This window comes from Chlamydia buteonis, from assembly GCF_900634605.1.
GTDB lineage: Bacteria > Chlamydiota > Chlamydiia > Chlamydiales > Chlamydiaceae > Chlamydia > Chlamydia buteonis.
Genome location: NZ_CAAAFM010000002.1, coordinates 57672 through 115342, shown reverse-complemented (window position 1 = coordinate 115342; position 57671 = coordinate 57672). Strand labels below are relative to the sequence as shown.

Genomic DNA, 57671 nt, shown 5'->3' with positions numbered 1-57671 from the left:
AGCCTTGGGAAAACAGTCTATTTTTCTCGTTTTTCTTCAAGTTTAGCAAGAGTCCATGCCTTCCTTGCTTCTTCATAAGAAATTGTTTTACTCGTATCGAAAACATGAGGAGCCCTACGACGGATTTTAGCAAAGGCTTCACTAACAATAGCCCCTACTGAAGACATTCCTAGTAACTCCATCTTAAAACATAATAACAACACGAGTGTAAGGACATCTCCAGCTTCAGAGGTGACCTCATCAACAGGGTGTCCTTCATGAACAGCTTCACAAAGCTCCTTACACTCTTGAAAAATATGACTAATTATAGAGTCAAAATCCTGACGATCTGTCCAAGGACAGACACCATCTAAGACCATTTTTCTAACAAGCTCTAGTAACTGAGAAAAATCTATATTTTTCATGAACTTTAAACCTGTATAAGTTCAGACTGAAAGATAGCATAAGGATTCTCTAATAACCAAGCTTTGATTTTCCTATGTCCAGAAGAAAAAGGTAAAGAATCCATAATATCTAAAGGATAGAGAAGCTCTGATTTTGGTTTTGATTTTGCATAAAAAATTTTGGGGATAAGGCGTACCTTATAGTGAGTAAATGCATGACGTTGTTCTTCTAATTCCCCAGCAAAAACCAATGGGGCCTGTATATACTCTTCCATGTTTTGAATTAACCCATCTATGTCTGAAAGATCTTCAGAAGACTCAACCTCTATATAAGGGAATTCGTACAAACCAGCCATCATCTCCTCGGGTTTTCTCTGTTCAAGAACAATGAAACCGTTATACAGAACAATTGCTACCCAACGAAATAGCGTAACAGTTTTTTTCCTAGCATGACGTATAGGAAGAGATTTTTGTCTTCCTTCTTTAAAAGCACCACAAATAGCGTTTAAAGGACAAATCTCACACTTGGGAGCACGTTTACAAATACACGCTCCTAGTTCTATCAAAGCTTCAGCAATAACTTGAGAATCTTTGGTGGGCAAAAGAGACATGACGATTTTAAATACCCATGTTTTCGTAGACTCTAAATCTATAGAAGCATCTATCAAAAAAACTCTACTGATTACGCGTAGTACATTGCCATCGACCGCTGCGGTTCTTCTTTTAAAAGCAAATGCTAAAATTGCGTGTACTGTATAAGGACCTAAACCTTTTATCCGCATTAAATCTAAAGGATCATCAGGGAGCTTCCCACCAAAATCTGTCATCACCATGCGCGCTCCATGCAAAAGATTTCGGACTCTCGTATAATATCCCAGGCCTTCCCAGGCCTTAATCACCTCTTCCTCATTAGCTGTAGCTAACGATTCCATGGTAGGAAATTTTTTCATCCATTCAACAAAATATTTTACTACAACCTCCGCTCGAGTTTGCTGAAGCATAACTTCAGAAACCCATACGTTATAGGGCGAAGGATTGTCTCTCCAAGGAAAGCTACGTTTATTATCTATAAACCATTGTTTTAACTTTCCTATAGGAAAATTCTTCGCCCTTTCAGAAAAAGCTATCTTTGTCATACAAATTCTCGTAAAATTTTACCTAAGTTTTAATTTTTGCTACACTTTATGAAAGAATTCTCATGGGTCGCGCATCACGAAGAAAGATTGTCATCCTTCCTGCGTTCACGGCTGCCAGATCACAAAAAACACATCATACTGGATTCGGTCCGTTATCACGGTTGTCGTGTAAATGGTCGTTTGGAAAGGTTCGAGTCTTATAGGGTTCAACCTGGAGATCGCATTACTCTTACTGTGCAAACAAGATTAGAGCCACAAATCCTTTGGGAAGATGCACACTGCTGCATTTATAACAAGCCTGCACACACCTCTACAGAAGATCTTGCAAAAATCACCGGACTCAATATTGTCCATAGGCTAGATAGAGACACAACGGGGTGTATCTTATTCGCCAAACATGCCAGTGCTGCCAATGCCCTCTCAGAACTATTCAAGAAACGAAAAATACATAAACAATACACCGCTTTAGTTTTTGGTCATCCAAAAAAATCTTCAGGAACCGTAATTTCTTATACTGCTCCTAAATCTCGTCGTTGTGGCTCGGTAATTTTTGGAAATACGCACAAGAATAATGGGAAGTTGACTATCACACAGTGGTCTATTCTTTGTGCTTATAAACAGTACACCCTGATGCGCTGTGAACCTATTACAGGAAGAACACACCAGATCCGTCTCCATATGCACACACTGGGTCATCCTATTGTAGGCGATGTAGATTACGGCAGAAAAGAACAACCGAAACATGTATTTCGTCCATTATTACATGCTCATGCCTTAACCTTCACATCGCCTTTTTCAAAAGAAAAGGTAGCGGTTACCTCTTCTGCTTTTGGAGATCCTCGAGAAGAGGCGTCTCATTTACTCATAAACTAAACCCAAGTCGTTTCCTCTATTTTGGACAGTATTAGGAGCTTTATTGATTTCCTCCTCTACTGTTGTCTTGAACTTGTTGGTTATTACGGTTATCTAGTTGATCTCCGTATTTATTTTGTATATTTCGAGGACGCGCTCCCTCTTGTTCATAATCGCGATCTGTTGTACTCAATCTAGACCGAGCCAACTCCCAGAAGCTGTAGCTCGTGTTACTATAGGAGCTTGCTGTTGCGTAATAGGTTGTTGCGTTACAACAGAATTTTGTTGGACCCCAGCTAATAACATCCATTTTCTAGAGCTTTTCTGTAAAATCTCTTGTTTAGATTCTTCACTAAGATTTTGAATGTTGCCCATTTGTGCACTACGCTTGTCAAAACACTTCTTAGCAAGATTAAAGTAAGGATTTTCCTATGGTTCTTGATTTAACTGCCTTTGAGTAAGCTCATTGATCCAAAGACGATTATCGATATCATTAAATAACATACGCATCTCTAACCTATCACATATTCTTGACTCTTTAAGAGGAATCTCATCAGATACCACGGTGATACTACGATAGACTAAAATCATGCACATGATTGTCATTAAGTCGTTCACACCTAGCTAAACCTGTTTTCCACCACGAGATGCTTTCATTAAAAAACTTTCCCTAAATCCTGCATAACATAGGCAGATGCAACTACTCCTAAAGGTGCTATTTCTGAATGCCGACGAGAAGTCACAGAAAGATTAGGAAGACTAAGAGACAGTTTTTCCATATCAAACTCTGAAACAGCCATAACATCTTCATCCCCTCGCCATTCATGGAAGAATACGCACGCACTGCCCCAACTGTACACTATCGATATCACAAGAACTTCCCATTCCCGATACAAAAACTGATCGTAAAAAAGTATTTTTTAAAATACGGTTATAACCTTGTACAGGACAACACCACATAGTATTTGTTTTGTCTTTCAAAATCCTGGGAAGGTCGTTAGAACATTTACCACATTCTTCTCGAATCTGCTCCAAAGAAGGCAGCCTAACTGTGGGATTTCTTGACGAGAGAGCTACTATATCAACTCATAAACGAATCAAAGCCAAAAGCACTATCTTACTAGAATACTCATTTTCTATACGTTGCGGTTCTTCCTCTAAACCTCTTCTAATATCAACTTCTACTCCGCAAAAATTCCCAAATAGGCCACTCAAAAATCTTCCTAAAGCTCCACAACCACACTCTCCCTGGCTACATCTAGGACAACAACAATTTCTCTCACAGTATGTATGACAGTAATCATAACAGAACTTTCCGCTACGTTGAGCTCCTTCACTAGTGACAGCAGCAGAAATAAGATACGCCAAAGACACGGCAGCAAAACCTACAGGTCCAGCTAAACCTTCTAATGCCCCGATTAGCTGTACCACCTTCCCCTCCACATACTAGAAGAACCTCTCCCTTTTTTACCTGCTAAGTTTACTAAAGCTGAAGTCAATAGCTCGATATTTGCAAATTCTTGCACTTGAAGCATATTGACCAACGCTTGCGCGCTTTGTGTCTGAGAACCGGGAGTTCTTGCAATGCACTGAAGTAAAAAAAAGTGCCTGTGCATTTCGATCTGAAGTACCATGAACACTTTGTGTGAGCATATCTAAAAGTGCTTGATTATTCACCCCTGTATGCACTCCACCATTGGCACCAGGCTGTGTCGTAATCACAGGAGGAAGCGTCGTGGATTTTCCATCTCCCTTATGTGAAGAATTTCCACTGGAACTGTGAAACAATTCATGAATATTGTAGACACAATTCACACCTCCCTCAGTAGGTTGTGTCCCTCCTTGCACAGGCACAAGATTAGAATGTTCCAATGTTCTTAAGCTACCATCATCAAAAGTAAAATCGGGTTTTTTATTACCCCTACCTGTGGGTACTGTTATTTCTATGTCTCCTTGATTAAAATAACTAATGAAGGGAATTTAACCCGAAGTTGTTAACCTTAAAAATTAGTGCCAAGGAGCTTAGATAAGAAAATAAGAAGTGTATAGAAAAAGTTTTAATTTAAGAAAGTGAGCATGTAATAGATGCTCTGCCACTATCTCGTTACTCTTTACTGCTTAAGAACTTAAGAACGGGATTGAGCTGAATGATCACATGCTCGGAGTTTTGATTTTCAAAAAGTTAGGTTATACGGAAGTCTCGCGATACTCCTCTGGAATTTCTGAGAGATCTTATAACAGGTTGATCCTCAACATCTCTTTCCTTGCTGATCCGGTTGTTTAATACCAATCCAGCAGCTCTCATCCATGGCATAGACATCTTAACAACTAGGTTATCCCTAACCTCAGTTTTTGCCCTGTCTTTCAAGTCGCGGGTGTTATTTTCTTTCTTTGATACTCTTCTAGCTATATTTGATACTTTTCTAGCTATATGAGTATATAAAACAGAAGCGTTCATACTCGCTCTAATGTCACTACGCTTATTTCTTTCTAATTGAACATATTTCTCTTGAACCGTCTCTAATAGTTGTTGAATTTCCTGATTTCTATGTATTCTAGTTTTATCAGAACCAGTTTCATCTACTACAACAAGATTCTTATGAGCTAAAACAATACAAACTAAAGTCATAAGATCTTCCGTAGATAACCAAATATTATCCCCATACGATACAGCCGCAGAAAGAATCCTAGACACATGAGTCATAACACTAGAAGCGTCAGAAACACCTAACCTACGATGAACTTTTGCATCCTCGTCTCCGTCTTTGGCTTTCATAACTACAAGAGAAACAAGAGAACGGACCAATCTTTCAGAATCAAAGGGTTCACTAGTAGCAACAAATCCTTGTGATCCCCAAGAACAATCAATCATGACCTTTCCACGCAAGTTATCATTATTAATAAAGATGTGGTGATTAGATAATCCTGATATGATGCCTTCCTTAAGAAGAGGACGAGATAAAATACGGGCATAATTGCACGCAGCCTCTCCCCACATTTCTTTGCTTTTTCCTTTAATAATTTTATTAAGATCTTTTGAAGCAAGATGACATTCAGCTTTAACTCGATCTAAAGTAGGCAAACCTACACGTTTACCAGCTAAAAGATCTACCGTATTTACTCCTAAGTTATTTAAAGCGACTAAAACAACAGCTGAGCTGTATTTTGTTTCTAGTTTTCTGAACTCATCTTCTGTAATCGCTCCTCTGCGGCTATCTAAATTAAAGCATCCTGCAAAAAGACCACATAAAAATGAACCAAAGCGGCCACAACCACCAGCTCCTTTTGCACATCCACAACCTACGCAACCACAATTTCCTGAACAAGAATCTGCGCAGCCATCATAACACGACTGCATAACATTTCGTGTTGTCTCGCTTTGCAATACCCCAGAAACTAAAGAAAGTATAGAAACAGCAGTAGTTATATTTGATACTCCATCCGGGTGGGTAGTTTCATATAAATTTTTAATGGCAAGTAAGAAAGAGTCCATCCCTTCAGGAAGAGGTAAGCCTAATGTCTCTGTTAATATTCCCGTTAACTCCTGCAATACCATGAGAGTTATCGCACCACCTTCACCCTTCAAGAACGCAAATAACATCTGCAAGTCGTTGGAAGATTTACAAACAGGTGTTGCCATAATTATGTTACAAAACATAGTAATGTTTCTTATAGAGGTGAAGTCTCCTTCTTTAATCAAGTCAAGTAACTCATTATATTCTTCCCTGGACATTCCTCCTGAAAGTAGATTAAAAAATGCTTCGATTTTCCCCCCACTAATGCTACCGTGAAGTAAATCTTGTTTTAGGAGATCAATAAAAAAACTGAATAACTGCGTGCGCAATACTGGAGATTTTTCTATTGACTCCACTCCTTCTTTACTTCCTGTTAAAGAGGTTGTTTCTACCTCTAAAAGTGAAATATCATCTAAGCACTCTATACTCGCACGAGGTTGTGTCAATATTGAAGATCTTGCAAAAAGATCTGCTCCAAGTGAAACAGAGCGCGTCATAACTTCTCTTACATGATCACGTAACACTACTGTCTCATTTTGTCTCTCTTTTAGATATTCCAAATAAGTAACTTGATCTGTTTGTGATGCACTATCACGTATAAAAGACTCCATATCTAAATAAATATCTTCTAAACTTGAGTCTAAAGCTGATAAAGCTGCTGCTGCTGCCTCACCTGCATCTGCAACAAAAGCAGAAGAAGTAATCTCCCGACTATTTGAAGCTTCTGGGGATGTTTGTGAAGTTGAAGGCGTGGTTACACCAGTCAACACTGTTTCAGCAACAGCAGAAACCAATGATGTGTTCTCTGTAATGTTAGGTTCTTCTTGAGGTTCTCCATAACCTAAAAAAGAACGTATATTACCTAATGGAAATGCCATGATTTTTCTCCTAATTTAATTTCATCCTATTCACTTACAGATCACACTAAACATAGGATTTGACTTGCAAACTTGCGCAAGGGGCCGAGAATCTATACCTGAGAAACTAAAATGTAAATAAAAATTTTAATTGACATTTGAAGAGGTTAAGAAAAAAATCTATCTCCACAGAGCAATAAGAAGGGATTTTCAAAGAGTTTCGTAATAATCAAGAAATCTGCTACCCTCCTCAGAATATCAATGCAGACTAGAAATAAGGTTGACGAATGTTAAAAATCGATTTAACTGGGAAAGTAGCTTTTATAGCGGGGATTGGTGACGATCAAGGCTATGGCTGGGGAATCGCTAAAGCACTAGCAGAAGCGGGGGCTACTATTATCGTAGGAACCTGGGTACCCATCTATAAAATCTTCACGCAGTCTTGGGATTTAGGGAAATTTGATCAGTCTAGAAAGTTATCTGATGGCAACCTCTTAGAAATTAAAAAAATCTATCCTATGGACGCTAGTTTTGATAAACCTGAAGATGTCCCTGAGGATATTGCAGAAAATAAGCGTTATAAAGGTATTTCAGGATATACTATCTCAGAGGTTGTTGAACACATTACTAAAGATTTCGGTCATATTGATATTTTAGTCCACTCCCTAGCAAACAGTCCGGAAATTTCCAAACCACTTTTAGAAACATCACGTAAAGGCTATTTAGCTGCGTTAAGCACATCAAGTTATTCCCTAGTGAGTTTATTAGCTCACTTTGGACCTATTATGCCTCGAGGAAGCACTAGTATTTCTTTAACTTATCTAGCTTCTTCTCGAGCAGTTCCTGGATATGGTGGGGGAATGAGCGCAGCAAAAGCTGCTTTAGAAAGTGATACAAAAATGCTAGCTTGGGAAGCAGGAAGAAAATGGGGCGTCCGTGTAAACACTATTTCGGCAGGTCCTCTAGCCAGTCGTGCAGGAAAAGCTATTGGATTTATCGAACAAATGGTCGATTATTATTTAGATTGGACCCCTATTCCTGAACCTATGACAACAGAACAAGTGGGTACTGTTGCTGCTTTTCTAGCTTCTCCGTTAGCTGGCGCAATTACCGGAGAAACCCTCTACGTGGATCACGGAGCAAATATCATGGGAATTGGTCCTGAAATGCTTCCTAAGCGTTCTTAATTCTGTGGTATTGTGCAACACCCGCCTCCCATGCCGAAAGAATACCTAGCTCTTTCGCTGGGGAGGCAAGAAAATCTGCAATAATATGCATAGGCTCCGGAGCTGAGCTCATAACTATCTTAAAGTCACCACGCTCTATCAAATCAATATCATTAGCATCATCTCCCGAAGCTATAATAAAAGGCTTTTGTCCCTCATAAACTATGTCAACCACACGATCAACAGCACAACCCTTAGAGACTGATTTATCAGTCATGAACAAAATTGCATAGTCAAAATCAAACGGCCAACGCATGAATGTAATGGTCAAATTGTTAACTAACTCTTTAGATTGGATAATCCTCTCTTGAACCTTTTCTACCTCGTTTTTCTTACCAAATATTTTCGCAACGGCAAACGTTGCATGGGGATAATCTTTAGAAAGTTTTTTAGTTTCTACTAATCTTTTCCGATCCTTCGCACTAGGAAAATAAACAGGGTCTAAGTGACGCAAAAGATCTTTCGCGCTAGGACAATAAGCATAGCGATAATAATGATCTTGATACAGAGCACCCGATTCTATAGAACAAATGACATCACTATCCTCTACACATATTTCTAACGCGGGTAAAATTTCATGGGGAATATTTTGAAAATAAAGAAATTGATGCTCTACCGAAGACCAAACACAAGCACCATTTTGACAACCCAATAAGTAGGGAACAGGGAACTCTTTGAAGAGCTGATGTGCGTAAGAAAAATACCTTCCCGTAAGGAAAAATAACCTCCACCCAGAATGATAGAGATGGGTTAAACACTGAATAATTTTAGGATCCAAATGGTGTGGAAGATGAGTAATCGTACCATCTATATCCGTAATGAGTAATTTATCCATAAGTAACTTTACCACTCCCCTTAAACTTATTTCGATCCTTTCACCGGGCCTGATTCTCATGAATGAAAAATAGGTCTATGATAAAGAACAAAATCAATATAAAATATGATAAAGAAAGAAACTATTAAAAACCTTTTTAGATTGATCTGAGTATCCCCTTAAATTCAAAATTAATCATCTAAATACACCATTCTTACAGGAACATACACAGTTACAGTTTAATTTATTCTTGGAACTAATCAAACATTAACTTATAAAGAACTGATTGAAAACAGTTCGTTCGTAAAACGTCCTAACTTAAAATTGTTTTTGAGTTGATGACTACATAGAAACGCAACAAGGTCTCTAACATGCCTGATAAAATCCTTTCGTTCCTCATATTTTGTATGGACGACCTTGCTCTTGCTGATACTTCTAGCGAGCAAATAAATCTCCCAGGAATGTTTCCAGAAAATATGAAACTTGAAATGCTTAAAATGCTGGGATCCTTAACACTACTACTTGCTGTATTTGGTATTGGAGTTTGGGCTTTTAAGAAGTTCTTAAAAACTAAGGGTCAAGCGCTTGGAAACTCTTCAACAATAAAAATTCTTGATAGACGCTCCATAAACCCAAAAACTTGCATTTATATCATTCGCGTTGTGAATAAAATTCTTGTTATTGCGGAATCTGGAGAAAAAATTACCCTACTTTCAGAATTTCCTCCTGATACGGACATTAACGAGCTCATGCAGCAAAATGAGAAAAAACAATCTTCATCTACCTCTGCTTTTCTTAGTAAGAGTATTCAAAAATTTCATAAGAATAAGAAAATAGACAACACTCATGTTTCTAATTTTACTGACAAAGCAGTTTAATCGCATATTATGAATAATTTGGAGTATTTTAAATGACAACATGGTCTTTAAATCAAAATAACTTGTCAAAATATCTCACACATGCGGGATTAGAACCTCTTTTAGAGAGAGAGAGTGGTTTAACTTATATCAACATTCAAGCTGAAGATCATGAACTCCCCTTATTTTTTGTGATTCGCAATGAAGGAGAAATCCTTCAGATGATATGTTACTTTCCCTATCAGCTATATGACAACCAAAGAGAAGCAACAGCACGCCTCCTCCATTTACTTAATAGAGATGTGGATATTCCTGGGTTCGGAATGGATGAAGAACAAGGACTAATTTTCTATCGTTTAGTTATTCCCTGCCTACAGGGTGAAATTAATGAAATATTATTACGTGTATATATCGATACAATTAGATTAGTTTGTGATAGTTTTTCTCACTCTATAGGTTTGATCTCTTCAGGAAATATGAATCTTGATGAATTGAAAAAACAAGCACGTAAAGAAAAAAATGAATAACTTAGGGCAAACTCTATGACAGCACTCATTTTTTACGATACTGAAACTACGGGAACACAGATAGATAAGGATCGTATTATAGAAATTGCTGCCTATAACCATATAACTAAAGAATCTTTTGTAACTTATGTAAACCCAGAAATTCCTATTCCTGAGGAAGCGTCGAAGATTCATGGCATTACCACATCTACAGTAATCTCAGCTCCTAAATTTCCAGAAGCCTATAAACATTTCTGCGACTTTTGTGGGAATGATGCTATTCTTGTTGCGCACAATAACGATAGTTTTGATTTCCCACTAATTGAAAAGGAATGTCGTAGACATGCCTTAGCACCTTTATCCCTAAAAACAATAGACTCACTCAAATGGGCTCAAAAGTACCGGCCCGACCTACCTAAACACAATTTACAATATCTACGTCAAGTGTACGGTTTTGCTGAAAACCAAGCACACCGCGCTTTAGACGATGTCATTACCTTGCATAATGTATTTTCAGCACTTATTGGAGATCTGTCCGCAGAGCAAGTGCTTGCTTTAATGGAAGAAAGTTACCACCCTAAAACATTTAAAATGCCTTTTGGGAAATATAAGGGTAAGCCCCTTAGTGAAGTGCCTCCGTCTTATATCCAATGGTTAGAAAACCAAGGGAACTTAGATAAAGATATGAAAGCTGCTATTGACTTAATGAAACAATTGACATGATACTTTCAGCTGCTTTTTCACCCTGCCCAAATGATATTTTTCTATTTCGTTCTTTTTTAGAACGTTATGAAGAATCCAACTTGTTACATCAAGTGAGGATAGCAGATATCTCGACTTTAAATGAATTAGCCTTACAGCACCGCTTTTCTTTAGTCAAAATATCAGCAGCACTATTCCCGAAAGTCACTAATGATTACATTCTTATGGAAGTAGGAACGATTATTGGCTATGGAGTAGGTCCTTTAGTTTTAGCTTTAGATCCTCAAGCGCCTATCAAAACAATCGCAACTCCTGGAATAACAACAACTGCTCACCTTCTCTGCAAGATATTTTATCCTGATGCAGAGCTTATCCCTATGAAATATTACGAAATTATCTTAGCTATTCTTCGTGGCACTGTAGATGCAGGGACTATCATCCATGAAGAAAAGTTTAACTACGCATCACAACTATTCCCAAGAGCAGATCTTGGCAAGTTATGGGAAGAGAAAACACAACTTCCTCTGCCTTTAGGATGTCTTGTTGTATCAAAGACTGTTCCCCAAGATATTGTAAATATTCTTACCTTAGCATTGAGAAAATCCTTATTTCTAGCAATGAAAGACCCTGAAGGTTCTGAAAACAAAGCCTTAGAATACTCTAGAAATAAAGACACAGCTGTTATTAGAAAATTTATAGCTACTTATGTTAACGAAGAAACTCTCGTATTATCTAACTTAGGGAAAAAAGCTCTTCACACATTAGCAAATTATGTCAGCTGCACCATCTAATTATCTCTGCAAAATTCTCCTTGTCTTAGCAGACAGGCAAGAAGCACAATCTTTACTTCAAGATTTTGCTTTCACAAAACTCACAAATAATTTCTACCGATGTCCAGATATTCATATGTCTATACTTATAGATATGATTATCCTCGACCAGTGGGGAAAAGATGGTGTCGTTCAAGCTTTAACAAATACCTTATTAAAAAATTATGATTCCTGTGTAAATATTGGGTTTGCAGGAGCCTGCTCCTCGAGATTTCCCCTCCAAACATGCTATACTATTGATAAAGTATCACAGCTTAGCAAAGATATTCCTAACCAACTCGATACTACACCCGAATTGACAGTTACAGCTCTTCCTAGCCTATCTAAAGCTACCTTAGTTTCTGCTCATGCTCCTTATAAACACGGATTCCATGACACATTTCAGCTTGTAGATATGGAAGGATATTCTATCGCCGGGTTATGTAAAAACTTGAATCTACGGTGTATGATGTTGAAAATCACTTCGGATTATACTACAAAAGATGGCGGAGACTATATTAAACAACACAAGCGTGTGTTATCTGAAAAACTTTCCTGTGCTTTTGCCTCAACTATTTACGATATTATAGAATTCTCGACCCTATAGCAGTCGAAAGGTGTTCGCATTTTAACTGAAGGAAAGCGGCGTAATCAACTCTGGATTTACAGATGAGGAAGCTTCCCAGTCTTTAGTCCCGGATAATTCCCACATTTTTAAGAACGCAGGACAAGACGATAAAAGTTCATCTTTCATTCCCTCTCCCACTTTACTACCGTGTTCTAAATAAATTACCCGATCTACATACTCCAAAGTGGAGAGCTTGTGTGCTATAATGATTTGAGTACATTGGCCTTTTAACTGCCCTATAATCTCTTTGATGTAGTTTTCACTAATAGCGTCTAGAGAAGAAGTCGCCTCATCTAAAATCAAAATTGAAGCATTTTTCAATAACGCTCGCGCTATTGTTAATCTTTGCTGTTGCCCTCCTGAAAGATTTTTTCCCGATTCTTCAAGAAGACTATGCACTCCCTGAGGCATCTTCTGCACAAATTCATAAGCATAAGCTTGCTTTAATGCATGAATGACATCTTCTTCAGAGATATCCTTACCACAAGTAAGGTTATTCCAAATAGTGTCATAAAACAAAAATGGGTTTTGTAAGACACAACCAATATGATCTCTAAGAGAAGACTTACTATATGACTTAATAGAAACTCCATCTAGAAGAATTTCTCCTTGAGAGACCTCATATAACCTAGGAAGCAATTTACTGATTGTGGTCTTTCCACTTCCTGTAGGACCTACAATACCAATAGCTTCTCCCTTATTGACAGTGAAGTTAAGATTCTTAAGAACCTTCCTCTCATTATCATAAGAAAAAGAAACATCACGGAATTCTAAATTTCTTGTTAAACCCAGGAACTCTTGACTATCTTCAGACTCATTCTGCAAATCAGGATGGGAAAGCACCTCATAAAACCGTTCCGCAGCAGCGCAACCTTTCATAATGGTAGTATTCTCATCTCCAAATTTCTTCACAGGGTCATAGATGAGATATAATAAACCACAAAATACAATAAGTTCTTCTGGAGCAATATTAAATTTATAAAGACCGATAATGACAACAAAAGCAAAAAATAACGAAGCTATTGTATGCAGTAAAGGACGTGGGAGGAGTCCATAAGCAGCACTTTTTTCTTCTAAAGCTGCTATTCGACTATTTTGATCACAATATTTCTTGAATGCGAATGATTCCGTACGGAAAACCTTTACAGTGACTATGCCCGCAAGAAAATCTAAAAGTACGGAAGAAAACTGATCTTGATTTTTTTGTATTCTCTTCGCTAAGGCTTTGATTTTCTTCGCGATGATCACAATAGGAAGAATCAATACAGGAAAAGCAATGCAAACTAAAAGAGAAAATTTCCAAGATATCGATAAACATACGGCTAAAGCTAATGTTAGAGTTATCGGAGCTTGGACATAATTCACCATCAAAGAATTTACTGCTTGAGCTATGCTGGTAGAATCTGTAATCACACGACTACTAAGATTTCCCATATCATGAGCATGGAAAAAGGTCATCGGCAACTTTTGTAATGCTCTAAAATAATCCCTGCGGAGATCACAACTAACACGAATAGCTACCACTTGAGATAGGAATCTCTGAAAGAATAGAGTCACGGCTTTAAAAATCGCCACAATAATCAAAAACAAGGCTAAGGAACCAAAACATGACAAATCCATATAGCGAGAAACAAAACATGATAATCTGCTAGTTATCGATGTTGCTCGCTTTCCATAACGAGAAATATAGGCGTTTGCCTCTGCTGTAGTTATCGTATCGGAATCGGGAGAGATGTCGGACCATCTCTCTAAAATCTGTTCTTGGCTTAACTGCGACGCCTTGATCAGTTGATTATTTTCCTTGTGAGCGAAAAGAAGAAAAGCATCAGGTCCTGTTTTTGCAATAATACCTAGAGAAAAAATCTCTGCTTGAGACGACACGGTTAATCCTAAGATGGCAAGCAAAGAAAAACCTAATAGCGTGAGATGCTTTTTATGCCTCAGGACTGCTTTCAGAAGAAGTTTCATAGAGACCTATAGTTCGAAATTTCTGATACCGCTTTTCTAACAAATCTTCCATTGATAGGTCTTTGAGTCGTAACCATTCCCGAAGTATAAAATCTTGAACATCGCGATATACAGCAGCTGGGTTGTGGTGAGCACCACCTACCGGCTCCTTAATGACAACATCCACAATAGCAAATTGTTTGAGATCCTCACCATGCATTTTTAACATAGCAGCCGCTTCACTATTCTTTTTCGGATCCTTCCAAAGAATAGAAGCGCAGCCTTCAGGAGAAATTACAGAATAATAGGAGTGTTCTAACATAGCAATCACATCTCCGATAGCCATGCCTAAAGCACCTCCGGAACACCCTTCTCCTATAACAAGAACGATAATCGGGGTTTTTAATCTAGCTAGTTGGAAAAGATTGTTAGCAATCGCCCATCCTTGACCACGCTCTTCAGCAGTAAGACCTGGGAAAGCCCCCGGAGTATCAACCAAAAAGACAATAGGAAGACCGAATTTCTCAGCCATTTTTGCAAGACGTAGTGCCTTACGAAAGCCTTCGGGACATAGCATGCCGAAGTTCCTGTGCATTCGGGATGAGGTATCACACCCCTTTTCCTGGCCAATAAGCATAAATCTCTGGCCCTGAATCTTAGCTAATCCGCCAACAACAGCAGGGTCATCACGGAACGTGCGATCTCCACAAAGCTCTACAAACTCCTCACACATTCCTTCAATGTAATTCACTGATCGAGGACGCGAAGGATGACGGCATATCTGCACACGTTCCCAAGGAGTCAAATCTGCGTAGATCTTCTCTTTTAACTTATCTAAGCGCCTTTCCAATTTTTGTATCTCTGAGGAGGATAGTAAAGAATTTTTTTTATTTTTTTCCTTAAACTCTGCTATCGTTTTTTCGTACTCTACCACTTGTTTTTCATGGGGAAGAAGCTCCATAATAACATTCTCTCCTCTTACAAAAAGGACAATTTTAATACAAATAATTCTTAAAAAACAATTATAAGATTATTTTCTCTTCCATTTTCAAAAAAAATAATAAACTATTAATTGCATTTTTCAAAAACAACCGCGACTTCGGCGTCTTGATAGGGAATATTAATCAAAAAATTACTTCCCCAAAACCTTTCTTTTCCCTGCAAAGAAAAAATTTCCATATAGAGACTTGAGGAAAGGATACGCAAAGAGTCGCGTTCTCCATGAATAATTACATCGTTAGACGGTCCTTTATAAGAATCTAAGGAGCTTGACCGCAACCTCGGCCCTTCAACCACTTGACAACTTTTTCCCCTACAAAAAATTGAAAAAGTGGATTTGCAAGGATCTTCTATCAAAGAGTATACCTGACACCGTCTCTCAGAAATAGTAATATCATGACGAATTTTAGACCCTAGGTAGGCATCTTGTAAGTAAGAAAAACCTGTGATTCTCGAACAAGGAACAGACGAAGCCGAAAGAAAAGAAATTTCTGTGGTATCATTATTTTCTACAAAAGAGAATTCCTTTACCGTTCCACATAGACCAAAGCCCTGACAATCACTAATATCGCCGTAACATGGGCCGTAGTTTACTACACCGACATCTCCGGAATAGTAAGCTCCCACACCACTTTTACATCCTGATCCAGAAACAAAAGTGGATGCCGACCGAGTCCGTTGCATCCAAAAACCTAAATTCGGATCCGTAAACCTATACTCACTAGTAACCTGTTGATCTAATTGGTATAGGAAAGACTTACTCAACGAAGTCTTTTCTTTTATGGATCGAGCGTGTTCCTGACTCCATAAAGCAGGAAAAATCGTAGCCTCATGCATAAATAATGCCTGTTGAAACTCACTCATCATCTTAGCTTGTTTCAAACTGTCATCATAAAACCTAGAGATTTGCAAAAGCAAAAGTCCGAGTTCTGCATGTTCTCCGGGATAAGGAAGTCCTTTCCAAGGGAAACCTCCACGACCAAATAAACGCGTAGCTCCCGAGTCTTCTTGCTCTAACTTCAAGAAGTCCAACCCCAAATCTTGTCCCTCTTCCAAAGCTATAAGCAAGTAAACTGCTCTTGCAATGTCATGCACTTTTAACAAAGGATGATAGCGAAAAAATTTAAAGACAAAATTGCGAAGTTTCTTATCCTGACAGGCATAGATTAACTGTTTAACCTGCAAGTCAAAATTCGAATGGGGAAACACTTCGATACATTCTTGTAATCTTAGCTGTGATCCCATCACCATTCACAATTTCTTACTCAAAAACGGATTGCGCCCAGACAATAATAACAAAAAACTTTAGAGTCAAGCCTCTAAGTAAATCCTAAAAACTTGACCCTGATAAATTAGATAAAAGAGAAAGGCACGAAATTAGGAATGCTTCGAAGGAGTTTCGATTAAACGTTTCATTCTTTTTCCTGGAGTAAATTTGACGGCACGTCTCGCAGGAATGTGAATAGGAACAGTAGCGTTTTTAGGATTACGACCTACTTTAGGTTTTCGTTCTACAACCTGTAAAACGCCGAAATCTCTAAACTCTAACCTATCACCTTTGACTAGAGCATCTGTCATTTTATCCAAAAAATTTTGGATTACAGTACGCACATGATTCGGGTGAATCTTGTGATCCTGTGATATTGTACTGATCAGTTTTTTCTTGGTCATGGTAGCCATATTAGCCATTGCCTCCTAATTAAAGTGCCCTAAAGTAACTTGTTGAGTAGCCCTAAATAATAAACTTTTGAAGTATATGCGTATCATATCTATTCATCCTTTGGATTCAAGACATTTTTTAAAAATACGTGGTTGTTCTATATCGTTGTAAGTAACGAAAATTCATATTTGTCAAAACTTATGATTTCTGCACCTTACAGTCCGACAAAAATTTCTAAGCTTTCCTATTCTAATTTAATAACGGCAAACACGTGACTTCTTTCATCTAACTTGATAAAGTACTGGTTTTGGTGTCCTCGTAGCTCAGTAGGATAGAGCGGTTGCCTCCTAAGCAGCAGGCCATGCGTTCGAATCGCATCGAGGACGACTTTTTTCCCTTATCTCATTAAAAAATTAATTCACCTTTGCAGAAAGTTTTCTGGCCTTTACACTCGCTAAACTTGGTTTCTGAAAGTTAGGACCAGTAAGAAATGTATGAACGCCCTCGGCTATGCCTCTGGCTATATGCATTCGGTAACGTGCATCCGAAAGTGCAGCTCGTTCTCTAGGGTTTGAAAGGAATCCTGTTTCAATTAAAATCGCAGGCATTGTAGTTTCTCGAATAACAGCGAAATTTCCATTCTTCGCTCCCCGATTTTTCAATGCGCCGTTTTTCTGCATAGCGTTTAGGACATCCTTAGCTAGAGCTTCCGAAGCACGACTTCTCGAAGCAACATTATTTTTGCCATTATAAAAATATACTTCAGTACCAAAGGCTGACGTGTTAGACGAATAATTACAGTGAATACTGACAAAAATATCAGCTTTGTTTTGATTTGCTAAAGCCGCTCTTTTCCCAAGATCTACATATACATCAGATGTTCGAGTAAGAACTGGCTTATACCCCATTCTCTTGAGATAGCTCTGCACTGAAAACGCAAGAGACAGGGTTAGAGACTTTTCCTCATAATGGAAATCTTTACTTGCAGTGCCTTGATCTTTACCTCCGTGTCCTGGGTCGATAAAAATCACTTCATTACGACGCACACGCTGTGGAGGCGCACTTTCAGCTGCAATTCCTCCTAAAGCAGTTCCGAAGACACAGAGAGTGAGTAAAGTGTAACGATTAAACATAAGACGACAATACCCCGAGCACGATTTCCTTATCATCAAAAGCGATGGTTTGATGTTTAAAGATCTGGTACGTCTCATGCCCTTTACCTGCCACTAACACTATATCCCTATCTGAGGCAATGGACAAAGCATATGTAATTGCTTGTTTTCTGTCGATTTCGATGGAAAAATTTCTTTTTAAAAACCCCGAACAAATTTCATTAATGATAATTTCTGGATCTTCGCCGCGAGGATTGTCTGTAGTCACAACAGCAAATCCATACTTCTCGACTACTTGAGCCATGATTTTTCTTTTGCTCTGATCTCGATCGCCTCCGCACCCAAAGACCACTATAAGTCTTCCATCTTGAGGAAGTAGAGCCTGAAGTGTTTTGCATACATTATCTAAGGCATCGGGGGTATGAGCATAATCAATGTAAATAGGACAGGGGCCCGAAAATACGGGTTCTAACCGCCCTCTAGGGGCTTCTACATTGGCAACAGCAGAGATCAGTTGTTGTAAATCACAGCTTAATCGTTGGTGAGTGACAGCAATAGCCGCAAGAACATTATAAATGTTATGCTGTCCTATTAAGGGTGAGGAACATGCAAAGGTTTCCCCATTATATAGCAAGTCAAAATCCGTTCCGAAAGGAGAAAAGCGCAAATTAGCAGCTTGATAATCCGCATTCTGCTCTATTCCATAGGTAATAGATTGGGCTTGAGTAGCCTCAATAAACTGCGAAGCATAATGTAAGTCGTTGTTTACTACAGCTAGGCCTGAAGAAGGAAGCATCGAAAATAACTTAAGCTTTGCTTGCTTATACTCTTCAAACGAAGAATGAAAATCTAAATGATCTAGAGTGATGTTAGTTAAGACGCCAACATCAAAATCGACGTTAGCCAGTCTGTCTAAAGCAATACCAATGGAAGATACTTCCATAACCGCAGCAGCAAGGTTGCTCTTCACCATCTCAGCTAAATACTTTTGTAACAAACAGGATTCAGGGGTGGTATACCCATCTTGAATACGACTATTTCCCAGAATATGCTCAATAGTACCTATTAAACCTGCAGGCTTGTCGCAAGCATCAAACAGAAATTTTATTAAATAGGAAACTGTAGTTTTCCCATTGGTGCCTGTAATACCAACAACACAGAGTTTTTGTGAAGGATGACCGTAGTATTTTGCTGCAAGATCCGCCTCAAGCTGAGGAAGATCGGAAGAAATAATTTGAACAACGGGTAAAAAAGGATTATAGATAGAAGAAACTACAGCAACAGCTCCGTTTTCAATAGCTAAGTGGGAAAACTCATTACCATCACAGTGCTTGCCTTTATTGGCTATAAAGATATCTCCAAATCCAACATTGCGAGAATCCCTTGTGAGATTTCTTACCTCTACAGAAGAAATTTTCCCATAAATTTTAGCTTTGGTATTGTGAAGGAGTTCTTTTAAATTCATTTTTTAGCCTGAGGTCCTTCTTAAAAAGCTAGACCACTTCTATATGCAAAATTGTTCCTAATATATCTGTAAGCACTCTTATTTTCATTCGGCAAAAAACAAAAATGGCACCCATATTCCATAAGTTATAAATAAACTTTCGCAAATTAGCAATGCTCGCAACAATTGCCGCCGAACTATCTTACTTACAGCTATTAAAATAGTCCATCTATTTTTCTCACATAAAAAATATACTATTTTTAGTGAAAAGAAACTGTTTCCCAATAAAAATTACCTTTCCTAGTTCATAGCAAAAGAATAAAAAGGGGAAGATGGAGCGACATCTTCACTATGATGCTGGTCGCAAGAACTGCTTGTAAAAAAAATAATCGAGACTTCGTTGTCCCAAAAATCATACAATTAAGATGTATACGCAACCATCAAGGCATTATGCATAATGATTGGTTGTTGAATAATAAAAAATCTATTTTAGAAACTCTTGGACGCACTATACCCTTACTAGGCAACATTTTAGGAACCTATAAACTTTTTAGTATATTTGCGGCCCTGTAGCAGAAGACAGTAAGTCGACATCGCAGTTCATACCTTTGCCGGGATCCTAGAAATACTTGGCCTTGGTTTAATCATCTTTGAACTTAAAATTATTTTTACAATCACATTCTTACTTGTCCGATTTTTTCAGAAACAGCCGGAATTTGCTCAATGGCAAATCCGCTACTATGGAGACATAATAATAAAACTATTTCCCGGAACGATTCCATTCCTCATACAAAGATTGCATAAAAGCAACCTCACTCCGATAACTGTATTTTTCTTTATCTTCAGGGACCCCTAGATAGGATAAAACACGATCAGCAACTCTTCCGAATACAGGGGCTGCACATCTTCCTCCCATATAGTTCTTTGTTCCATCCTCGCGAACATTATGATCCGGATCATCTATAGAGACCAGCATGACCAAAGGAACACTAATCCCTTCCGATGGATATATGGGCGTAATACCTATAAATGAAGAAATATGACGATGCTTATCATACTTTCCATTAACTAGCTTTTCTGTTGTTCCTGTTTTCCCTGCACTTGAATGCTTTTTAGGCGCAGCCCGAAATCCCGTTCCTCCAGGATATGTAGTAAAACGTGTAGCTTTCAATACCTCATCAACAATATCCTGAGAAAGAACTCTTTCTCCACGAACTTGTGGATGCAAAACGTATTCTTTTCCAGAAGTAGTGACTATTTTTTTTATCAAAGTAGGACGCACGTCATAACCACCGTTAGCAAAAAGGGCATATGCTTTAACCATCTGAACTCCCGTAACCAAGATATTATAACCCATAGCAAGAGAATAAGGAGTGGATAAAGACCATTCGGGAACCCCATTAATATGAAAACGCTTGGGTGAAGGTACTAATCCTGAAGCTTCCGCCGGCAATTCTATACCCGTCTTTTTACCAAACCCTAATAATAATAACTTGTCTTCATACCACTGGTTCCCTAGATGTTGCACTATAAGATCAGCAAGTTGAGCTACATAAACGTTTGAAGACTTTTGAATCGCCATGTACATATTTAAACGCCGATTCGATGAGATATCCTTAAGAGGAAATTGCTTTCTTCCTGGGAAAATAGTGCGGGTAACATCTATAGGTTCACAAGGATCAAATAAGGGCTTCCCAGATCTTTTCACCATCTCTTCATTAGCAAGCAACGCTATAGCAAGAGTCAGAGGTTTCATGATAGAGCCTGGTTCAAAAACATCACTTACTGATGTCACTTTTGTGTGCTCTATTTTTTCCTTATCATTGAAAAATTCCTTGTATTCCGAAGGATTAAAGAAAGGATACTGTGCTAAAGCAAGAATCTCTCCTGTATAAGCATTCATTAAAATCAGACTCCCACCCTTAGCTTTGGCTTCCTTTACGCCTTTTTCCAATTCTTCTTCCGCTATAGTTTGTATACAGGGATTTACTGTGAGATAAATATCAGAACCATCCCTAGGAATCTTTGTGATTTTATCTAGATCTAAACGATTTAAAGGAGAACGTAGGAATTTTCGTTCCCCAGGCTCTCCTTCAAGGATGTGGTTAAAATATGCTTCTAAACCTCCTGTAGGAAAAGCTTTTCCTGTTTTCTCATCCTTTACTTCTCTAAGAGTATGAAGAACTTGACCTAAAAGTTTGCCAAAAGGATAGGATCTTTGATAGTCTGTCGTGAAAAACAAAGCATTAGAGGGTATTTTAGATTTTGATGCGTACCCCCGCCACCAAGACAGAATGCGGTCATGATCCGCACGATCCAACCAAAGAAATAATTTCCGATGTCGAGATTTTTTATCAAACTCCGCACGGAGTTTGTCATAATCACCTTCACCAATTAGACTAAAAACTTTCTTAGCAATAACATCACGGTGTTCTTCAGGAATAGCCACAGCATCTAAACAAAGATGAAATTTCGTAATATCAACAGCCAGAGGTTGTCGTTGCTCAGGATCTCCTTTACGTAAATTCATCTGAGAAAAAAAAGTCCCCCTACGAAAAGGGTCTTTTACTCGAAATTCATGTTGTCCTAAAGCTTCTGCTGCCCAACGCTTCTCCTCACAAATCTGAATTTTATAATATCGTATGATAAGGAAAGAATAGGAGAGCAGGACTCCACAGGTAATCATGGTCAAGCATTTACGATGATTCATAAGTTACAACACAAACACTATCTTCTGTAGGATATTGGAGATATTGATATTCAGGAAGGCTAGCTATATGCATGAGATGCTCTGGACTCTCTATTTTATCAATAAGAAAATGTAGAGATATATTCTCTTGTTCTCTCTGTCGCAACTTCGACCATAAAGCGGGAATCTCTAATCGTAATTTAGTCAGATCATTTTGTTTGTTAATATAGGAGTAAAGTAATCCGCCTAGAAAACAAAAACAAAAAAATAGACGCACAAAACGATAATTATTCATAAAAATTTCTTTTCAAAACAACGGAGCTTTGCCGATCTACAACGAGGATTTTGCCTAGTTTCTTCATATGTAGGCATGACAACTTTCTTAGTCAGAATTGTTCCTAATCCGGATTTCTCAGCTTCTCTAAAAAACCATTTTACTGGGCGATCTTCGGAGCTACAAAACGAAATAATTATCAAACGCCCTCCAGGAGCAAGCCAACGCATAGCCGACTCCAGCAATACTTTCAATTGCACGTCTTCTTGATTTACATAAACCCGTAAAGCTTGAAAAATCAAAGTTAATGGATGAATTTTCTTTCGCAGACGATAAGAAGGAAAAACTTTTGATGTTGCTTCTTTTAAATCTCTAACCGTAATTATCTTCTTGCGTTTCCTAAAATGTACTACAGCCCTAGCAGCGTTTTTCCAATGGGGTTCCTCTCCGTATTCACGAAAAATTTTCCCTAATTCTTCTTCACGAAGCGTATTTAAAACCTCACTTGCAGTAATTCCCTGAGTCACATCCATGCGCATATCTAAATCATGATCGTCTCCTTGAAAACTAAAACCTCGGGATAGATTATCTAATTGCATAGAGGAAACTCCAAGATCGGCAAGTATACCATCATAAACCTGTTCCCTAGAATCTTTAGAAAGATCTTCAAATGATGCATGATGAAAATGAACACGATCGCCAAATTTTTCTAAACGCTCCTTAGCAACAGACAAAGCCGCAATGTCTCGATCAGATGCATCATAAGAAACTATAGAAGGATATCCAGAGAGGAAAGCTTCAGCGTGACCTCCAGCTCCTACAGTAACATCACAGAAAAATTTTGGATTACGATTAGCAAATAAAGATAAACATTCATTTACCAATACCGGAATATGCGAAGGGGTTGCAGACACAAAAACGCCTAAATCATTCTAAAAACATCAATGCAAGAAAAAGATACACCATTAGAGAGAATGGGAAAAGATTTCTATTTATTCCTCATTCTCTTTTTAAGAATAATTAAGACTATTGACTTTTTCCTTTACCCTATTATGATTTAGAAAGTAGGGTTTTAAAGGCTGTATTATGGTAGAAATTTTTAATTACAGTACTTCTGTTTACGAAAAACACGCGTCTAACAATAAAGTAGTGAATGATTTCCGTAAGGAAGTTCACATGGAAAGTTTGACGATCCGTGATGTGGCTAAGCACGCTCAAATTTTGGACATGACGCCAAAGCCCTCAGCCTTGTGCTCCCTTATGCAAACGAATAAGAAAACCAATTGGGCTTTCTTTTCACCCCCCAGCAACTTTTATAAACAGCGATTTTCCACTCCCTATTTAGCCCCTTCACTAGGATCTCCCGATCAGCAAGACCAGGATTTAGAGAAAATTTCTTCCTACTTAAAAGTACTGACCCGAGGAAAATTTTCTTATCAAAGTCGTGTCAATCCTTTATTTTCTTACAAAGATCAGGAAGAAAGTAAAGAAGAAGAAGAAGAAGCTGCTGATTCTGAAGAAGACGTAATCATTCAGGAAGGCAAAGTTTTACTTAAGGCTATTGATCTAGGATTGAAGTCTTCTAATATTATGATCGACTATGTTATTTCCCGTATTTTTCAATTTGTTCAAGGCTAAGACATGTTAGATAACAAATGGAAAGCTATTTTAGGCTGGGGAGATCAAGAACTGGAAGAGTTACGCATTTCTGGTTACATATTTCTTCGCCAAGGACATTATCATAAAGCTATTCTTTTTTTCGAAGCCTTGGTGATTTTAGATCCATTAAGCATTTATGATTTCCAAACCCTCGGGGGATTATATTTGCAAATAGGAGAAAATGCCAAAGCTTTAGGAATTTTAGATCAAGCTTTACGTATGCAAGGAGACCATCTGCCCACACTATTAAACAAAACTAAAGCTCTCTTTTGCCTAAATCGTATTGATGAAGCCTCCGCGATAGCTGTCTACTTGGCATCTTGTGATGATCCTATGATTGCTAATGATGCTGAAGCTTTGCTTATGAGCTATACAAAAAAAATAATCAAAAAGCCCACAGCTCTTTCTCATTAATCTTGTGCCCACTTACTAAGAAGTGGCGCATACTATTGAAATGAATTCTTATCTATTTAGAATCATCCTGCTGTTTTTTGCAGAAAAACTATTGATTGCTTATCAACAGCAATGGTACATTGGCAATTTCTTCCTAAACGAGCAGGAATTGCCCGTCTGTAAGGAAATCCTCGATACATAAAAGAGAGCAGCATGTTAACCTGTAGCGATTGTAGTACTTGGGAACAGTTTGTGGATTATGTTAAGACACGTTGCTCTAAAACGGCTTTTGAAAACTGGATTTCTCCTATTCAAATTATAGAAGAAACACAAGAAAAGATCCGTTTAGAAGTTCCCAATATCTTTGTTCAAAACTACCTTCTTGATAATTATAAACAAGATCTGTGTTCTTTCGTTCCTCTTGATGCTCAAGGGGAGCCAGCTTTAGAGTTTGTCGTTGCGGAAATTAAAAAAGCCCCTCCGCAACCCATAGCCCCTCGAGAGCAGCAAGAAACCCCTATAGAAACTTTTGAAGAATCTAAAGACTTCGAACTAAAGTTAAACACGGCTTATCGTTTTGATAATTTCATAGAAGGACCTTCAAACCAATTTGTGAAATCCGCAGCTGTAGGTATTGCTGGCCGTCCGGGACGTTCGTATAATCCTCTGTTCATTCATGGAGGCGTAGGTCTAGGAAAAACACATCTTCTCCATGCTGTGGGTCACTATGTCAGGGATCATCACAAAAACCTGCGTGTTCACTGCATCACAACTGAAGCTTTTATTAATGATCTCGTGCAACATCTCAGATTGAAATCGATTGATAAAATGAAAAATTTTTATCGTTCGTTAGATCTACTTCTTGTCGATGACATCCAGTTTTTGCAAAACAGACAAAATTTCGAAGAAGAATTTTGCAATACCTTTGAGACATTAATTAATTTAAATAAACAAATTGTCATTACTAGTGATAAGCCTCCAGGACAATTAAAACTTTCTGAACGTATCATTGCTAGAATGGAATGGGGGTTAGTTGCTCACGTAGGCATTCCAGATTTAGAAACACGCGTAGCAATTTTACAGCATAAAGCAGAACAGAAAGGCTTACATATTCCTAATGACATCGCATTCTATATCGCAGATCATATCTATGGAAATGTACGCCAACTAGAAGGAGCTATTAATAAACTCACTGCTTATTGCCGTTTATTTGGGAAAACACTTACCGAAAGTATTGTTCGCGACACGTTAAAAGAACTTTTTCGCTCCCCTTCTAAACAAAAAGTTTCTGTAGAAAGCATATTAAAAAGTGTGGCCACAGTCTTTCAAGTAAAGCTCCAAGATCTTAAAGGTAACTCTCGTTCTAAAGAACTCGTTTTGGCCCGTCAAGTTGCTATGTACCTTGCGAAAACATTAATCACAGATTCTTTAGTTGCTATAGGTGCTGCTTTTGGGAAAACACATTCTACAGTACTTTATGCTTGCAAAACTATAGAACAAAAAATAGAAAAAGATGAAACTCTAACGCGTCAAATTAGTTTATGTAAAAACCATATTGTTGGGTAATCTAGGAGAATTTCTAATGTTCCGTAGAACTGGAAAAAATCCCTTTGAAGATGTTCAAACGTTATATGAAGAAGAAACACCTGCTCATTCTAATTATTCTTCTTATCCTAGATCTGAGCGTTTAGATTCTCCTCCAAATCTTTTTGACTCTCCAAAATCTCCAGAAACACGCCCTTTGTCTTCTACCTACCCTCTAAATGAAGAAGGACAAAAATGGATCCCTGTATCTTCTGAAGTAGATTCTTTGCTCTCATTTGCTGAAGAACCTGAAACCACTTTAGGAGAGGGTGTAACATTTAAAGGTGAGTTAGCCTTTGATCGTTTGTTGCGTATTGATGGCACCTTTGAGGGTATTTTAGTTTCTAATGGGAAAATTATCATCGGCCCTAAAGGTTGCGTGAAAGCTGATATACAACTTCAAGAAGCAATTATCGAAGGTGCTGTCGAAGGTAATATTACAGTCAGCGGAAAATTAGAGCTCCGTGGTGAAGCTATAGTTAAAGGAGATATCCAAGCAGGGACTCTTTGCGTTGATGAAGGTGTACGTCTTTTAGGCTATGTAGCTATTGTGGGGGTTAACACAGAGTCTCAGAAAGAAAAAGACTAATAAGAATCGCTGGCTGCGGAGCATATCGCTCAATAGTATCTTGCCATTCGCGTGGCAAAGGATAATCTGATAAAATACATATGGCTCCTACATTTACGTGTTTTTTCAATCTCCTTAACTCTCTTTCTAAAGGCAAAATCCCTCGATAAGGAATTCTTGTTTCCTTGGATAATTGCTTAGCAAAATCTTTTGGTATTTTTGATATAAGATAAAAAATCGCTTTAGGAAGAATTTGGTGAAGTTCCCACTGTCGTTTTATCACATTTGTAAAAAAATTAATAGCTGGTGCCTTCCCTAGGCAGGCTTGAGAATATAGAGCTAGTACTTTTGTTGAAGGAACATAAAGACAAAAAGTTTTCCGAGAAAAAGAGGGCAAACAATGACGACAAGTCAGCGTTTCGTCTACACCTAAAATACTATAACAATGTGGGCAACGCCCTGCTACCTTTTCTACTTTTAAAGTTTCTAAACATCCCTGACATAAAAACTCTCCGGGTTGTCGACAACCATAACAGAGTTTCGGGAAAATTAAACGAAGGAAAAAATTAAAGAATCTCTGAATCACAGAAAATTTTTATTCCTAAAATTTTAATCAATTTGTTACGTTCTTAAACGTAGAAGCTTCAACTTCCCTCTCAGTAGCAATGCTTAAACGATTTGTTAATTCCATCTGGGAAATTTGTCAAAAAGACAAGTTTCAACGCTTTACTCCAGTTGCAGACGCTATTGATACGTTTTGCTACGAACCCATCCACCAATCTTCATCTCCACCATTCATTCGCGATGCTGTAGATGTTAAACGTTGGATGATGCTTGTTGTTATTGCACTCTTCCCAGCAACATTTTTAGCCATATGGAATTCTGGTGTTCAGGCTTTAGTCTATGGCTCGGGGAATGCCCAGCTCATGGAATCATTTTTACATATCTCAGGATTTCGCAGTTATCTCTCATTTATCTTTAATGACATAGGCATGTTTTCCGTTCTTTGGACGGGATGCAAAATTTTTATTCCCTTACTAATAATTAGCTATTCAGTGGGAGGAGCTTGTGAAGTACTCTTCGCGGTTATTAGAAAACATAAAATTGCTGAAGGACTACTCGTTACAGGGATCCTCTATCCTCTTACCTTACCTCCCACAATTCCTTATTGGATGGCCGCTTTAGGGATTGCTTTCGGCGTTATTGTTAGTAAAGAATTGTTCGGTGGGACAGGAATGAATATTCTCAATCCTGCACTATCAGGAAGAGCTTTTCTATTTTTTACATTTCCAGCAAAGATGAGCGGTGATGTTTGGGTAGGGAGCAACCCAACACACATTAAAGACAGCCTGCTTGCTATGAACTCAACAGCAGGAAAATCAATCATAGACGGCTTTTCACAATCTACCTGCCTACAAACATTAAACTCTACACCACCTTCTGTAAAAAGAGTCCATGTAGATGCTATAGCCTCTAACATTTTACACATGACACACGTCCCCACACAAAATGTCATACAATCACAATTTTCGATCTGGACAGAGTCTCATCCCGGATTGATGTTAGACAAGCTTACTTTAGAGCAACTACAAAACTTTGTAACCTCTCCATTAAGTGAAGGCGGTCTCGGCTTACTCCCAACGCAATTTGACTCAGCATACGCTATTACCGATGTGATCTATGGGATTGGGAAATTCTCTTCAGGGAACCTCTTCTGGGGGAACATTATCGGTTCTTTAGGAGAAACATCCACATTTGCCTGTTTACTCGGTGCTATATTTCTTGTTATTACAGGGATTGCCTCATGGAGAACAATGGTGTCTTTCGGTATAGGTGCTTTTGTCACCGCGTGGTTATTTAAGATTTTCAGTATTCTTATTGCTGGAAAACACGCAGCTTGGGCTCCTGCAAAATTCTTTATTCCAGCCTACCGCCAATTATTCTTAGGGGGTTTAGCCTTCGGTCTCGTATTCATGGCGACAGATCCTGTGTCATCACCAACCATGAAATTAGCAAAATGGATTTACGGATTATTCATTGGTTTTATGACCATAATTATCCGATTAATAAATCCTGCATATCCTGAAGGAGTTATGCTAGCCATTCTTCTTGGAAATGTATTTGCTCCTCTTCTTGATTACTTTGCTGTAAGAAAGTATAGACGAAGGAGAATTTAAACTATGTCCTCAGAGAAACCCAAACGCTATCTGAATCAAACTTGGTATGTTACCCTTTTTATTCTTGCATTAAGTTTATTCTCTAGCGTTTTCCTTTCTACTGTGTATTATGTTCTTGCTCCTTTTCAAGAACGAGCTGCGACTTTTGATCGCGATCAACAAATGCTCACTGCAGCTCATGTTTTAGACTTTTCAGGAAAATTTCAAATCTATGAGAATGGTTCCTGGAAACTTGCCGCGTATGATAAAAAATCCCAATTACTTAAAGTTGCCGGCAAAAGTACACCTATTGTCACAAGCTCTGTTTTAGACTCCTATACACAAGGATTTGTCCGTCCCTTACTTGCAGATAGACAAGGACAAATGTTTTCTTTTGAAGAGAAAAATATCAATGTCTCAGAGTTTATAGAAAAACACCAAAATGGGCATTTCTATCAGCAGCCATTACTTTTATTTTATGTAATCTTAGCAAATACAGAGCAAGCTAGAGTGATGAGCGCTGCTGAAGTTGTGAAAAATCCTTCCGTAGTAGACGCTATTGTCATTCCTATTTCAGGATTTGGCTTGTGGGGCCCTATTTACGGATATCTCGCTGTAGAAAATAATGGTGATACAGTATTAGGAACGGCGTGGTATCAGCAAGCAGAAACTCCAGGGTTAGGCGCCAATATTGCCAATCCCCAATGGCAAAAGCAGTTTTATGGAAAAAAAATCTTTTTACGAGAAGCCTCAGGAAATACAGATTTTGCGACAACCCCCCTGGGTCTTGAAGTAGTCAAAGGATCGGTACAATCTGCATTCGGGACATCTCCTAAAGCTCTCTCTTCTATCGATGGCATTTCTGGAGCTACGTTAACATGTAACGGTGTTACTGAAGCTTATGCGCAATCTTTAGCTCCCTATCGCAGTTTGTTGATGTCTTTCGCTAAACTTAATAACCGGGGAGATCAAAATGGCAGCAAATAAATCATACAAGAGTTATTTTCTTGACCCTCTTTGGGACAATAACCAACCCCTTATCGCTATTTTAGGGATTTGCTCTGCGCTGGCTGTAACAACAACAGTAAATACAGCAATTACTATGGGTCTTGCTGTAAGTTTCGTTACAGGATGTTCTTCGTTCTTTGTATCTTTATTGCGGAAAGCAACCCCTGATAGCGTGCGTATGATCACCCAGCTAATTATCATTAGCTTATTTGTGATTGTAATTGATCAGTTCCTAAAGGCTTTTTTCTTTAATACCTCAAAAACACTTTCTGTGTTCGTCGGGTTAATTATCACTAACTGTATCGTAATGGGAAGAGCAGAAAGTTTAGCGAGAAATGTTCCACCTATTCCTGCTTTTTTAGACGGTTTTGCATCAGGATTAGGTTACGGTTGGGTATTAGTTACTGTAAGTATAATAAGAGAATTCTTCGGCTTTGGGACAATTCTTGGATTACGACTTATTCCTACATGTTTTTACGCCTCAGAAGCTCATCCCGATGGGTATGAAAACTTTGGTTTGATGGTTTTAGCTCCCTCAGCATTCTTCCTTCTAGGTATTATGATTTGGGGTGTAAATATTCTGAGATCTAAAAAGGCAAAAAGGTAGATCTATGTGGTTAGGCGAATATACATGGCTAAATATCTTTGGTATATTTTTACAAGCCACCTTTATCCAAAATATCCTACTATCAAATTTTCTGGGGATGTGCAGCTATCTTGCCTGTTCAGCACGAGTCTCTACAGCTAACGGTTTAGGAATGTCCGTAGCATTGGTACTCACTGTTACTGGAAGTATTAACTGGTTCGTACATGCATTTATTACAGGGCCTAAAGCTTTAACTTGGATATCCCCTGCATTAGCTAACATAAACTTAAATTTTCTAGAACTCATCATCTTCATAGTTGTCATTGCTGCTTTCACACAAATCCTTGAACTGTTTTTAGAAAAAGTATCAAGAAATCTCTACCTCTCCTTAGGTATCTTCCTCCCCCTAATCGCGGTAAACTGCGCAATCTTGGGCGGAGTACTCTTTGGAATCACACGCAACTATCCGTTCATTCCGATGATGATATTCTCTTTAGGTGCTGGAAGCGGCTGGTGGTTAGCTATTGTTTTGTTTGCCACTATTAAAGAAAAGCTCGCTTATTCTGATATTCCTAAAAATCTTCAGGGAATGGGAATCTCTTTCATTACCACAGGACTTATAGCGATGGCCTTCATGAGTCTAACAGGTATTGATATCTCTAAACCATCAGCAACAGTAGCGGCATCTGATGTTTTAGAAACCAAAAAAGTCTCTTCGGCAGAAGTCAACGAGCTCAAGCCTATAAAAAAAGTACGCTCAGCTCATCAGCGTGCTGTTAAGACGAAAACTATAAATACAAAAAAGGGAAAACTTCAGTAATTAATTAGTAGAAGCGTTTTCTATACTACCCCTAGCAATTTCTGGAAACTGGCATAACACATGTTTCACTATAAACATAGCTATACACACAAGAGTACAGCAAGCAAAGAAAATCGCTGTGTATAATACTGCAGGAGTGATTGTAGGAGATTGAACAGTAAATACTATCATAACTAGCATCGCGAGAGAGGTCAACAACACTGATAACACTCTTCGAAACGTTCTTAGTCCTTCGGATTCTCCTATAGGTCCTCCACGTAATTGATACAATAACGTCGCTGTAGTTGGGGTCTCTGCGGAGGGACGCTGAAATCTTTGGATACTAATTATCATAGGTCTTAATTCCTTTATCTAGTAGGCTGCCTGCTACTAAGTAAGTGTTTTCATAACGGCGAATAAGGTGGTACTTCGCACACGAACAAATCAACGCTAAAATAGTCATAGAAGTACACATAATCCATATCATTAACTGAATAGCTATTAATGGAGTTCCGAACAGTCCGTAGCAGGAAAAACCTATAACAGCTAAAGTTAATACTACCGTAGCAACTGTTAATACTTTCAGCTGCTTGGATAGCTGTAATCGGATATTCGCCATCTCTATGGGATTAGAGACGCTAACCATAAATGAGGACATAGTGAAACTTGTTTTTTTTTATCTTTTAGGGAAAGATTTTACTCCTTCAAAAGATAAAAAAAAACTCTAATCCAAAGTTCAAAAAAATATAGTCTATACAATATTTTTTTGAAAAGATAACCAGGCTATTCTTTGGGAGAAAGACCTTGTGTGTTTAATTTTTGATCCAATTTAACGATTACAAACCAGCCAGCTTCTTCGGGAGAAATATTAAGAAGCTGTACGTCTTCTTTGAGATTCTCATTAACCTCAATAATTTCTCCAGAAACCGGACTTAATACCTCAATAGCAGATTTCGAAGACTCCAAAATAACGAGAACCTCGCCTTCCTTACAAAAGCTTCCTAGATCCGGCAGGTCAATATGAAGGATTTGTCCCAGGTTTTCTCCCATCTTAGACGTCAATCCTAGACGTACAATATCCTCGTGTATTGGGTCGATCCACACATGACAATCAGAATACCACATTATCTGACTCCTTCATCAATAAAATGTTCTATATAACTACCAAGGATTTCTTCGTTTAAATGGTTTTTAGTAAGGAACAACTTTTCCACACTTGTGGGCTCCATACATGTCTGATGAGATAAACATTTATAGAAAAATGGGCCTTCGTCAGAGTTAAACTCAACACTTGATAATGCCCCCTCCTCCATAGAAGCTAAGACGGGATAGGGCTGAGGAATATTTTGATCCCCACGAGTAAATATTTTGATGGATTTTTCAAGATTCCAAGAAAGAGTGCCCGGCTGATATGTACCCTCTCTATGTTCCTCGATTAGCGACCAAAGCCGCTTTTGCCATAAATTACTGTTCTCTTCTTCTTGATATCGTGATTTTAAAGCAGCAACCACTCTATCTATATGCGAAATATTTTTATGAGAGGAAACCAATGCTTTAGCAAGCCCTTTACGCAAAACTTCACGATAAGGAATCACCTCTTCTCCTTCAAAGCATGTATCTACTACAAAAGTGTAATAATGTTCGCCATCCTGACTATAGGCTTCTAACACCTCATTATCTAACAATAACTTGGCTAACTCTTTCCCATCTAGAATTCCTTCTAAGACACTATCTTTCCCTGAAGAGAGGAAAACTTCGTGACTTTTCTGCTCACATTGAGCTAACCCTTCCATGATTCTTTTAGGAGAAGATCTTAATATCTCTTTTCTTGTGAAAGAATATATCTTTTCCACAAGGGAAGGTTTAAGAGTTTGGAAATCCTTACTCGAATTACATGTTTCAATTTTAGGAAATTGTTGGAGTAGAACTTGGAAATTTTCAGGATTTTGCTGCCACTGGTGCACCTCAACCATAGGGACTTTGGTTTCTAGATCCTGGAGTTTAACACTCTTGTAAGAAACTAAAAACCTCCGTCCCACTAACCTGGGCTCTTTAGCTTTTATAGTTTTAATAGGCAAAGTAGACCGCGGGACACTAAGACAATCCTTTATAGGCTCGCCCACAAGACTAATGTAAATTTCAAAAGCTTCTAGATCCTCTTTATTCTTAAATTGATACTCACGGGGAAGTTTTACCATTTCTACAGACGTAGAGTCTTTGCCCATTGAGAAGAACTCTTGCAAAGGACGATAATCAAAAGTTACGCTACCTTCTAATTGTAAGAAAGCTCTCTTGCATAACAGAATCTCGCGATATATATTGAAAAATTCTGATTCGCTAACTCCCATAAAATCAAAATAAGAAGCAACAAACTGATCAAAGCTTAAAGTAAGGCCAGCGTGTTTACTTAACTTAGTAAAAGCTTGTCTGGCTTTGTCTTGAAAATCTTGTTGAGCTTCTTTTAAGGAAGGCATTGCCACATTTTTTTTCTGCTCATTGACAAAACGCAATAAAGCTTCAACAGCAGCAGAAACATAAGCATCTCCAAACCAATCAGAAATGTTTCTATAACCAAATAAATGCAGATCCTTGCCCTGAGCTAAGGCGGGATCTTGAGGAAGATTAAACATCTGCCTACGATATTCAAGCATTTGTTTAAGAATATAATGAGGGAATTTTTTTTCTTCTAAAAATAGCTGAACCCTAGCGACAAAGCCCTCAGGGGATATAGGATCATTGATTTCCTGCAAAGCAATTAAAGCTTGATATAGACGTGGTGCTGAGGATTTCCACACCTCTTCGGAAGAAATAAAAGGGGTGTCGAATCGTCGATACGACTGATAGTTTTTTTCTTTTTTAAAGGCCGTGTAGTTCTGAGAATATACTTTTAAAAACAGCTTTTCCCCTAGCTTATTCGTTAGAAAGCGCTCTGTTAATAAACCTTCATTTAAGAAGTTCCACTCTTGAGGATTCCCTGTAAAAGGATAAGCTTCGTTTGTGAAGAATCTCTTAAAAGCTAAAAATTCTCTCTCAGAATATTTTTTACCCGGAACAGAAAAAACAACTTTCCTAGGGCCACGGGAAGATTCTCCTGGATAGCGTCCCCAGCCTATACCTATACCTGATACGCATACGCCAACTATAACAAAGCCAATGAATTTTTTCTGATGCTTATAAAAGAACGCTAGCAAAGCCACCCTCTTGGAATAAACAATAAAAAACTTAGTGTAAACTATTGATCGGAAAAAACCAAGAAGGATCCCCTGAGAACCAGAAAAGAGAACTTCTCTTTTCCCAATAGGATTATGTACTTCTATTTAAGCTGGCATAAAATTAATCTGCAAATGACCAATAAGATTATACATCGGATCGAAATACCAACCAAAAATTTCAGAATTCTCTACAGGTTTGGATAAGCTCAAATCTTTCTTAAAGACTACATTTGCTTTAGCAGCAACTTCTGGAGAATCAATTAATATGATACATTCATAATCGAAAAGATCACTTTTCTTTCCAAAATTGTAGCTACCTATTACAAACACACGATCGTCTACAATCATACATTTTTTATGTAACTGTGTATCTCGAACGTCATATTCGTTTACAAATAGGGAAGAACTCGGCTGTTTTTTAGAAAAAATGAACTTTTTCCATAATGCAGGGCGTTCACCATAAGATAGAAAGAAATAGTTCATACGATTTCCCCAAGCATATACTTCTGTAAGCTGGGGACTATTTTCATTGGATCCATTCGTAATAATTTCTGTATGTACTTTACGACTAAAAGACGCCGACCTCAAACTCTCAAGAATTTCATTGTTAGGAATGAAGTACATATTGGCAATTTTTATAGACTTCTTTGCGTTATCTATTAAATCTATGTATCCTTGAGTAATCGCGTTTTTACTCTCATCTGGTCCTGAAAAAATAACACGAATGTTTTTCAAATCCGTAGATACTAGATCTGAGTTTTCTTCGATTTTACTACAATAAGTGGCTCGAGCTTCTTCTATAGCAATCTGTGGGAAAGGAAGAGCGCGAAAATCATCGAGATTTTTATTAAACCAGGGCCTCTCTGCATAAGCACTCCAAAGCGCATAATGTGCATGAAATTCCTTTCTTAACTCGGTACCGAGTTGTGCAGAACTCACTGTAATATCCTGATCGCGAAATGCTAGCGGTCTGTGAATGCCCCCGACAACCAGCCGAGGAGACTCTACCGGTTCAGGAATAGAATCCCCTCGAGTACACATAAAATCTTCAAAATTTGTACCCCCCATAAAAATATACTTTCCATCGATGATAGAAATCTTCACATGACTTTCTATAACATTAGGAGAAAGAATGCTGGGTCCGGGAGGACATCCCGTAAATAAGTAAAAGAAACGATTAGGCCAACGCGACTTTATACTCTCAAGAACAGTCTTATCATTGCTATCAATAAATGTGGGTTGGATAAGAAGATAGGCGCGTAGTCCAGAAACAAGAGCCATACGTGCATCTATATGCTCGACGATCTCTTTTAATAAGTTTCCTCCCGCCATGCAAGGAGATAATTCAATATAATGATTAGCAACATCTATAGCAGATAAAATACTTTCATAAACTTCGATACTATTATCATGAATAATAACACCCGCATGTTCTTTAGATTCAGGAAAATGCACCATAAAAGCAGAAGCATCTTTCGTGATAAACACAAAAACAAGTGCTATAACTAAGCTCCATCGCATTGTATTCATAAACAACCGCTTGAAAATATTTGAATTAACCCTTTTTTAATTTCTTTTCTTGCTTCGAAAAGATCAGCTGAAGGTGCTGACAGACCTAAAGGAAAAAAGGCTCGTTTCTCAATCTCAGGAACTATAATATCAACAACCTCTGGCAAAAGAAATTTTTCATAAAACTCTAAAGAACTGCCCGATAAAAACACTGACCCTTGATGCAAAAATCCTTGTTTTACAGTACGCTGAGCTGCACCACCTACTTTCCTATCTCCCATCAAAATATCGTATTTTGAGGCTCTAGCCATACAAAAATTTGAAGTTTTTGGGTGATGCATATCCTCATCAAAAGAAAGAGATCCTTTTATGCGAAAAACCCTACTCAAAACCTGTAATACCATCTGATTAACCGTATAATAGTTCTCTAATACTGTAGGTGCATACAGGGGGTGTTCCGACGATACTAATAAAGAAAATGCGTAATCTCCATGATGAAAAACAAACCCTCCTCCGGTAGGTCGGATAGCGGCATCCATACCGAGAGCAGCTCTATTATCAATTAAAAATTTTTCTGGACGCATGAATAGGCCGTAAGTAAGGGGGTATAGACTATCCCACTCATATAGGTGAAGAATTACCTCCCCCTTTTTTAGGTGTTCGAGTAAATACCTATCTCTGGCCATGTGAGTCTCAGCACTCCCTTTTCCAGAATCTACTATGCGAACGGTCATAATTAAAAAGGTGGGCATTCGTTAAAAATGTAGAAATAGTATAACATTGGCGTGGATTCTTTGCTATTTTTGTGCAAAAATTCTTTCGTCTTCGGAATACCCTATCCGTCTATCGAAGAGTTGCATCATTATTTTAAATTTCGTATATGCTTAAGGAAAGTTCTACCCGGTCTTTTAGGTTTTTATGTTTGAGAAGTTTACTAACAGAGCAAAACAAGTCATTAAATTGGCTAAAAAAGAAGCTCAGAGGTTAAATCATAACTATCTAGGCACAGAGCACATACTTCTAGGCCTACTCAAACTAGGTCAAGGCGTAGCTGTCAATGTATTGCGTAATTTAGGGGTAGACTTTGACACCGCCAAGCAAGAAGTCGAACGCTTGATCGGTTATGGACCAGAAATCCAAGTTTACGGCGATCCAGCTCTGACCGGAAGGGTGAAAAAATCTTTTGAATCAGCTAATGAAGAAGCTGGAATCTTAGAACATAATTACGTCGGTACGGAACACCTGCTTTTAGGTATTTTAAACCAAGCTGATGGTGTTGCTTTACAAGTTTTGGAAAATTTACATATTGATCCTAGAGAAGTTCGCAAAGAAGTTCTTAAAGAATTAGAGACTTTTAATCTTCAGCTCCCGCCTGCATCTTCGTCTAATCCCAGAGGGAGTACTTCTTCATCTTCCAAATCTTCTTCCCTTGGTCATACTTTAGGTGGAGACAAAGGCGATAAATTATCAGCATTAAAAGCCTATGGTTATGATTTAACAGAGATGTTTCGTGAGTCTAAACTCGATCCTGTTATTGGCCGTTCCACAGAAGTTGAACGTTTAATTTTAATCTTATGCCGCAGAAGGAAAAACAATCCTGTACTTATCGGTGAAGCCGGCGTAGGCAAAACAGCTATTGTTGAAGGCCTAGCACAAAAAATCATTTCTAATGAAGTGCCTGATACTTTACGTAAAAAACGTTTAATCACTTTAGACCTAGCCCTAATGATAGCTGGGACAAAGTATCGCGGTCAATTTGAAGAACGTATCAAAGCCGTTATGGACGAAGTCCGTAAACATGGCAACATCCTTTTATTTATCGATGAGCTGCATACAATTGTAGGTGCTGGCGCTGCTGAAGGAGCTATTGATGCTTCTAACATTTTGAAGCCAGCACTAGCACGTGGTGAGATCCAGTGTATTGGGGCGACAACAATAGATGAATACCGCAAACATATTGAAAAAGACGCTGCTTTAGAACGTAGATTCCAGAAAATTATTGTCCAACCGCCTAGTGTAGACGAAACTATAGAGATTCTACGTGGCTTAAAAAAGAAATACGAAGAACATCATAATGTTTCTATTACAGAAGAAGCATTGAAAGCAGCAGCTACGCTATCTGATCAATACGTTCACGGACGCTTCCTCCCAGATAAAGCGATTGATTTACTTGATGAGGCTGGAGCACGAGTACGTGTAAATACTATGGATCAGCCCACAGAGTTAATGAAGCTCGAAGCTGAGATTGAAACAACGAAATTAGCTAAAGAGCAAGCTATTGGCACTCAAGAATATGAAAAAGCTGCAGGATTACGCGACGAAGAGAAAAGGCTTCGTGAACGTCTTTCCAATATGAAGCAAGAATGGGAGAATCACAAGGAAGAACATCAAATTCCCGTTGATGAGGAAGCTGTTGCTCAAGTAGTCTCCTTACAAACAGGCATCCCTTCTGCACGACTTACTGAAGCTGAGAGCGAAAAGCTCTTAAAACTTGAAGATACTCTACGTAAGAAAGTCATAGGTCAAGATCAAGCGGTAGCTAGTATCTGTCGAGCAATTCGACGCTCAAGAACAGGAATTAAAGATCCTAACCGTCCTACAGGTTCCTTCTTATTCCTAGGGCCTACTGGAGTTGGGAAAACACTACTCGCTCAACAAATCGCTATTGAAATGTTTGGTGGTGAAGATGCTTTAATTCAAGTAGACATGTCTGAGTACATGGAAAAATTTGCTGCTACAAAAATGATGGGATCACCTCCAGGATATGTTGGTCATGAGGAAGGTGGGCACCTTACAGAACAAGTGCGCCGTCGGCCTTATTGTGTTGTGCTATTCGATGAGATTGAAAAAGCTCATCCTGACATTATGGATTTAATGTTACAGATCTTAGAGCAAGGACGTCTCACAGATTCTTTTGGTCGCAAGATTGATTTTCGCCATGCGATTATTATCATGACTTCAAACTTAGGCGCAGACTTAATTAAGAAAAGCGGAGAAATCGGTTTTGGAGCTCGTTCCAATTTTGATTACAAAGTGATTCAAGAAAAAATCGAAAATGCTGTGAAAAAACATTTAAAACCGGAATTTATCAACCGTTTAGATGAAAGTGTTATCTTCCGTCCTTTAGAAAAATCAGCGTTATCTGAAATCATCCATTTAGAAATTAACAAACTAGATTCTCGCTTGAAAAATTACCAGATGGCATTAAGTATTCCAGATTCAGTGATTTCTTTCTTAGTAACAAAAGGACATTCTCCGGAAATGGGGGCACGGCCTTTACGTCGGGTTATTGAACAGTATCTTGAAGATCCTCTTGCAGAACTCTTGCTGAAGGAATCTTGTCGTCAGGAAACGCGCAAACTGCGTGCCAACCTCATTGAAGATCGTGTAACTTTCGAGCGCGATGAAGAACAAGCTGAAAATGTTGCAGCAACTATACCAAATGTGGAGTCATAGAAACTTCTATGACCCCTCCCCCCAGGCATCTCTCCCCATCATAAAATGCGATGGTTTGTCCTGGGGTGATTGCTTTAACAGGAGAAGCAAAGCGTACACGCACTTTATTCCGTTCTCCCGTATGTAAAATTTCACATTCTTCATCTTCGGAACGGTAGCGTACCTTAGCACTACACCTCATTATAGATTCTGGAGATACAAACCAATTCAATTCTTTAGCTGTAAGTTCTCTTTGATAAAGTAGAGGATGATTTTCCCCTCGTACTATATAAATAATATTCTTCTCCATATCCTTACCCACAACATAACAAGGTTTTTCAGAGCCACCAATATCTAAACCTCTGCGTTGCCCTATAGTGTAGTAATGGGCTCCCTCATGACTTCCCACGATCTTCTGAGAATCATAATCTATAATATCTCCCTCTAAATTTGGAACAAACCGCTCAAGAAAACTTTTAAACGGCCGCTTCCCTATAAAACAGATACCCGTGCTGTCTCTTTTTTGAGCTGTTGCAAGTCCGGCTTGGGCAGCTATAGAGCGTACTTCTGTTTTTGTCATGTCGCCCAAAGGGAAAAGTACATTTTTCAAAGAATCTTGGCGCGTGCCGCACAGGAAATAACTTTGATCTTTATGTGGATCCTTTCCACGAAGTAATCCCACTCCCTGACTCTTTAAATCTAATCGGCAATAATGTCCTGTAGCAAGGAAATCCCCTCCTAGCTCGACAACTTTCTTCTGCAGTAAATCAAATTTTATTTCACGATTGCAAAGAACGTCAGGATTTGGTGTATAACCTTGAGAATATTCTTTAAGAAAACGTGAGAATACCCTTTCACGGTACTCTCTAGCAAAAGATACCGTATAGTAGGGGATGTCCAACTGCCCAGCGACTCTTTCAACATCTTCATAATCCTTAGCGGTGGAACATAAACCATTGCTATCTTCTTCTTCCCAGTTCTTCATAAAAAGCCCTAGGACCCTATAGGGGGTAAATTTTTTTAAAAGATAAGCAACTACGGAGGAATCTACTCCTCCAGACATAGCAACAACAACAGTTTTATTCATAAATAATTAGAAAACAAAAGAATTACTTTATGTTACGTGTTGAATAAAATGAATACTTTCTTTAAATTTTTCTGCTACATTTTAAGGAATTTTGTGGTATTAAGTCTTTCTAATTCTATTCACCAAACACTTCTATCTTTACCAAACCAAAGTTCTCTTCTTTTCAATGCAGAAAGAGATGCTACTATATTACAAAAAAAAGTTGCTATTTTCATTGAGCAAAGCTCTTCGTCTTATATTTTAGCGATTATACTTTTGATGAGTACTATGATAGGGGGAAGTGTAGTTGTTGCTTTTGGATGTATTTCCTTGAGTCTTCCTGAAATGATTGGAGGGGCGACTGTGATGGTTGCATCTTTGGTCTGTATATTTTTACTAATTAGCATGATTTATCTGATCAAGTGCTTACCGTCTAAAATACAACAAACAATCACTCTCGTGAATAACAAAACGTCGTCACTTTCTTCTTTTCAGCTACTTCAAAATGCCTATTCAAAACTGATTTACTCAATTATAGACAAGGAACAACGCATAGAACAGCTAAAACAAGAAGAACACCACTTACTACTCAGATTGCAAAGATGGCAAAAAATTGCTCATGCAACTCAGGAAATGCATTCTTCTTCGTTGAATAACCATAATTTAATAAGTTGATTTTCATTGTAATGATACTCTCACCCACATCTTCAGAAAATAAAACCATTCTTCTCATTCCCTGGGATGACTATCGCACGAGTCTAATATTACGTACTACAGTTTGTTTTACTATAGCAGTACTCACGTGTTTAGGATCGATTGCTTTGATGAGCTATGCTATAATCAATGGAAATTGGTTATTTTTTGGAATGAGCTTAGGCATAATTCTCTTGCTCATTTCCGTTGCTCTTATTTTGGATTTACCGGTAAAAAATAAGTTTTTTGGAACTACATTAACTAACGAAATTTCTCAAGATATATCGAATGTAGGTGTAGAATCTATTGAAAAATTTCGTGTTGCATTCGCTAATATACGCAATACATTTATTCCAAATATGCGAGATTTGCATAACAAGCTATTAAATGACTACCAGACGGTTATCTCTAAAAAAGAAGATCAAATCCGCAATCTCTCTAGCAGTCTAGATTCCCTGGTGCGTAATAAACAGCAAGAGTTGTCAAGCTGGATAGAAAGGAATCCCAACGCTTATCAAACCCAAATATTACGAGAGCAGTTAAATCGTTGGAATTCTTACGAACAAAAAGGCATCCCCGTACGCAACAGGATACCTTCTTGCTAATGCTTTATTATGAATATTCCGTTAGGTCATATTCTACCAATGAAACTAATCGCATTTGCATTTCCACTAAATAATTAAGAATTTCCTGACAATTGCTAGATACGTTATACAAAATATCAATTATCTGGTCTGAGAATATCTCAATCCGTTGTTTTCCTGCTTTAAGCTCCTTAAAGAGATTTTCAGTGCGAGCAATATCTTCTTTCATACGTAGTATATCATTTCGATAGGAGCGAAGGACTTTGTTTACATCTTCATTTAAAATGAAATAATCTTCCTCATTCATTTTTGTTGGCTTTGCCGACCACATAGTCTCGAGAGCACGTTTACCAGAAGGACTCCACCCATCACCAAATGCTAGATCATCTTCCTCTAAATATTGAGAATAATTACCTATCAAAACTTCCCCTCTTTGATCTTTTTGCCGTCTTTCTCGCGAAGCTTGTATACCTTGAGCTACCAGCTCATCAAATCCTGCTGTATCGCTCAATAATCCTGCGCGATCACCAGCAGGAACTTGAGGATAGTATATCCCTTCCTCTAAAGCATTCTTATTATCCGAAAGTTGAAGTAAGGTTTTTTCTAAACTATCAGCACGTCTCTGATAACTTTGACTTGCATATTTGTATTTAAACTCTATTTCATCAAGATGTTCATTTAACATCTGTAAAGTATCACGGACTTTGTTGTAATCCTCATAAAAATCTTTATGATCCAAGGTCATTCTTTGATCAGTTTGTAACGAATTTTTCAACATTCCCATAAGAACATGTTGATGACGGGTCATATCTTTAAGCGCATCAATATCTATTTCCGATTTTAAATCATTGAGTAACTGTTTTTTGTTTGTCTTGGATCTCTTTAATATTGTTTTTATTGCATAAGATAATCCCAGAATTGCTAAACCTATTCCTATCGCTGATGCAATAATTAACGGAAGAGCCTGTATTCCCCCAGGAATTAATGCAGCAATAACACCAACAGCAGCAATACCTCCAGCTACTAAACCTAGAGTAACTCCAGCATGAACTTTCGACATACTCTTACTTAGTTGCTGTAATTTTAAAGAAAAGACACCGCCACCCTTCGACAACTTAGATACAATACTATTTCCTAATTTGATCAAGAGATCATTCTTCCTTATAGCAGTTGGATAACTATCCTCGCTTTGTGCGAAATCTTCTTCAGAATAGACTTCTTGGCGTCCTTCTAGTAAACCTGTACAAATGATATAATCTCCGGTAATCCGGTCTAAGTTTTCAATAAGTTCAAGTCCTTCTTCTCTGTCCATTTGTTTTAAGACGCTTTTTTCATGCTTACCTATGCGCATGTTTAAATTAGCAAACCTATCCACCATCTTATTGTACTTAGGCCAAATGCTTCCCTGTGTCTGATTTCTTACCTCTATCTCCTCAGATTTTTCTTGGATTAAGATATTCTGACGCTTCTTCTCGACAGCGGCCCTTTTCACACTATTAGCCAAAGAGTTTATAGAAGTAAAAAGCATACTTCCTCCTATACCGAGAAAAACTCCTCCTAAGGCCATAGAAATAGGCAAACCTATGGGAGTTGCTACTACAAGAAACACAGAAGAAACTACAGATAAAATAGCGAGTATAATTCCCACAATCTGAAGAGCTCTGGCAGCTTTAGGATTATTATCTAGAAAGGATTTCCCAATCTCGATCTGGTTTAACCTAGGGCTTTGATATATTGGATGTTGTTCAGACATAATTAAAATAAAAATAAAAGTAATGATTAATCATATAATTAATTATCCAACCGGAATCAATTAACTACAAAATTAAATAGATAAACTATCGAATTAACAAAATTCATAGACAGAAAAAAACAGATAGAACCCAATGACCTTCTATCTCTTGCGCATAAATCTAATGCTCTAAATGCATTTTAGGGTGCTGGTGATGGGGCCGGTGGAGTTGTTGTTCCACCACCATTAGCGGTTGTAGAGTCTGAAGCATTAGCAATAATGATAGCTCCTACGATCATAGCAATCACAGTAACAACCATGGTACATACAGAAATACTTGTATGCGTACGACGCTTAGCAACACATGAGGAGCATGGCCAGTCTGTTTCTGAGGAGTCACAACTATACTGCTTTGCAGTTAGATAGCTATTTATGTTTGTATTTCCTGCCGCTGAAGTCACGCCATAATAATTATCGGTAGGCGTATTGCTAGTAAGTTGACCTTGCTTGTCAGAAGAATTGGGTTTAGGATTTTGAGCCGAATCTTGTTGGCTTTGTTCGTTACGAGAGTTTCTTCGTCCATTTGATGCTTTTTGAGCTCGCACCTGAGAATTTACTGACGAATTACGTCTAACCTTAACAGCTGCAGCTTTTTCGACATCATAACGTAATGTCGAGGTAATTTTCCCGCCTCTGGGGATTTTATTTTCTTTTACTCGAGCTTCTAGAGCTTCTCTCGAAGATTTTCTCTTTGCAATTCTTTGCTCTCTAGCTAAATCTTGTATCAGCTTATTTCTCTCTTCTTGAGAAACTACTTTTACATCAGGACGAACAAAAATAGGTAATACAGGACCGTCTTTTATATTGTGAACAACTCGAATCTCTTCTTTGTTGTCTGGAGAGACCTTTGGATCTCTATTCACAATTATTGTTTTTAGCAAAGACCTAGGTGTCTCACTATGAGGAGCTGCGCGAACTAATGTACCAACTCTTTTTCTAAGTTTAGCTTTTTCTCTTGCTGACAAGTTAGGTATAGAACAAGCGGACTGATTATTTGCTTGAACAGTTTGTTCACAATTACGAAATTTATTGTATCTTCGTGAATATTTCCCACCGCGAGTTAAAAGATTTTCTGTTCCATGCTGAACAAGTTCTTCACAGCAAAGGTCGATACTCTGCTTAAGTTGTTGAGCCAGAACACGTTGCTCTGCCTTACGTTCTTGAGTCTTTGAACGATATTGCTCTTTAAAAGCAAGGTGTTGTTTCTTACGTTCTTGACAACGAGCTCTTTGTTCCTTTCCGAACTTATTGGCGAATAAGGCCGCAATTTTATCGAATTTTTTAGGCTGACTTGCTACATCTTTAGTATTTTTTTGCTCTTCAGAGGCTTCCTTTAATATCTTCTTTGCAAGCCTACGTTCTTGTATCTTGTGAATTCTTATCTCTTTCTTGCTTTTTGGACTTTCCAAAGCAACTAAAGAAGCTTCAGAATACGCGGAGCTAACTTCAAAAGGAGCAACTGTAGCACTTGCGTAACCGACAGAGTGAGTGAAAGTTAACAAAATGGAAAGCATTGCAAGTTGCGAAGTACGCTTAGAACTCATCATGCTGCTATAATCTCCTAGATCAGCCTATGAGATCACCATAACAACAATAGGACTTTTTTCACAACTTGGACTTGCAAATCTTTTATAGAGATTGATAGTTAATGAATTTGTGATTCCCAATTCTTAATGTAAGCAAGAAGTTGGTCTTTTTCTGGGTAGTTTGTCAGGAAACTTCGTGCTTCTAAAGACATACCGAGATGGACAATTTTATTTATTAAATTTAAATGACTTTTGTCTTGAGATGCGAAAAGGAAAAACAAAACACTCACTGGCTTTCCGTCAAGAGCACCAAAGTCAATACTGTTTGATAGGAACATAGGAACAACAACATCGTAGTACGCGTTGATTAAAAAGTCTTTAGCATGAGGAAGGGCTATTCCTTCTCCGATACCTGTGGACATCAGACTTTCTCGATAAGTAAGCATTTCGAAAAGAACACTCGCGTCAAGATTAAATTTCTCAGCTATGTATGAAGAAGCGTATTGCAAAGCTTCGGCTTTATTTTTTACCGCTACGTTGCGAATAACGCCCCCACGATAAATGGCTTTATATAAACTATACTTCAAAGACAGGTCACGAAAATCTTTGTCTGTTTTTTCTTCTTTTTCTAATCCTAGTAGCGCTTGATTATTTAGGATCCAATCTTCTATTTCTTCTCGATTAAATCTATGTTCATTATTCATACTGTAACTGGGGATAGCTCCCTCATCTAGCCACCGACGGACCGTATTTTCAGAAATATCCAATAAAGAAGCTAGCTCTTCTAATTTCAAATCCATAACACTACATTCCTAAAAACACATTCATAACTTCTTCAATAGTTGTCACTTGGAGCAACTTTTGACGTCGAGATTCATCTCTGAGCGAAAGAGTCAATATAGATAACAATTTGAGATACTCAGCTTGAGCATTATCCGGCCCCCCTATCAGAAATACCAAACGCACTAAAGCCCCATCTATAGCATCCCAGAGAATTCCTTGAGGGTGGATACCGATAGCGATAAAAAAGTCAGAACAACTAGGCAATTTACCGTGTGGAATTGCCACGCCCATACCAATACCGGTAGACATAATATTTTCACGAGTCACAAGCGCTTGAAAAAATTCTTCTTTATTCTCAAGTAAACCGGCAGTACTAGCAAGATCCGTAAGATCTTGGAGAATCTCATCCCGCGAGGCTTTATTCAAAAACATAATCAAGTTGGGAGATAAAAGAGAAAACAAGGAAAAATCAGGTTGACTCTCGCAATAGAAAGGCATGTTACTTCTCTCCGGTATGCCCAAAACCTCTACTTCCCCGAGACGTTGTCGTTAGTCCTTCTTCTTGATCCACGGCTATAAACTTTGCCTGGACTACGGGAGCAACTACAGCTTGAGCAATGCGCATCTTGGGTTCGATAATAAAAGTACTCTCTCCAAAATTGGCAAGTATAATGCAAACTTCGCCACGATAATCGGCATCAATTGTTCCCGGAGAATTAACAACCATAATCCCATGCTTCAGTGCCAATCCGCTGCGTGGACGTACCTGAACTTCATAGCCTTGTGGGATCTGCATTTTTATTCCTGTAGGAACCAGTACACGTTGTCCTGGCAAGACAGCAATCGGCTCTTCAATATTAGCTCGAAGATCTGCTCCGGAAGCACCTTCGGTAGCATATTCTGGAAGACCTACTCCAGATTCTAATTCACATAATATAGTCATAATAGGAACAGCGCCGTGGTTACTACGAGTAGCGGGTATGATGTTTCATTCACTGTCATCTGTCAATAAAAAAATTTCTTTAAGCGTCTTGGATAGATCCCTAGGAGCTTTATCCTGGCCGCCAGTGTATTCTTGAGAACAAAAGTAATCAAGTAAACTCTGCAAAGTACTCTTTAATTGTTTTCTCTCTACCACTTTATCAATCATTCCGTGTTCGAGAAGAAATTCAGATTTTTGAGCACCTTCAGGAAGATCTTCACCTATCACTTGAGCAACAACCCGAGGACCGGCAAAGCAAATAAGAGCTTTGGGTTCTGCAATAATTACATCACCTAAAGAAGCAAAAGAAGCTGTAACCCCTCCGGACGTAGGATTAGTCAACACGGAGATATAAGGCAGACCAGCTTCGTGTAACTTTGCTAATGCCGCAGATGTTTTTGCCATTTGCATTAAAGAGAACACTGATTCTTGCATCCGAGCACCTCCCGAAGCACATACAATAATCACGGGGAGCTTGGATTCTACAGCTTTTTCTATAAGGCGCGTCAACTTTTCACCAACCACAGCACCCATAGAGCCTGCCATAAAATTAAAATCCATAACAGCCAAAGCCACAGGATGCTCTCCTATGGTACAAATACCCACGAGAACGCCTTCGCTTTCTGTGTTATCTTTTCTAGCTTTAGCCAAACGATTTGCGTAGGTGTCAGTATCGACAAACTTTAGAGGATCTTGTGATTTTAGACTTGTGTACAAAGGACGCCAAGAATCTTTGTCAGTGAGCAATTTGATGCGCTCAGTTGCGGTAATACGATAGTGGTAAGAGCACTTAGGACAACAATTAAAATTTTGTCCTAATTCATTTGCATGAATCATTTCATGGCAATGCGTGCATTTTAACCACCCGCTAAAACCATCAGCTTTTATCTTTTGCACTTTAATCTTAGGTTTATCGTAAGAAAATAAACGCACAAGCTACCCAATCCAATTTTTTAGCATAAGCAATTTTAAATTAAAGTTATTAACTCTTCAATTAAAAATACTCTTTTAATTAGTTATCTCAGAAAATCTTTTTTCAATATATCCCCAATTAATTACTTGAGGAATTGCTTTTAAATAATCTAATCTAACATTTTTATACTGGAGGTAATACGCATGCTCCCAGACATCTACTCCGAGAAGAGGCACCTTACCAGTGGTTGCTTCTAGAGGATCCTGGTTTACTGTTGCGTGTAGCATAAGCTCCTGTTTTTCGGGACAAAAAGCTAGCCAAGCCCATCCGGAACCCTGAATCGGAGCGGCGAATTTAATAAATTCTTTTAAAAAGTTATCGAAAGTTCCCCAGAACTTCTCAATAAGCTTAAGTAAGCCGTGTTTTGGAGGGACTCCTCCGCCTTGACCTATCGGGGCGAGCATTTCCCAAAATAAGGAGTGGTTAATATGCCCTCCGCCATTAAATCGTATAGTCGGCTCCAAAGAAATCAGTCGCGTAAGGTCTTGTTGTACATCAGCCAGATCTAACTTCTTCAAAGCCTCATTCAAATTATTTATATAACCTTGATGATGCTTTTGATGATGTAGATGCATAATCTCGGTACTAATTACTGGCTCTAGAGCAGAATAATCATAGGGCAATTGGGGCAAAGTATAGGGCACAAAGGTCATAAGGAAGTCCTTCATATCTGTCTTGAGTTATATCAAGAACGTTGTTTGGTGATATTCTTTTTCATCGATGTATTTTTGCTTTCGCCTCTAAAAACAAGAGATCCTGGAACAAAAATAACCAATTTTCTATTTTGTCAGTGTAGATGCGCTGAAGATATTACTACAAGCTGATTTTAATTTTATTCTTCCGACTCTATAGAGAAAAATTTCTCTTTAAATTCAGCAATAAACTTCTCTAATTGTTCCATGCTCTCCTCTTCTCTCTGTCTTTGCTCTTTTTTACTGCCTGTGATTACTTCGTAATGATTTACAAGCTCAAAATAGAGTTTGATTTTAGGTTCTGTGCCTGAAGGACGAACGATAATTTTTCCTCCATTTTGATAATAATAACACAACATGGCCATCTTAGGGAGGGTCAATTTATATGTAGTCCCGGAGGTAATATTGATTCCTATTCCTTGATAATAATTTTCAAATGTGTCAACGGAATATCCTCTTAAGGACATTGTGGAAGGATCGAGCATTGCCAACTTTTCTATATGTGATTTCATTACACTTTCTTTTCCTTCTTCAAAAGACAACGAAAGCGTTTTATTCATGAAATATCCATGGGTTTCATATAAGTCTAAAATAGCATCTCGAAGCGTTTTTCCTTGGAGCTTCTGATGCAAAGCCGCCTCTGTAATTAATGCCGACGTACTCATAGCATCTTTATCTTCTACATGTGTGCCATACAGGTAACCGTAAGATTCTTCGGCACCAAATATGTATCTTACTACACTCCCTCGCCAAGCTTCTATTTTCTCACCGATATATTTAAATCCTGTCCCTACATTCACGATATCACCACCATAAAATTTTACGATTGCAGCGAGCATCTCTGTAGTTACTAAACTTTTAACTACTTTATCCTCCTTTCCTAAAGGAACGCGAGCAGACAAAGCACGTAAAATATGATCTGCAAGCAAACAGGCTATTTGATTTCCGTTAAATATATAGGGTTGCTTCTCATGCAAACACACAACTCCTAACCGGTCTGCATCAGGGTCTGTAGCTATAAAAATATCATCTTGATTTTTTATCATTTGCTCAATACCCAAAGTGAGTGCTTCAGGATCTTCAGGGTTGGGCAAGTGTACTGTGGGGAAATCGCCATCAGGAATAGCCTGTTTTTCAACAAGCTTGACCATAGGGAAACTCCAATCTCTTAAAACTCGAGGAATCATGGCGACTCCTGTTCCATGTAGTGGAGAATAGCTTACATGGATCGCTTGTCCAGAAATACGATTATCTTCAGGATAGAGCTGCAGTTTATGCACAGTTTCGACATACATTTGCTCATATTCCTCCCCTATAAAATGAATATAAGGATCTTGTAATGAGCCAACGATTGCAATCTCCTCTATATGTGCGGATGCGTGCATAATTTCCTGATCCAAAGGTGGGAGTACCTGTCCTCCCGATGCCATGTACACTTTATACCCGTTATACTCTGGAGGATTATGAGAAGCTGTAATCATTACTCCTGCCAAAGCTTGTTCTGCTCTTAAAGTGAAAGAGACAAGAGCCAAAGGTTCAGGGTTCTTAAATATGAGAACGTGAATTTTATTTCCTGCTAAAACCTTAGCAGTCTCTTGAGCAAAATCGAAAGAATTATGGCGCGTATCATAGCCTATAACCACGCGAATGGGATCTCCAGAATGGGGATTATGTTTTTTTAATACTTGAGCCAATCCCTGAGTAGCACGTCTTACAGTAAAAACATTGATTCTATTGGTACCTAATCCCATAGGGCTCCGCAGCCCACCTGTACCAAAGGAAAGAGTCGTTCCGAATAGCTCTTCAAGACGTTGTGGATCATTTTTTAGAAGCTCAGCTATGGTATCCTTATCTTTTTTATTACAATCGTTAGATAACCAAGTAAGGATATTCTTTGTTGTTATGGGGCTGCAAAGAGCTTCTATTTTCTGCTGAAGATACTGCATAAAAGTTCCTAAACACAAATCGCAATTTTATGTCGTCATAACATAAAAATAGCTCTAGGCAAACAATTTCGTGCATTTAAAAGAAGGAAATTTCTTTAAGAAATTGGAATCCCTGCAGAAGAGAAAGAAAGAAGCAAGGCTGTTTCGTTTGCTTGAGGAAAATAAAGCTCTGTAGGATAACATCCGGTAAAAAAGACTCCCTGCCCTATCTTCTCTCCGGATAAACATAGAAGTAGCTGACAATCTTCTTCTCTCTCTACAATTTTATCTCCGGGGAAAACCCAAAAATCCCCAACCAAAGATAATCGTGGCCGATGAACAAGATTGGCGGCAAAAACATCCAACCTCCGCTTTTTAACTAAAGTGGACACTTGGGGAAGGGAACGGAATATATTTTCTCTCCAGCGCACATCTTTTGTATTTTTAGACACTGATTCTACGAAATGTTTTAGTTTTATTTCTAAAGCAAAACACTCATTACTAGAGACCAGATCTTCGAATAATATACTACCTTGATTTTGAAAATGGCGCAGGTGTTCTAAATGTAGAACGAACCTCATACTCATCCATTTAAGAGAATTCTACCAAAAGTACTATAGACTTTAAGCCCTTTTCCGCCTATAAAAAAACTCCGACAACTAATGCGTTATATATTAATAGGGCAACATTTCATAATTTTATGAATAATCTGATCAATATTAAAGAAGTTGAAGCTAAATTAAATTTTACATTTACTCAACCGAAACTCTTAGTTACAGCTCTCACTCACCCTTCTTATAGGAACGAGACTGCAACTATTACCGAAGACAGCGAGCGTTTGGAATTCTTAGGAGACGCCGTGTTATGTTTAATCGTAACTGAACACTTATTCCTATTATTCCCCTCTATGGATGAGGGAACTTTGTCCACGGCACGCGCAGCTTTGATAAATGCTGTTTCTTGCTGTCAATATACTGACGCATTAGGATTAGGAGAATATCTACTTATAGGTAAGGGGGAAAGAATTCAAAATGAACGAGGCAAAACTTCAGCCTATGCAAATTTATTCGAGGCTATTTTGGGTGCGGTGTATCTAGATGGCGGTTTAGCTCCAGCAAGACAAATCACTGTGCCTCTATTGCCTTCAAAAAAGGATATTCTTCCTCTCATGCTTGGGAATCCAAAAAACCGATTACAACAGCTCACACAAAAACAATTACGCACATTACCCGTATATCAATGTGAGTCGTGGACATCACAACAAGGTGCTTCAGGGTATCATATTCGCGTAATAGTTAATAATGAGGTTTGGGGTGAAGGATTTGCCTTATCAAAAAAAGAAGCAGAGAAACTAGCTGCTCAAAAAGCTTTAGACGCCCATGACTATGAAGATAAAAATACAATGGACTTGTAATGAATGTGGCACTCAGACTCCTAAATGGTTAGGTCAATGCCCAGGATGTTTACAATGGAATACATTAATTGAAGAACATGTTTCTCCTCATCAAAACAAGAAAAGGCTCGAACCGCAAGCAACCGCAGTATCCTTGAATACCGTAGAGCTGCGAGAGGAAGATCGTTTGTGTGTAGGAGATTCTGGATGGGACCGCATTTTAGGTGGGGGTGCCGTTCGAGGAAGTCTTACCCTATTAGGTGGAGACCCTGGAATAGGTAAGTCTACGTTACTTTTACAGACAGCAGCAAAATTCGCCTATCGCGGTCATAAAGTACTTTATGTTTGTGGTGAGGAGTCGGTAACGCAAACATCATTACGCGCACGTCGCTTAAAAATTTCTCATGCGAATATTTACCTTTTTCCTGAGACGAATCTTGATGATATCAAACAGCAAATAGCAACACTCAAGCCTGACATCTTAATTATTGACTCTATTCAGATTGTATTTACTCCTGCCTTACATTCTTCCCCAGGATCTGTAGCTCAAGTACGTGAAGTCACTTCTGAGCTGATGCACATTGCTAAGCAATCCCAAATCACAACTTTTGTTATTGGTCATGTAACAAAATCTGGAGAAATTGCAGGTCCTAGAGTCTTAGAACATCTTGTAGATACTGTTCTTTATTTTGAAGGGAACTCGCATGCAAATTATCGCATGATACGTTCTGTGAAAAATCGTTTCGGCCCCACAAACGAATTACTTATTTTATCTATGCATACTGAGGGTTTAAAGGAAGTCACTAATCCCTCTGGGCTATTTCTACAAGAAAAAATTACAGAAACCACAGGTTCTGCGATTATTCCTATTATTGAGGGTTCCGCAACCCTGTTAATTGAGATGCAAGCTTTAGCTTCATCTTCTCCTTTTGCAAATCCTATTAGAAAAACCTCAGGATTCGATCAAAATCGATTTTTATTACTCTTAGCTGTCCTAGAAAAGCGCGCTCAAATAAAATTACATACTGCTGATGTTTTTCTTTCCATAGCCGGGGGATTAAAAATTACTGAACCCGCTGCAGATTTAGGAGCAGGACTTGCTGTAGTCTCTTCTTTATATAATCGTCTTTCTCCCCAACATTACACATTTACTGGAGAGATAGGCCTAGGTGGCGAAATCCGCCACGTCACGCATTTAGAGAGGCGTCTTAAAGAAAGTAAACTCATGGGTTTTGAGGGTGCTGTAATTCCTGAAGGACAAATCGCAGGACTATCTTTAGAAATTAAAAATAGCTTAGATATTCGAGGGGTAAAAACTATAAAAGATGCTATCCGATTGTTACAATGATCCTTTTCTTTCTGATTTTTATTTAGGAAGACGTCCCTTACGCATAGCTTCTCGAAAGTCGACATTAGCACAAGCTCAGGTACATGAATGCGTGCGTCTGCTGCGTTCATGGTTTCCTAAACTTTGGATTCAAATACAAACGATAAGCACTCGCGGAGACAAAGACAAAACAACTCCCTTACGTCTTGTAGAGAATTCACAATTTTTCACAGATGCGGTAGACAAACTTGTCATTCGTGGCAATTGCCATCTTGCTGTACATTCTGCAAAAGATCTTCCTGACCCTCCTGCTACCCCTGTTGTAGCTATAACACAAGGTTTGGACCCATCAGATCTCTTAGTTTATGCGGAACGCTACTTATGGCAACGCTTTCCTAAAGTCCCTAGATTAGGCAGCTCTTCTTTACGTCGGGGAGAAACACTAAAAATGCTGTTTCCTAAAGGACGAGTTCTTGATATTCGTGGAACTATAGAAGAAAGGCTGGAACAGCTGGAAAAAGGAAAATATGACGCTATTGTTATTGCTAAAGCAGCTGTTCTCCGACTACATCTACATTTACCCTATACCAAAGTACTTCCTCCACCTTACCACCCTCTTCAAGGCCGATTAGCGATTACAGCAAGAAAAGATATAGAAGCCTGGAAAACATTTTTGCTTCCTATAAATACTGCAAACACATACCAGGAAACTCTCCTAAGCCCTAATTTAATCTGAAACTACGATTATCACCGCTTCTACAGCTTATTTTCTACTATTAAAATTAGCTCGTGTTTTTAGAGAAATGAAACAATATACGCATATAAGTTATTAAATTCATGAGGCAAGATGAGATTTACTTCATCCATTATCTGACCGGGCCATATCCATATACAAACTAACAACACCTTTGTATCTGTTCCAAAAACGGTGTGCAAAGCAGCGTACTTTCCCGAAATTAGTGTGCGTTTCTCAGTCCTTCCTATTCTATGACATGCCTTTCGTATTTTCGTAATCTATCGTAGATTTACGGTAATGCGCTCCGCTTATTCAAATTTAAACTATATCCCGAATAAACAGTGAGAGAATAAACTCTGTTCTCGTATACACCCTAAATACTACAAATCTTTGATTGCCTTCGGGATTTTAGGAGGTATAGGAGCGCTACCCCCTTTTCTTATCCTCGAGATCGTTATGTGTCTGGTTATAATAGTTTAAAAAGTGCTTTATTTTTATATAGCTTAATGCGACAATAGATGCTCTTATTTTTTTTCTATTAGTCCAATTTTGCAAACACTTTTTTAAATTGAAACACCCTTCCTCTAAATAGAAAAAAGAATACGTTCCTAGGTAAAAAATCCTTAATAAACTCATAAAAACTTAACTAAGGTGTTTCTATTATGCATATAGTTAATACGTCTATTCCAGCACACAAACATGTGTTTAAGAATGGCTGTCAATTAGATCAGCCAGCCTCACCCTCTCTGCGCGTACCAAACAACCGTGTTGACCAAAGCTGCGTCGGAGCTAATTTAGAAAAAACCCTGGCCCTTCTTCCTGTGGTTGGTCTATTCGTCGCGGCTTATCTTTTCTATCAAAAACAAACTATAATGAAACAAGCTTATCAACAATTAAGTTACGTACCTAATGAACAATGCCCATGCCTAACTTGCTCAAACCTTGATCCTTTCCGCTTGAACTTTGATATTACCATGGCTGTATTTGGTGGATTAGGTATTTTCTTCCCTCTCGCGGGATTGCTTGCTCTTGTCTGCTTAATTATATCTCTAGTTTCTAAGATTATTTCTTGTTGTCAACGCCCCCAATCCAACCGAACGTTATAAACTTAATTTGACATGCGAAAATCCTTCCGCACCCGAAATCCAATGTAGAAGTTTGTACTCTTATCAAAGTAGCCCGGTATAGTATAGCTTAACCCATAACAAACCATTTACATTTAAAACTCAGATGTTTCTAAATTCAAAATTGTAATTCATATTCTTTATCAAGAGATCTTCAATAAGGCGTGGTAAAGTTTTTGAAATGTTTGTTTCAAACGTTAGGATTCCTTGTTGCATAAAAATGAATAGAACTAATTAATAAATGATAATACAATAGCCTATCTAATTCAAACATTAATAATTGAAAAAACTTAATTACAACACTTTATATTTTCAATTACGTAATGCTCATGAGCACTGTCGAAATTCCTAGACATACACATGTAAACTATAATGGTAGTATTTGTGAAGTACCTACCACTATACTTCCAGAAGTTATTCATGGATGCCCTATGGTGCTGCATGATGTATTGCGTCATCTACAACATCTTCCTATGATTTTAATCCCGATTATTGGTCTAATTTATGCTGGGATATTTTGTTATAGATACACCAAAGCTCAAGCCACCATCAACAAGGTATATAACTTTACACCAAATGCCAGGTGCCCCGAATGCCAAAACACGTTCTACACTATGTGGTCACCTATAATCTTGTCTATGCTTGGGGGCTTAGGACTGATGACCCCCCTTCTTATTCTTCTTATTCCAATTCTTTTAATTGTTGGTCTAGCTAAAACTTTTATAGGTTTAGGAACATATATAGTAGGAGTAACGAAATGTTGCTTCAAAAATAAATCCTAGTTAAAATTTATCCTACACGCATGGTTTTAAGGCCATTTCAGGATATTTTGCACGAGAATGCAAAGCACTATAAAGAGTCTTCACCATAGTTTCACAGATAGTTGTTAACTCATCTAAAGTTATAGGAGAATCTGCAAACTGCCCGTCATGCATTTTTGCTGATACAATCTTGTCTACAAGCTCCCTTAAAGCCATCATGCTTGTCCCTTCTAAAGAACGGGCTGCAGCCTCGAAGGAATCTGCAATCATAATAATTGTCGACTCTTTAGAAGAAGGTTTTCTTCCTGGATAACGGAAGAGCTCCTCATCTGAAGCACCTGTATTGGGATTATTTTGTAGATGACGATGGTAAGTGGAGAGGATAACTGACGTGCCATGATGTTCTTCAATAACACGAATAAATGAATCGGGGAGACCGGCTTTTCTTGCTAACTCTACCCCTTCGGGAATATGCCGCATGATCATTTTCGCACTTTCTATAGGAGAAAGATTACTTGCTGAAGTTCCAAGCATCTGGTGATTCTCTAGGAAAAACCCAGGATTAATCAACTTACCAATGTCATGATATTGCGCTACAACGCGGCAAAAAAGCCCATCGGCATTAATAGCGTTAGCTGCTGATTCTGCAAGGATTCCCACCAATACAGAATGCTGATAAGTACCTGGAGCTTGTTCAAAGAGACGTTTTAATAAAGGATAATCAGAATCTAAATATGCTAATAAATGGTTATGGGTACACGCACCAAATGAGGACTCAAAAACAGGGATCAACGCACCTACACCTAATGCAGTCATTAAACTATAGACAAAGCTCCCCAAGCAATCAGCACGGAAAGCCGATATAGAAGCAACATCAAAGAATAAACGCAATCCTGTTAAAATTGCCGTGGATACCCACCACAACTTCATACAGCACCAAAATAGAGAAGATAAACGCGTAACTCGATTTAATGTGAATAAAATCCTCCAAGAACTCAGCAGGTTCATGACAAGAAACCAACTGTTATTCCAAATATCTGATTCTAGAGTATACAGAATCCCAAGTAATGTACATGAAACTCCAGCTAGAGGAATGCCCACAAGATGACCTAGAAGAATAGCGGTAAAAGGAAGAATTAAAGGATAAGAAAGATAAACGTCCCAGCTTTGAGGCCCTAGAGCACAAAGAGTCTCTGTAATTTTTGCTCCAATTAAAGATAGAGAAAAGATAGCAATGTAAAGCGTGTAACGTTTTGGTGACTTTAGTAACTCTGGACAAAACGTAACCAATGAACGGTATCCCCAAATTAAAATAATTGCAACTAATAGAAGAACACCTAAGACTCCACGATAAGAAAACAATGTTGTTGAAGATACAAGCTGCTGACGTAAGCAACGAAGAATCTTTGCATCTCTAGAGCTAATTCTTTGATACTGTCGGATGATAGGGCTGCCTTTACGAAAATACTCTATGCGCCGCGTCCCTAACAAGTCTCCCTTAACATAGCCCGACTTTTCCTTATCAACCGAGATATCTAAGGGTTTTTCCTTTAGGTTGTTTATAATGAGCAATCTACATGATGCAGGACAGTTTTCAGACTTTAGAAAATTATCCACATGTTCTACACATTGATGAATCACTTCTCTAGAATCAGAACTTACGTGAATCCCTAATAGACGATCTCGTTCTTTTAAAGCTGAGGGGCGCAAATGGAGATCTTGCAGACAAGTCTCCGTAGAACTATCTATAAATCCTACGGACCCAAGAAAATCTTGAGTTTTTTTTAACCACCGACGAGTTTCTTCTTCTTCTGGCTCTTCAAAACAAGTATTTTCACAGATGCGATAGACCTTTCCAAATACTTCTGGGATTGTAGCTCTTTTACTGTAAAACGCGTGCACATTCCAACTAATAGAAAAATCTATAGGAGAGTTCAAAGATACCTGAGCAAAATCCCCCTCCTTATAGACAGGAATATGAAGAACTCTAAGATA

The 57671-nt window shown here is 38.3% G+C and carries 59 protein-coding genes and 1 tRNA gene (1 of these 60 only partly in view); 24 read left to right on the top strand and 36 right to left on the bottom strand.

What is annotated here, in order from left to right:
- Window positions 1-17: 17 nt before the first annotated feature.
- On the bottom strand, window positions 18-404 hold the full coding sequence (locus E1N70_RS03955; protein WP_131744251.1) for a MazG nucleotide pyrophosphohydrolase domain-containing protein: 387 nt from the start codon (window positions 402-404) through the stop codon (window positions 18-20).
- A gap of 5 nt (window positions 405-409) precedes the next feature.
- Complete coding sequence (gene mutY / locus E1N70_RS03950; RefSeq protein ID WP_131744250.1) at window positions 410-1519, bottom strand: A/G-specific adenine glycosylase; 1110 nt, start codon at window positions 1517-1519, stop codon at window positions 410-412.
- A gap of 48 nt (window positions 1520-1567) precedes the next feature.
- On the opposite strand from mutY, the gene E1N70_RS03945 reads away from it, so the two are divergent.
- Window positions 1568-2392 (top strand): RluA family pseudouridine synthase, encoded by an 825-nt coding sequence (locus E1N70_RS03945; protein WP_131744249.1) that lies wholly within the window; start codon window positions 1568-1570, stop codon window positions 2390-2392.
- A 168-nt stretch (window positions 2393-2560) separates the two neighbouring features.
- Here the strand turns inward: E1N70_RS03945 and E1N70_RS05190 are convergent, their stop codons facing one another.
- The 6 genes from E1N70_RS05190 to E1N70_RS03935 all read right to left on the bottom strand — a co-directional run bounded on the left by E1N70_RS05190 (window position 2561) and on the right by E1N70_RS03935 (window position 6764).
- Window positions 2561-2746: a hypothetical protein gene (locus E1N70_RS05190; RefSeq protein ID WP_244201106.1), complete on the bottom strand. Its 186-nt coding sequence runs from the start codon at window positions 2744-2746 to the stop codon at window positions 2561-2563.
- 54 nt (window positions 2747-2800) lie between these two features.
- Complete coding sequence (locus tag E1N70_RS05185) at window positions 2801-2977, bottom strand: hypothetical protein (RefSeq protein WP_244201105.1); 177 nt, start codon at window positions 2975-2977, stop codon at window positions 2801-2803.
- A gap of 50 nt (window positions 2978-3027) precedes the next feature.
- The gene (locus E1N70_RS05180; protein WP_244201104.1) at window positions 3028-3243 is read right to left on the bottom strand and encodes a hypothetical protein; all 216 of its coding nucleotides are present in this window, start codon (window positions 3241-3243) and stop codon (window positions 3028-3030) included.
- 214 nt (window positions 3244-3457) lie between these two features.
- Window positions 3458-3802: a hypothetical protein gene (locus E1N70_RS05175; RefSeq protein ID WP_244201103.1), complete on the bottom strand. Its 345-nt coding sequence runs from the start codon at window positions 3800-3802 to the stop codon at window positions 3458-3460.
- Between the two features lie 36 nt (window positions 3803-3838).
- The gene (locus tag E1N70_RS05170; RefSeq protein WP_244201102.1) at window positions 3839-4243 is read right to left on the bottom strand and encodes a hypothetical protein; all 405 of its coding nucleotides are present in this window, start codon (window positions 4241-4243) and stop codon (window positions 3839-3841) included.
- Between the two features lie 310 nt (window positions 4244-4553).
- Window positions 4554-6764 carry a hypothetical protein gene (locus tag E1N70_RS03935; protein WP_131744248.1) on the bottom strand — a complete coding sequence of 737 codons (2211 nt, stop codon included), beginning with the start codon at window positions 6762-6764 and terminating at the stop codon, window positions 4554-4556.
- Between the two features lie 266 nt (window positions 6765-7030).
- On the opposite strand from E1N70_RS03935, the gene E1N70_RS03930 reads away from it, so the two are divergent.
- On the top strand, window positions 7031-7930 hold the full coding sequence (locus E1N70_RS03930; RefSeq protein WP_131744247.1) for an enoyl-[acyl-carrier-protein] reductase: 900 nt from the start codon (window positions 7031-7033) through the stop codon (window positions 7928-7930).
- On the opposite strand, the gene E1N70_RS03925 is transcribed toward E1N70_RS03930, so the two are convergent.
- On the bottom strand, window positions 7917-8804 hold the full coding sequence (locus E1N70_RS03925; protein WP_131744246.1) for an HAD-IIB family hydrolase: 888 nt from the start codon (window positions 8802-8804) through the stop codon (window positions 7917-7919). The genes E1N70_RS03930 and E1N70_RS03925 overlap by 14 nt on opposite strands.
- A gap of 350 nt (window positions 8805-9154) precedes the next feature.
- Here E1N70_RS03925 and E1N70_RS03920 point away from each other — a divergent pair, with 350 nt between their 5' ends.
- Genes E1N70_RS03920 through E1N70_RS03900 form a run of 5 tightly spaced genes read left to right on the top strand, consistent with a single transcriptional unit; the run spans window position 9155 to window position 12264 of the window.
- On the top strand, window positions 9155-9661 hold the full coding sequence (locus tag E1N70_RS03920; RefSeq protein ID WP_131744245.1) for a FliO/MopB family protein: 507 nt from the start codon (window positions 9155-9157) through the stop codon (window positions 9659-9661).
- Window positions 9662-9693: 32 nt separating this feature from the next.
- A complete protein-coding gene (locus E1N70_RS03915; RefSeq protein WP_131744244.1) occupies window positions 9694-10167 on the top strand; it encodes a type III secretion system chaperone family protein in 474 nt (157 codons plus the stop codon).
- Between the two features lie 15 nt (window positions 10168-10182).
- Window positions 10183-10869: a putative quorum-sensing-regulated virulence factor gene (locus E1N70_RS03910; protein WP_131744243.1), complete on the top strand. Its 687-nt coding sequence runs from the start codon at window positions 10183-10185 to the stop codon at window positions 10867-10869.
- The gene (locus E1N70_RS03905; RefSeq protein ID WP_131744242.1) at window positions 10866-11639 is read left to right on the top strand and encodes a 1,4-dihydroxy-6-naphtoate synthase; all 774 of its coding nucleotides are present in this window, start codon (window positions 10866-10868) and stop codon (window positions 11637-11639) included. The genes E1N70_RS03910 and E1N70_RS03905 overlap by 4 nt, the downstream gene beginning before the upstream one ends.
- Entirely contained in the window at window positions 11620-12264 is a 645-nt protein-coding gene (locus E1N70_RS03900; protein WP_131744241.1) for a nucleoside phosphorylase-I family protein, read from the top strand. Before E1N70_RS03905 ends, E1N70_RS03900 begins: the two co-directional genes overlap by 20 nt.
- 21 nt (window positions 12265-12285) lie before the next feature.
- On the opposite strand, the gene E1N70_RS03895 is transcribed toward E1N70_RS03900, so the two are convergent.
- The 4 genes from E1N70_RS03895 to E1N70_RS03880 form a co-directional block, all read right to left on the bottom strand.
- Window positions 12286-14253, bottom strand: a complete 1968-nt coding sequence (locus E1N70_RS03895) for an ABC transporter ATP-binding protein (RefSeq protein ID WP_131744240.1) — start codon at window positions 14251-14253, stop codon at window positions 12286-12288.
- The gene (locus E1N70_RS03890) at window positions 14219-15193 is read right to left on the bottom strand and encodes an acetyl-CoA carboxylase carboxyltransferase subunit alpha (RefSeq protein WP_131744239.1); all 975 of its coding nucleotides are present in this window, start codon (window positions 15191-15193) and stop codon (window positions 14219-14221) included. The genes E1N70_RS03895 and E1N70_RS03890 overlap by 35 nt, the downstream gene beginning before the upstream one ends.
- A 107-nt stretch (window positions 15194-15300) precedes the next feature.
- Window positions 15301-16482: a hypothetical protein gene (locus tag E1N70_RS03885; RefSeq protein ID WP_208638312.1), complete on the bottom strand. Its 1182-nt coding sequence runs from the start codon at window positions 16480-16482 to the stop codon at window positions 15301-15303.
- Window positions 16483-16608: 126 nt separating this feature from the next.
- Window positions 16609-16911: an HU family DNA-binding protein gene (locus E1N70_RS03880; protein WP_006344016.1), complete on the bottom strand. Its 303-nt coding sequence runs from the start codon at window positions 16909-16911 to the stop codon at window positions 16609-16611.
- A gap of 292 nt (window positions 16912-17203) precedes the next feature.
- Between E1N70_RS03880 and E1N70_RS03875 the strand changes: the two genes are divergently transcribed.
- A tRNA-Arg gene (locus E1N70_RS03875) sits at window positions 17204-17277 on the top strand.
- A 27-nt stretch (window positions 17278-17304) separates the two neighbouring features.
- Here E1N70_RS03875 and E1N70_RS03870 read toward each other — a convergent pair.
- From E1N70_RS03870 to rsmH, 5 genes are all read right to left on the bottom strand, one after another.
- Complete coding sequence (locus tag E1N70_RS03870) at window positions 17305-18024, bottom strand: N-acetylmuramoyl-L-alanine amidase family protein (RefSeq protein ID WP_131744238.1); 720 nt, start codon at window positions 18022-18024, stop codon at window positions 17305-17307.
- A complete protein-coding gene (locus E1N70_RS03865; RefSeq protein WP_131744237.1) occupies window positions 18017-19468 on the bottom strand; it encodes a UDP-N-acetylmuramoyl-L-alanyl-D-glutamate--2,6-diaminopimelate ligase in 1452 nt (483 codons plus the stop codon). The genes E1N70_RS03870 and E1N70_RS03865 overlap by 8 nt, the downstream gene beginning before the upstream one ends.
- A 739-nt stretch (window positions 19469-20207) precedes the next feature.
- Window positions 20208-22157, bottom strand: coding sequence for a peptidoglycan D,D-transpeptidase FtsI family protein (locus E1N70_RS03855; RefSeq protein WP_131744236.1), 1950 nt, complete (start codon window positions 22155-22157; stop codon window positions 20208-20210).
- The gene (locus E1N70_RS03850; RefSeq protein ID WP_131744235.1) at window positions 22144-22431 is read right to left on the bottom strand and encodes a hypothetical protein; all 288 of its coding nucleotides are present in this window, start codon (window positions 22429-22431) and stop codon (window positions 22144-22146) included. Before E1N70_RS03850 ends, E1N70_RS03855 begins: the two co-directional genes overlap by 14 nt.
- Entirely contained in the window at window positions 22428-23324 is an 897-nt protein-coding gene (gene rsmH / locus E1N70_RS03845; RefSeq protein WP_131744234.1) for a 16S rRNA (cytosine(1402)-N(4))-methyltransferase RsmH, read from the bottom strand. The genes E1N70_RS03850 and rsmH overlap by 4 nt, the downstream gene beginning before the upstream one ends.
- 172 nt (window positions 23325-23496) lie before the next feature.
- Between rsmH and E1N70_RS03840 the strand changes: the two genes are divergently transcribed.
- The 4 genes from E1N70_RS03840 (at window position 23497) to E1N70_RS03825 (ending at window position 26635) form a co-directional block, all read left to right on the top strand.
- Window positions 23497-24048, top strand: a complete 552-nt coding sequence (locus E1N70_RS03840) for a DUF5399 family protein (protein WP_131744233.1) — start codon at window positions 23497-23499, stop codon at window positions 24046-24048.
- 3 nt (window positions 24049-24051) lie between these two features.
- Complete coding sequence (locus E1N70_RS03835) at window positions 24052-24483, top strand: type III secretion chaperone (RefSeq protein ID WP_131744232.1); 432 nt, start codon at window positions 24052-24054, stop codon at window positions 24481-24483.
- A 192-nt stretch (window positions 24484-24675) separates the two neighbouring features.
- Entirely contained in the window at window positions 24676-26028 is a 1353-nt protein-coding gene (gene dnaA / locus E1N70_RS03830) for a chromosomal replication initiator protein DnaA (protein WP_131744231.1), read from the top strand.
- 16 nt (window positions 26029-26044) lie between these two features.
- On the top strand, window positions 26045-26635 hold the full coding sequence (locus E1N70_RS03825) for a bactofilin family protein (protein WP_131744230.1): 591 nt from the start codon (window positions 26045-26047) through the stop codon (window positions 26633-26635).
- Here the strand turns inward: E1N70_RS03825 and E1N70_RS03820 are convergent.
- A complete protein-coding gene (locus E1N70_RS03820) occupies window positions 26604-27200 on the bottom strand; it encodes a hypothetical protein (RefSeq protein WP_131744229.1) in 597 nt (198 codons plus the stop codon). The two genes, E1N70_RS03825 and E1N70_RS03820, sit on opposite strands and share 32 nt — an antisense overlap.
- 79 nt (window positions 27201-27279) lie before the next feature.
- Between E1N70_RS03820 and E1N70_RS03815 the strand changes: the two genes are divergently transcribed.
- Genes E1N70_RS03815 through nqrE form a run of 4 tightly spaced genes read left to right on the top strand, consistent with a single transcriptional unit; the run spans window position 27280 to window position 31184 of the window.
- Window positions 27280-28791 (top strand): Na(+)-transporting NADH-quinone reductase subunit B, encoded by a 1512-nt coding sequence (locus tag E1N70_RS03815; protein WP_131744228.1) that lies wholly within the window; start codon window positions 27280-27282, stop codon window positions 28789-28791.
- Between the two features lie 3 nt (window positions 28792-28794).
- Complete coding sequence (locus tag E1N70_RS03810; protein ID WP_131744227.1) at window positions 28795-29757, top strand: Na(+)-translocating NADH-quinone reductase subunit C; 963 nt, start codon at window positions 28795-28797, stop codon at window positions 29755-29757.
- Entirely contained in the window at window positions 29744-30385 is a 642-nt protein-coding gene (nqrD, locus tag E1N70_RS03805; RefSeq protein WP_131744226.1) for an NADH:ubiquinone reductase (Na(+)-transporting) subunit D, read from the top strand. The genes E1N70_RS03810 and nqrD overlap by 14 nt, the downstream gene beginning before the upstream one ends.
- A 4-nt stretch (window positions 30386-30389) precedes the next feature.
- Window positions 30390-31184 (top strand): NADH:ubiquinone reductase (Na(+)-transporting) subunit E, encoded by a 795-nt coding sequence (gene nqrE / locus E1N70_RS03800; RefSeq protein WP_131744225.1) that lies wholly within the window; start codon window positions 30390-30392, stop codon window positions 31182-31184.
- Here nqrE and E1N70_RS03795 read toward each other — a convergent pair whose 3' ends face one another.
- The 6 genes from E1N70_RS03795 to E1N70_RS03770 form a co-directional block, all read right to left on the bottom strand.
- Window positions 31185-31517 (bottom strand): hypothetical protein, encoded by a 333-nt coding sequence (locus E1N70_RS03795; protein ID WP_131744224.1) that lies wholly within the window; start codon window positions 31515-31517, stop codon window positions 31185-31187.
- Window positions 31507-31821 (bottom strand): hypothetical protein, encoded by a 315-nt coding sequence (locus E1N70_RS03790; protein ID WP_131744223.1) that lies wholly within the window; start codon window positions 31819-31821, stop codon window positions 31507-31509. The genes E1N70_RS03795 and E1N70_RS03790 overlap by 11 nt, the downstream gene beginning before the upstream one ends.
- Before the next feature lie 125 nt (window positions 31822-31946).
- A complete protein-coding gene (locus E1N70_RS03785) occupies window positions 31947-32288 on the bottom strand; it encodes a glycine cleavage protein H-like protein (protein ID WP_131744222.1) in 342 nt (113 codons plus the stop codon).
- Window positions 32288-34354 carry a hypothetical protein gene (locus E1N70_RS03780; protein ID WP_165478214.1) on the bottom strand — a complete coding sequence of 689 codons (2067 nt, stop codon included), beginning with the start codon at window positions 34352-34354 and terminating at the stop codon, window positions 32288-32290. The genes E1N70_RS03785 and E1N70_RS03780 overlap by 1 nt, the downstream gene beginning before the upstream one ends.
- Window positions 34355-34480: 126 nt before the next feature.
- Window positions 34481-35905, bottom strand: coding sequence for a phospholipase D-like domain-containing protein (locus tag E1N70_RS03775; RefSeq protein ID WP_208638311.1), 1425 nt, complete (start codon window positions 35903-35905; stop codon window positions 34481-34483).
- Entirely contained in the window at window positions 35902-36618 is a 717-nt protein-coding gene (locus E1N70_RS03770; protein ID WP_208638310.1) for a lipoyl protein ligase domain-containing protein, read from the bottom strand. Before E1N70_RS03770 ends, E1N70_RS03775 begins: the two co-directional genes overlap by 4 nt.
- Window positions 36619-36802: 184 nt before the next feature.
- Between E1N70_RS03770 and E1N70_RS03765 the strand changes: the two genes are divergently transcribed.
- Entirely contained in the window at window positions 36803-39340 is a 2538-nt protein-coding gene (locus tag E1N70_RS03765; RefSeq protein WP_131744218.1) for an ATP-dependent Clp protease ATP-binding subunit, read from the top strand.
- Here E1N70_RS03765 and mnmA read toward each other — a convergent pair.
- On the bottom strand, window positions 39318-40406 hold the full coding sequence (mnmA, locus tag E1N70_RS03760; protein WP_131744217.1) for a tRNA 2-thiouridine(34) synthase MnmA: 1089 nt from the start codon (window positions 40404-40406) through the stop codon (window positions 39318-39320). The two genes, E1N70_RS03765 and mnmA, sit on opposite strands and share 23 nt — an antisense overlap.
- A 93-nt stretch (window positions 40407-40499) precedes the next feature.
- On the opposite strand from mnmA, the gene E1N70_RS03755 reads away from it, so the two are divergent.
- Window positions 40500-41060 carry a hypothetical protein gene (locus tag E1N70_RS03755; protein WP_208638309.1) on the top strand — a complete coding sequence of 187 codons (561 nt, stop codon included), beginning with the start codon at window positions 40500-40502 and terminating at the stop codon, window positions 41058-41060.
- An 11-nt stretch (window positions 41061-41071) separates the two neighbouring features.
- Complete coding sequence (locus E1N70_RS03750) at window positions 41072-41683, top strand: hypothetical protein (RefSeq protein WP_131744215.1); 612 nt, start codon at window positions 41072-41074, stop codon at window positions 41681-41683.
- Window positions 41684-41690: 7 nt separating this feature from the next.
- On the opposite strand, the gene E1N70_RS03745 is transcribed toward E1N70_RS03750, so the two are convergent.
- The 9 genes from E1N70_RS03745 to E1N70_RS03705 form a co-directional block, all read right to left on the bottom strand.
- Window positions 41691-43415, bottom strand: coding sequence for a stage II sporulation protein M (locus E1N70_RS03745; RefSeq protein WP_131744214.1), 1725 nt, complete (start codon window positions 43413-43415; stop codon window positions 41691-41693).
- Between the two features lie 179 nt (window positions 43416-43594).
- Window positions 43595-45001 carry a hypothetical protein gene (locus tag E1N70_RS03740; protein WP_131744213.1) on the bottom strand — a complete coding sequence of 469 codons (1407 nt, stop codon included), beginning with the start codon at window positions 44999-45001 and terminating at the stop codon, window positions 43595-43597.
- Between the two features lie 98 nt (window positions 45002-45099).
- Entirely contained in the window at window positions 45100-45780 is a 681-nt protein-coding gene (locus E1N70_RS03735) for a PTS sugar transporter subunit IIA (RefSeq protein ID WP_131744212.1), read from the bottom strand.
- A 4-nt stretch (window positions 45781-45784) separates the two neighbouring features.
- A complete protein-coding gene (locus E1N70_RS03730) occupies window positions 45785-46261 on the bottom strand; it encodes a PTS sugar transporter subunit IIA (protein ID WP_131744211.1) in 477 nt (158 codons plus the stop codon).
- A gap of 1 nt (window position 46262) precedes the next feature.
- Window positions 46263-46706, bottom strand: coding sequence for a dUTP diphosphatase (dut, locus tag E1N70_RS03725; RefSeq protein ID WP_131744210.1), 444 nt, complete (start codon window positions 46704-46706; stop codon window positions 46263-46265).
- 45 nt (window positions 46707-46751) lie between these two features.
- Window positions 46752-47678, bottom strand: coding sequence for an acetyl-CoA carboxylase, carboxyltransferase subunit beta (gene accD, locus E1N70_RS03720; protein WP_131744209.1), 927 nt, complete (start codon window positions 47676-47678; stop codon window positions 46752-46754).
- A gap of 75 nt (window positions 47679-47753) precedes the next feature.
- Window positions 47754-48371, bottom strand: coding sequence for a superoxide dismutase (locus tag E1N70_RS03715; protein ID WP_131744441.1), 618 nt, complete (start codon window positions 48369-48371; stop codon window positions 47754-47756).
- Window positions 48372-48550: 179 nt separating this feature from the next.
- Entirely contained in the window at window positions 48551-50356 is a 1806-nt protein-coding gene (locus tag E1N70_RS03710; protein ID WP_131744208.1) for a phospho-sugar mutase, read from the bottom strand.
- 95 nt (window positions 50357-50451) lie between these two features.
- The gene (locus E1N70_RS03705; RefSeq protein ID WP_131744207.1) at window positions 50452-50916 is read right to left on the bottom strand and encodes a DUF5070 domain-containing protein; all 465 of its coding nucleotides are present in this window, start codon (window positions 50914-50916) and stop codon (window positions 50452-50454) included.
- A 119-nt stretch (window positions 50917-51035) separates the two neighbouring features.
- Between E1N70_RS03705 and rnc the strand changes: the two genes are divergently transcribed.
- The 5 genes from rnc to E1N70_RS03675 all read left to right on the top strand — a co-directional run bounded on the left by rnc (window position 51036) and on the right by E1N70_RS03675 (window position 55697).
- Entirely contained in the window at window positions 51036-51749 is a 714-nt protein-coding gene (rnc, locus tag E1N70_RS03700) for a ribonuclease III (protein WP_131744206.1), read from the top strand.
- Window positions 51715-53076 carry a DNA repair protein RadA gene (gene radA / locus E1N70_RS03695; protein WP_131744205.1) on the top strand — a complete coding sequence of 454 codons (1362 nt, stop codon included), beginning with the start codon at window positions 51715-51717 and terminating at the stop codon, window positions 53074-53076. The genes rnc and radA overlap by 35 nt, the downstream gene beginning before the upstream one ends.
- Window positions 53054-53791, top strand: coding sequence for a hydroxymethylbilane synthase (locus E1N70_RS03690; protein WP_131744204.1), 738 nt, complete (start codon window positions 53054-53056; stop codon window positions 53789-53791). Before radA ends, E1N70_RS03690 begins: the two co-directional genes overlap by 23 nt.
- Window positions 53792-54453: 662 nt before the next feature.
- Entirely contained in the window at window positions 54454-54897 is a 444-nt protein-coding gene (locus tag E1N70_RS03680; protein WP_131744203.1) for a hypothetical protein, read from the top strand.
- A 347-nt stretch (window positions 54898-55244) separates the two neighbouring features.
- The gene (locus E1N70_RS03675) at window positions 55245-55697 is read left to right on the top strand and encodes a hypothetical protein (protein WP_208638308.1); all 453 of its coding nucleotides are present in this window, start codon (window positions 55245-55247) and stop codon (window positions 55695-55697) included.
- Between the two features lie 12 nt (window positions 55698-55709).
- Here the strand turns inward: E1N70_RS03675 and E1N70_RS03670 are convergent, their stop codons facing one another.
- Window positions 55710-57671 carry the 3' portion of an HDIG domain-containing metalloprotein gene (locus tag E1N70_RS03670; RefSeq protein WP_131744201.1) on the bottom strand. Its footprint extends 135 nt past the window's final position, so the window shows 1962 of its 2097 coding nt (coding positions 136-2097); its start codon lies beyond the right edge, outside the window; it ends in the stop codon at window positions 55710-55712.

Excerpts from the sequence above, each read along its gene's own strand:
- E1N70_RS03855 (WP_131744236.1), bottom strand. The coding sequence starts at position 22,157 with ATGAATCATCGTAAATGCTTGACCATGATTACCTGTGGAGTCCTGCTC.
- E1N70_RS03900 (WP_131744241.1), top strand. The coding sequence starts at position 11,620 with ATGTCAGCTGCACCATCTAATTATCTCTGCAAAATTCTCCTTGTCTTA.
- E1N70_RS03825 (WP_131744230.1), top strand. The coding sequence starts at position 26,045 with ATGTTCCGTAGAACTGGAAAAAATCCCTTTGAAGATGTTCAAACGTTA.
- E1N70_RS03710 (WP_131744208.1), bottom strand. The coding sequence starts at position 50,356 with ATGCAGTATCTTCAGCAGAAAATAGAAGCTCTTTGCAGCCCCATAACA.
- E1N70_RS03795 (WP_131744224.1), bottom strand. The coding sequence starts at position 31,517 with ATGATAATTAGTATCCAAAGATTTCAGCGTCCCTCCGCAGAGACCCCA.
- E1N70_RS03775 (WP_208638311.1), bottom strand. The coding sequence starts at position 35,905 with ATGAATACAATGCGATGGAGCTTAGTTATAGCACTTGTTTTTGTGTTT.
- E1N70_RS03745 (WP_131744214.1), bottom strand. The coding sequence starts at position 43,415 with ATGTCTGAACAACATCCAATATATCAAAGCCCTAGGTTAAACCAGATC.
- E1N70_RS03870 (WP_131744238.1), bottom strand. The coding sequence starts at position 18,024 with ATGTTTAATCGTTACACTTTACTCACTCTCTGTGTCTTCGGAACTGCT.
- E1N70_RS03840 (WP_131744233.1), top strand. The coding sequence starts at position 23,497 with ATGGTAGAAATTTTTAATTACAGTACTTCTGTTTACGAAAAACACGCG.
- E1N70_RS03850 (WP_131744235.1), bottom strand. The coding sequence starts at position 22,431 with ATGAATAATTATCGTTTTGTGCGTCTATTTTTTTGTTTTTGTTTTCTA.
- E1N70_RS05185 (WP_244201105.1), bottom strand. The coding sequence starts at position 2,977 with ATGACAATCATGTGCATGATTTTAGTCTATCGTAGTATCACCGTGGTA.
- radA (WP_131744205.1), top strand. The coding sequence starts at position 51,715 with ATGACTATGAAGATAAAAATACAATGGACTTGTAATGAATGTGGCACT.
- E1N70_RS03810 (WP_131744227.1), top strand. The coding sequence starts at position 28,795 with ATGTCCTCAGAGAAACCCAAACGCTATCTGAATCAAACTTGGTATGTT.
- E1N70_RS03885 (WP_208638312.1), bottom strand. The coding sequence starts at position 16,482 with ATGGTGATGGGATCACAGCTAAGATTACAAGAATGTATCGAAGTGTTT.
- dut (WP_131744210.1), bottom strand. The coding sequence starts at position 46,706 with ATGACTATATTATGTGAATTAGAATCTGGAGTAGGTCTTCCAGAATAT.
- E1N70_RS03865 (WP_131744237.1), bottom strand. The coding sequence starts at position 19,468 with ATGAATTTAAAAGAACTCCTTCACAATACCAAAGCTAAAATTTATGGG.
- E1N70_RS03740 (WP_131744213.1), bottom strand. The coding sequence starts at position 45,001 with ATGATGAGTTCTAAGCGTACTTCGCAACTTGCAATGCTTTCCATTTTG.
- E1N70_RS03915 (WP_131744244.1), top strand. The coding sequence starts at position 9,694 with ATGACAACATGGTCTTTAAATCAAAATAACTTGTCAAAATATCTCACA.
- E1N70_RS03770 (WP_208638310.1), bottom strand. The coding sequence starts at position 36,618 with ATGACCGTTCGCATAGTAGATTCTGGAAAAGGGAGTGCTGAGACTCAC.
- E1N70_RS05190 (WP_244201106.1), bottom strand. The coding sequence starts at position 2,746 with ATGGGCAACATTCAAAATCTTAGTGAAGAATCTAAACAAGAGATTTTA.
- E1N70_RS03935 (WP_131744248.1), bottom strand. The coding sequence starts at position 6,764 with ATGGCATTTCCATTAGGTAATATACGTTCTTTTTTAGGTTATGGAGAA.
- E1N70_RS03750 (WP_131744215.1), top strand. The coding sequence starts at position 41,072 with ATGATACTCTCACCCACATCTTCAGAAAATAAAACCATTCTTCTCATT.
- E1N70_RS03730 (WP_131744211.1), bottom strand. The coding sequence starts at position 46,261 with ATGCCTTTCTATTGCGAGAGTCAACCTGATTTTTCCTTGTTTTCTCTT.
- E1N70_RS03880 (WP_006344016.1), bottom strand. The coding sequence starts at position 16,911 with ATGGCTACCATGACCAAGAAAAAACTGATCAGTACAATATCACAGGAT.
- mnmA (WP_131744217.1), bottom strand. The coding sequence starts at position 40,406 with ATGAATAAAACTGTTGTTGTTGCTATGTCTGGAGGAGTAGATTCCTCC.
- rnc (WP_131744206.1), top strand. The coding sequence starts at position 51,036 with ATGAATAATCTGATCAATATTAAAGAAGTTGAAGCTAAATTAAATTTT.
- E1N70_RS03715 (WP_131744441.1), bottom strand. The coding sequence starts at position 48,371 with ATGACCTTTGTGCCCTATACTTTGCCCCAATTGCCCTATGATTATTCT.
- nqrD (WP_131744226.1), top strand. The coding sequence starts at position 29,744 with ATGGCAGCAAATAAATCATACAAGAGTTATTTTCTTGACCCTCTTTGG.
- E1N70_RS03955 (WP_131744251.1), bottom strand. The coding sequence starts at position 404 with ATGAAAAATATAGATTTTTCTCAGTTACTAGAGCTTGTTAGAAAAATG.
- E1N70_RS03835 (WP_131744232.1), top strand. The coding sequence starts at position 24,052 with ATGTTAGATAACAAATGGAAAGCTATTTTAGGCTGGGGAGATCAAGAA.
- E1N70_RS03815 (WP_131744228.1), top strand. The coding sequence starts at position 27,280 with ATGCTTAAACGATTTGTTAATTCCATCTGGGAAATTTGTCAAAAAGAC.
- E1N70_RS03675 (WP_208638308.1), top strand. The coding sequence starts at position 55,245 with ATGAGCACTGTCGAAATTCCTAGACATACACATGTAAACTATAATGGT.
- E1N70_RS03945 (WP_131744249.1), top strand. The coding sequence starts at position 1,568 with ATGAAAGAATTCTCATGGGTCGCGCATCACGAAGAAAGATTGTCATCC.
- E1N70_RS03790 (WP_131744223.1), bottom strand. The coding sequence starts at position 31,821 with ATGTCCTCATTTATGGTTAGCGTCTCTAATCCCATAGAGATGGCGAAT.
- E1N70_RS03690 (WP_131744204.1), top strand. The coding sequence starts at position 53,054 with ATGCTATCCGATTGTTACAATGATCCTTTTCTTTCTGATTTTTATTTA.
- dnaA (WP_131744231.1), top strand. The coding sequence starts at position 24,676 with ATGTTAACCTGTAGCGATTGTAGTACTTGGGAACAGTTTGTGGATTAT.
- E1N70_RS03905 (WP_131744242.1), top strand. The coding sequence starts at position 10,866 with ATGATACTTTCAGCTGCTTTTTCACCCTGCCCAAATGATATTTTTCTA.
- E1N70_RS03705 (WP_131744207.1), bottom strand. The coding sequence starts at position 50,916 with ATGAGGTTCGTTCTACATTTAGAACACCTGCGCCATTTTCAAAATCAA.
- E1N70_RS03920 (WP_131744245.1), top strand. The coding sequence starts at position 9,155 with ATGCCTGATAAAATCCTTTCGTTCCTCATATTTTGTATGGACGACCTT.
- E1N70_RS03785 (WP_131744222.1), bottom strand. The coding sequence starts at position 32,288 with ATGTGGTATTCTGATTGTCATGTGTGGATCGACCCAATACACGAGGAT.
- E1N70_RS03890 (WP_131744239.1), bottom strand. The coding sequence starts at position 15,193 with ATGGAGCTTCTTCCCCATGAAAAACAAGTGGTAGAGTACGAAAAAACG.
- E1N70_RS03680 (WP_131744203.1), top strand. The coding sequence starts at position 54,454 with ATGCATATAGTTAATACGTCTATTCCAGCACACAAACATGTGTTTAAG.
- E1N70_RS03735 (WP_131744212.1), bottom strand. The coding sequence starts at position 45,780 with ATGGATTTGAAATTAGAAGAGCTAGCTTCTTTATTGGATATTTCTGAA.
- E1N70_RS03930 (WP_131744247.1), top strand. The coding sequence starts at position 7,031 with ATGTTAAAAATCGATTTAACTGGGAAAGTAGCTTTTATAGCGGGGATT.
- mutY (WP_131744250.1), bottom strand. The coding sequence starts at position 1,519 with ATGACAAAGATAGCTTTTTCTGAAAGGGCGAAGAATTTTCCTATAGGA.
- E1N70_RS03765 (WP_131744218.1), top strand. The coding sequence starts at position 36,803 with ATGTTTGAGAAGTTTACTAACAGAGCAAAACAAGTCATTAAATTGGCT.
- nqrE (WP_131744225.1), top strand. The coding sequence starts at position 30,390 with ATGTGGTTAGGCGAATATACATGGCTAAATATCTTTGGTATATTTTTA.
- E1N70_RS03910 (WP_131744243.1), top strand. The coding sequence starts at position 10,183 with ATGACAGCACTCATTTTTTACGATACTGAAACTACGGGAACACAGATA.
- E1N70_RS03895 (WP_131744240.1), bottom strand. The coding sequence starts at position 14,253 with ATGAAACTTCTTCTGAAAGCAGTCCTGAGGCATAAAAAGCATCTCACG.
- E1N70_RS03925 (WP_131744246.1), bottom strand. The coding sequence starts at position 8,804 with ATGGATAAATTACTCATTACGGATATAGATGGTACGATTACTCATCTT.